Here is a 44,853-nt window from a genome sequence, read left to right as displayed (position 1 = left end):
TCAGCAGAATCTTTTAATGCCAAAATAAAAGCCTTTAGAGCGCAATTTAGAGGGGTCAAAAATGTAGAATTCTTCCTTTATAGATTAACAACAATTTTTACATAAACACAACAATTGTTCTTGATCCCTAGTGACCTCGACTGGATTCGCTCCGCGCTTCCAGCAAAGCTCCGCTTTGAAAATCATTAAAACAAAAAAACGCTCAAGTAAACTTGGCGTTTTTTCTTATTTAATGATGTATTCGTGACCTCGACTGGATTCAAACCAGTAACCTCTTGAGCCGTAATCAAGTGCGCTATTCAGTTGCGCCACGAGGCCTTTTTAAGTGGCTGCAAATATAGTAATTTTATTAATTTAGTACCAAATTATTTTTAGAAAATTCAAATTGTTTATTTTTGAACTATGATAAACCAAGAGGATTTAACCCCGTTCGCCTATCAATTTGATAACGCTATCATCAAAAGCATATCCCAATATGGTAGTATAAAACATTTTAGAAAAGACGATATCATCATGGATATTGGCCAGAACTTAACTCATGTACCGCTATTATTAAAAGGCAACATCAAGGTGTTGCGAGAAGACCTTAACGGAAGCGAGCTGCTGCTATATGTTTTAGAGTCTGGAGACACCTGCTCCATGTCATTGACCTGCTGCATGGCGAAGTCCAGCAGTAAAATTAGGGCTGTTGCGGATAAAGATTCAAGTGTGATCATGATTCCTAATGATCAAATGACGGAATGGTTCCATAACAATGCCAGCTGGCGTAACTTTATTTTGCAGAGTTATCAAATTCGATTTAACGAGATGCTGGAGACTATTGACACGCTAGCTTTCATGAAAATGGACGAGCGACTGTTTAAATATTTGACAGATCACGTCAAAATAAATGCTTCTGAAACGATTTCTAAAACCCATCAGGAGATTGCTGAAGACTTAAACACCTCTAGAGTGGTAGTTTCCAGACTACTAAAACAATTGGAAAATGAAGGTAAAATCGTTTTGAGTCGCAATAAAATAGAAGTCATTGCCTTTTAAGTAACAATTATTACAGAGCAACTCAGTTGCGACCCTTACATTTGCATAAAATTAATTACTATGGACTACATTTTACAACCTTGGCCTTGGTACGTGGCTGGCCCAATGATGGCCCTCATCATGTTTACCCTCATTTATTTTGGGAAAACCTTTGGGATGTCATCCAACTTAAGAACCTTTTGTACCATTGCTGGTGCGGGCAAAAAAACTAAATTCTTCGATTTCGATTGGAAAGCCCAAAAATGGAACCTTGTTGTGGTCGTAGGAGCTATCCTAGGCGGATTTATAGCTCATTTTTTACTCTCTGTTCCTACTGACATCGATTTAAATCCTGCCACCGTGGAAAGTTTGTCGAATTATGGATTCGAAAATGTTGGAAAATCGCTCTTGCCTGCTGAACTGTATAGCTGGGATGCCGTCTTAAGCTTAAAAGGATTGTCAATATTAATTATTGGAGGTTTTTTAGTTGGATTCGGGACACGATACGCTGGCGGATGTACCTCCGGCCATGCGATTACTGGGTTGAGCAATTTACAACTGCCGTCATTAATTGCGGTTATCGGATTTTTTCTAGGCGGATTGATTATGATCCACTTATTATTCCCAATAATTTTCGGTTAATCTAATATGTCATGTTGCAAATGTTCGTCATTTATAAACCTTTGACGGGACTCATGCAACTGATTTTATGTACACTATTAAACACATACAAATGAAATTTATTAAATTCTTACTCGTTGGAATCGTTTTCGGAATTGTACTGGTAAAATCAGAAGCCGTATCCTGGTATCGCATTTATGAAATGTTCCGTTTTGAGTCCTTCCATATGTACGGGATTATCGGCTCTGCTGTTGTGACCGGCGTGCTGTTGATGCTCATCACAAAAAAATTCAAGTTTAAAAATATTGAAGGTGGCTTTATGAGCGTACCTGATAAAGATAAAGGCTTAACGCGTTACATTGTTGGCGGCACACTCTTCGGGCTGGGCTGGGCACTATCAGGCGCTTGTCCAGGACCAATGTATATTTTGGTGGGCACCGGTGTCTTTTCCATAATCATCGTGATCCTTGCCGCAATGTTAGGCACCTATGTTTATGGGGTGTTAAGAACTAAATTGCCACATTAATCATGGATACACTATACATAATTGGTTTTGTTGGAGCGTTATTCGTTGGGGTTGTCTTAGGGCTTATTGGCGGAGGTGGTTCCATATTAACCGTGCCAATTTTAGTGTATCTCATGGGCTTTAACCCTATTATCGCTACTGCGTATTCCTTGTTTATTGTGGGTTCCTCCTCCTTGGTTGGAACATTTCAAAAGCACAGAAAAAAACTGGTCGATTTCAAAACGGGATTAATCTTTTCCTTTCCATCGTTTATTGCCGTCTACTTAACCCGACGTTATTTAGTGCCAAACTTACCGGATACCTTTTTTCACGTGAATGATTTCACCTTGACCAAAGAAGTAGCCATTATGCTATTTTTTGCGATTATCATGTTGTTGTCATCCATCTCCATGATTAGAAAGAAAAAGGAGATTGAAGGGCCGCATAAAAACAATCCGTATTACATCACTTTTATTCAAGGCTTGGTTATTGGTACGATTACAGGACTGATTGGTGCGGGAGGTGGATTTTTATACGTACCAGCCTTGGTGCTTTGGGCCAACCTTCCAATGAAAAAAGCGGTAGGCACATCATTGGTGATCATCACTTTAAATTCGCTTATCGGATTTACGGGCGATATCCAAAACATTGATGTAGATTGGCGATTCCTACTGTCATTTTCAGGCTTAACCATCATTGGGATAATTATTGGTGGTTACGCCTCTAAACATGTTTCCAATGAAGGTTTAAAAAGAGGTTTCGGCATTTTCACTTTAATTATGGCATGCTATATAATGTACATGGAATTAACCTAGTCAGCGTAACCTAAGTTACACTGGCAGTGGTGTAACTTTTGTATCTTTGGCATAGCTTTTTCAAGCTGCTTTTAGAAGTCAAACAAAAGTCCTTTAATGGACTTTTTAAATAGAGAATAAGATGAAAATAGAACAAATATATACGGGGTGTTTGGCACAAGGTGCTTATTACATAGAATCTGAGGGCGAAGTTGCCATCATTGACCCACTGCGCGAAATTCAACCTTACATCGATAAAGCCGATGCCGAAAACGCTACCGTAAAATATGTGTTTGAAACGCATTTTCACGCCGATTTTGTTTCGGGACACGTTGACTTGGCAAACAAAACCGGAGCTACTATCGTATATGGTCCTGGCGCTGAAACCAGTTACGACATTCATTCGGCTACGGATGGCGAAGAATTTAAGGTGGGAAAAATTAAGATTAAAGCCTTGCACACACCTGGCCACACATTAGAATCAACTACCTTTTTATTAATCGATGAAAATGGAAATGATCACGCTATTTTTTCTGGCGATACATTGTTTTTAGGTGATGTAGGCCGTCCTGATTTGGCGATTAAATCGGATTTGACCAAGGAAGATTTGGCGGGTATGCTGTTCGATTCGCTTCGTACTAAAATCATGACTTTAGCGGATGATGTCATTGTGTATCCAGCACATGGTGCAGGTTCAGCTTGTGGAAAAAATTTAAGCAAGGAAACTGTCGGCACCATTGGAGATCAGAAGCTCACCAATTATGCGCTTCGTACTGAGATGACTAGAGAGGAATTCATCACCGAAGTGTTAGACGGAATGCCGCCTCCACCGCAGTATTTTGCAAAAAATGCACTGATGAACAAAACGGGCTACGATGCTTTTGATCTGGTTTTAGAAACTGGAAATGTTCCTTTAACCCCAGAAGATTTTGAAGCTATTGCCAACCATGAAGATGCTTTAGTTTTAGATGTCAGAACTCAAGATGATTTTAGTGCGGGTCATGTCCCTAATTCGATTTTTATTGGATTAAATGGACAATTTGCCCCATGGGTTGGTGCTTTGATTACTGATTTAAAGCAACCGTTGCTATTGATCGTGCCAGAAGGCAAAAGCGAAGAGGCTGTGACACGATTGTCGCGTGTAGGTTATGATAACACGCTTGGGTATTTAGAAGGCGGCATTGCCGCTTGGAAAGCTGCTGGTAAAGAGGTTGGGACCCTAGATTCAATTTCGGCAGAGACATTTGCTCAGAAAGCAACTTCAGATGCTATAAATATTTTAGATGTTAGAAAAGATGGTGAATACCAAGCGTCGCATTTAGAAGATGCGCAACATTTTGCTCTCGATGTCATCAATGACAACATGAATCACATCGATCCTAAAAAAACCTACCATATCCATTGCGCAGGAGGCTATCGTTCTGTCATTGCAGCGTCCATTTTAAAAGCACGCGGCTTTGATAAGTTAGTAGATGTGGCTGGAGGATTTGCTGCTATTAAGACCACGGACTTACCAGTTACTGAATTTGTATGTCCTTCTACGTTGTAGACGTATTCAAATTATATAAAAAAAGGCCTCACAGATATATTACTTGTGAGGCCTTTTTTCGTTCTGATTTAAGCACTATACAATTTCTGCACTCAACCCTGCTTGGAGAAGCTTTGAGCATCGTGGCTCCAAATCATCATATGATCCTGTTTTAACAGTACATTGTCCTTTATAATGCACTAAAATGGAACATTGCTCCGCTTGCTCAGGAGTATGATCACAGGCATAGATTAAAGTGTCAATAACGTAGTCAAACGTGTTAACCTCATCATTGTAAAGCACAATCTCGTTTAATTTGTCTTCTTGGGTATCAACGAGAAGGTCTTCTTGAATTTTCTCTTTAGTACTCATTTTTTTCTAGTCTTCATTGTACAGATTCCCATCTGTAGTTCATATTAATATTCTTTTGGTCTTACTAATTTACGAATTTTAGCGCAACCCATTTGTTTTTTTCTAATCTTTCAACGAAAGTCAACCCGTGTTTATTGCACTCTTCTTCAATGGCAGGAATATCCTCTACGTAAAAGCCGCTCAAGAACATCGACCCATTAGGATTCATACATTTTACATAAACACCCAAATCATTCAAAAGAATGTTTCTGTTGATGTTGGCAATAATAATATCATATTTTTGGTCTATCAACAGGCTGGCATCGCCTTCTAAAACAGTGATGTGTTCACAGCTATTGCGTTCTACATTTTCCAAACTATTGACATAGCACCAGTTGTCATAATCAATCGCATCAATGGGTTTTGCACCCTTCATCTCCGCCAGAATTGCCAAAACACCTGTTCCAGAACCCATGTCTAACACTGATTTGCCTTCAAAATCATTCTTGAGAATATGCTGAATCATCATGTGTGTAGTTTCATGATGTCCCGTTCCAAAACTCATTTTAGGTTCAATGATAATATCATACTTCGTGTCTGGTTTCTCATGGAAAGGAGCGCGTACCGAACACACATCATCCACTATAATAGGGTTGAAATTCTTTTCCCATTCTTCGTTCCAATTGGTTTGCTCTATATCTTCAAAAGTAAAAGAAATTTCAAATTCGTCAGAATCTAAAATCTGAATATCTTCAAGAATAGCAGCATTCCACTCGTCCTTTTGGATGTAAGCCGTGACCCCTTCTTCAGTTTCCACAAAACTTTCAAAGCCAGCGTAACCTAATTCGGCAATTAAAATTTCAGTCCCTGGCTGCAAAGGCGCCACCTTAAACTGATACCCTATGTAAACGGTATTTGACATGTAATATATACAATTTGATAATTAATTACCGAGTTGAAATTGACAACCCGTCAACAGATAATTTTAAATTTAAAAGGCGTTGGCAATGGCAAAAAAGTCCTCAGCATTTAACGCTGCTCCTCCAATCAATCCACCGTCCACATCTGGTTTAGAGAAAATCTCTTTAGCATTGCTTGGCTTAACGCTCCCGCCGTATAAAATAGAGACTTCATTTGCGAAATCGTCGCCGTATTTTGACGCTAAGGTTTTTCTGATAAACGCGTGCATATCTTGTGCTTGTTCAGGGCTTGCTGTTTCTCCCGTACCAATTGCCCATACCGGCTCATAAGCCAAGACAATATTGTTTAAAGCCGACGCATCCAGATGAAATAACGCATTTTTAATTTGATTCCCCACAACAGTTTCGTGGTTTTCAGCTTTTCTATCTTTTAATTCTTCACCAAAGCAGAAAATGACCCGCAACTCATTTTTTAGAGCTGTATCTACCTTTTTAGCTAAAATATCATCCGTTTCATTAAAGTAAGCACGACGCTCACTATGACCCAAAATCACTGTTTTTATCCCTAAACTTTTAAGCATTGGCGCACTCACTTCTCCTGTATAAGCCCCTGAGTCCGCAAAGTGCATATTTTGTGCAATTACTTCAATAGAGTGGTCTTTTAAGGTGTTGAACGCTTGCCACAGATTGGTAAAGGACGGGGCTACCATGACCTCCACATCTGATGGGTTGTTCTGTAATTTCAATTCTCTGATCAATGTTTCGGTTTCCGATAAATCATTGTTCATTTTCCAGTTTCCTGCAACTATATTTTTTCTCATATCCTAATGTAAATCCATTTTAAAAGAACGGATTTCTGTATTTAGTTAGTATTCCATTTATAATTTTAAATCTTCAATATCGTTCCAGTGCTTTTTCTGCATCACGGTCCCATTGTTTAAGATAACCACGCCAGGGTTTGAGCGCACAATCGTTTTTAACACTTTTTCATCACACAAATAAAAATCAAAATCCAGGTTATAGGTCGATTTGATCTGTTGCTTTGTGGCTTCATTGGAGGTGGTCATCCCAATCACCGTATAGCCGTTCTTAATCGCCTCGTCTGAAAAAGCCTTTAATTTTTCCATTCCTTCCTTTTCTGAAGAGTTCAGATTGTAAGTAACAATCATCACTAATTTATCTATTTCAAGAAAGTGCGCCGTCAAATCTTCATCTTCAGTTTCAATAGAAAAATCTTGAATTTTCGGAAGATCAGCCGCCTGGATTTCCTTGGTGTCTACAGAAATTATTTCATCATATTCTGCTGGTCCTTGTCCACGATCCGTCAGAACTTTCTCTTCACCATTTAAGGTATAGGTCCATACATAATCGATAATTGCTCGTTTTGCGTCTGGCCCAAGCTGCATGTTTTGTTGAATATTATCGCCAATTTTATAGGCTCTAAAATCGATGGCCGGTAAATGCATCAATACGTAATAGGCAAAGGAAAGTGAGGCCAAAAAGCTTAAAAGAGCTACGACTGTAGTTCCTAATTTGCTAAAAATTGGCTTGATGTGTCTTACGCCTATAAAAAGGATGAGGATAAAAAATAATAAAATAATGTCCTTGGTAAAACTTTGCCAAGGCGTCAAAGGCATGGCGTCTCCAAAACAGCCACAATCTTTTACCTTATCATAGTAAGCGGAATAGAACGTCAGGAATGTGAAAAATACAATCATCAACAACAAACTCCACACTGTAAATTTCGGCTTGTAACCCATCAATAGAAAAATGCCCAAAACAACTTCAAAAACGACCACAATTATGGCAATGCCCAAAGCATAAGGTTCTAAAAAGGGAATATTTAAGACCGCTGTACTAAAATATTCCTGTAATTTATAAGCAAAACCTAATGGGTCATTGAGCTTTACAAAGCCGGAAATGACAAAAAGAAGGCCCACTATAATTCTACTAAAGGCTACTAGATACTTCATATAAATTTTAATTTCAATGCCTACAATACAGACTAAAAACTATTGCAGGGTATTAATAACTTCTGATATATTATATTTTATTTCTTCTGATGCGATGATTAATGCTTCAATCTCTGGCGCATGGTCTTGATTGAAAGGCTCTAAAACCCGCAGCCAATAATCACTTTCTTTGGCCATTTTATGGGCGATTTTCAATCTCAACAAAACCTCTTTTTTCTCGCCCTGAACGAAGGCTTCGCAATAGTTTTCAGCGAGTGCATTTGAAGTTCTGACCAATTGTCTACAATCTTCAACATTGGAAATCGACCCGTTTAACTGTTTTGTTAAAATTTTACACGCCGTGGCAAATTTTAAAGTGCGTTGTTCAAGATTCTCATTAATTGCTGCCATTTTGTTTTAGTTTCACAAGGGTTTCACTCCTGATTGAGCAAAATTAATGCAAAAACAGCATAATTAATCATGTCTTGATAATTAGCGTCAATCCCTTCACTGACCAAGGTTTTACCCGCGTTATTTTCTATTTGCTTAACGCGTAATAGTTTTTGTAAAATAAGATCGGTTAAACTACTTACTCTCATATCTCGCCAAGCTTCACCATAATCATGATTTTTATTCATCATCAGTTCTTTTGACAGTACTATTTTTTCATCATAAAGCTTGGTCGCCTCATCCACAGTCAGGTCTGGTTTTTCAACCACGCCTTTCTCCAACTGGATCAGCGCCATGGTACAATAATTAATGATGCCAATAAATTCGCTCTCTTCCCCTTCATTAACCTTACGTTCAGCGTTTTGTTGCAAACCTCTTATGCGTTGTGCTTTTATAAAAATTTGATCGGTTAATGAAGGCAATCTTAAAATACGCCATGCACTACCATAATCGGACATTTTTTGTACAAAAAGATTTCGACATTTTTCAATAACGGCATCGTATTGTTTTGAGGTATCTTGCATAGAAACTGGTAATTTTGCGTAAATTTCGCTTAAATTGTTCAAAGTTCAAAACTAATAGCCACGAATAGACCAATGTTTGATATTACATCTTTCAAAAGGTAAAGATAAGGTTTAGATGTGAGTAGTGTATCGTTTAAAACATTGATAAATTTGCAGAAACAAACACACAGATGACCATTAATTGCAAAGGAAAACTTATTGATTTGACCATTCCGAAGGTCATGGGCATTTTAAATCTCACTCCAGATTCCTTTTATGATGGTGGAGTCCATTCAAATGACAGCATTATTTTAAAGCATGTAGAAAAAATGCTGACAGACGGTGCTACTTTTATAGACGTGGGCGCCTATAGTTCGAGACCCAAAGCAAAACACATAAGCGAGGCAGAAGAGTTACAGCGCTTGCTCCCTGTATTAAACCTATTAACGGCAACATTTCCCGACATCCTCATCTCCATTGATACGTTTAGAAGTGAAGTGGCGAAGAAGTCTATTGAAGCAGGCGCTTGTATGATTAATGACATTTCAGCCGGAAACATGGACCACCAGATGTTGGACACTGTAGCCAAACTCCACGTGCCTTATGTGATGATGCACATGAAGGGAACGCCACAGGACATGCAGCAACATGCCACTTACGAAAACCTGATAAATGAGATGCTCTTCTATTTTTCTGAACGGATTGCTGCAGCAAAAGCCTCAGGAATAATCGATATCATTGTCGATCCTGGCTTTGGATTTTCAAAAACTACCGCTCAAAATTATGAATTGCTGAAGCATTTAGATAGCTTTAAAATGTTGGATAAACCAATATTAGTGGGTATTTCTAGAAAATCGATGATTTATAAACCCCTGAACACTTCAGCGTCTGAAGCTTTGAATGGGACTACCGTATTAAACACCCTTGGTTTGCAGCAGGGTGTCGCCATCCTACGTGTACACGATGTTAAAGAAGCTATGGAATGCATAGCACTCACCCAACAACTCAACCCAGAATCATGAAATATGTCTTACTATTATTAGCTGTGTTAACCTTTTCTTGCGGCAATGATAAATCAGTTTTACTGCCAGAAATTACCCATGCTAAAATCACGGAAGTCACTGATATCTCTCCTGCCTATCTGTTTTATGATGCTACCAAACCGGACAGTATTGAATTGAACCGTGGTAATCTTATAACCACCACAAATTGGTTAGTAAATGTTGATAAACGACTCACTTTAAAGCAAGCCATCCCGAAAATCATCACGCTTCAGGATAAGAAACGCAATGCCGAAGTTCATAAAAATGACAATGCCAGAAATTATTACACCTGCAATGATACTAGCATTAAAAATTTAGGTTTTTTGGAATTCACAGATGTTATTTATAAGCTCAATTCAATCGCTCCTAATGTCAGCCCAGATTATGACAATCTCAGCACGCATAAAATTATTTTGGACTTTAAAAATCCTTCAGATATTAAATTAGTAACGATTTTAAAAGATTCTATTCTCAAAAAATCTACATTGCAGACGCTTAAAGCGGATGTAGAAAGTCTGCCAAAAGTTGGAACTTATGAAATGATCTTGAACATGAGCGAGAAATTGACCTTTCAGGATTATATTTCATTTAAATCGATTTTATCAAAAATAGAGCCGTCTGTAATGACCCTCAACGTTAACGAGTTTATTTATTAAACATAATTTTTTAATTTTATAAAAACACCTCAGTATTGGATCAACTTAAATTTTGGGATTTCGGCATCATAGATTTTATCGATGTATTCCTTGTTGCCATACTTCTGTATTACGTTTACAAACTTATAAAGGGAACGGTCGCCATTAACATCTTTATTGGGATCATCATCATTTATTTTGTTTGGAAACTGACCACGTTCCTAAAAATGGGACTTTTGAGTACTATTTTTAGTGGCTTTATGGATGTGGGAATTATTGCACTGATTGTGGTGTTCCAGCCTGAAATTCGCAAGTTCTTACTGATGGTTGGGTCTACCAACTTTGGGAATAAACGTAAGTTTCTTAGGCACTTAAACTTTTTAAAAACCGAAGAACAGGTTCAGACCAACGTGAAAGTGATCATTTCTGCCTGCCAAAAAATGGCTTCCACCAGAACAGGTGCTTTGATAGTGTTAGAACGCAGTAATAACCTCGATTTTTTGACCAGCTCAGGTGATGAAATGAATATTGGAGTCACCCAACCCATCATTGAGAGTATCTTCTTTAAAAACAGTCCGCTACACGATGGTGCCATTGTCATTGCCAACAATACGGTAAAAGCCACACGGGTGATTTTGCCGGTTAGCAATGAGCGCAACATTCCGCTGCGATTTGGCTTACGTCATAGGGCAGCCGTGGGAATTACTGAAAAAACGGATGCTTTGGCAATTGCAGTCAGTGAAGAAACAGGACAAATTAGCTACATTAAAAATGGCGAATTTGTCATGTTTAAAGATAATGAAGAGCTTATTGAAATGATCAATAAAGATTTGGCTTAAGTACAGATTTTCAACTACGCACTCTCCGCTTTAGAAAACTGCACTTCATAAAGATTGCGATAATACCCATCTTTATTTTTAAGTAATTCTTGGTGGGTGCCTTGTTCTACAATGCGTCCCGCATCCATAACGATTATACTATCCGCTTTCTGAATGGTCGCCAATCGGTGTGCAATCACAATAGAAGTTCTTCCTTTCGTGATTTTCTCGGTAGCCACTTGCATCAAATGTTCTGAATACGAGTCAACAGATGACGTTGCTTCATCCAAAATTAAAACACTAGGATTGGTAACATAGGCTCTTAAAAATGAAATCAATTGGCGCTGGCCAGAAGACAACATGACGCCCCGTTCTTTCACGTTATAATTATAGCCTTGGGGCAGACTCATAATAAACTCGTCAATACCAATATCCTTGGCAGCCTGCTTAACCCGAGCCTCAGTAATGTCTGGATTGTTGAGGGTGATATTATTCATAATGGTATCCGCAAACAGGAATACATCTTGTAAGACGACCGCAATTTGTGCGCGTAAGGAATGTAAGGTCATATCTTTTATATTGACCTCATCGACATAAATAGTACCCTTTTGTATATCATAAAATCGGTTGAGCAAATTGATAATGGTCGACTTTCCAGCCCCAGTTGCTCCAACGATAGCTATGGTTTGTCCTGATTGAACATCAAAAGAAATGCCTTTTAATACCTCTTCGTCATCAATATAAGAAAAATGAACCTTATCAAATCTGATATTTCCTTCAAATTGTGCCGCTTCAATGGTGCCTAAATCGTCGATTTGTGAAGTGGTATCCAGCACAGCAAACACACGGTTGGCAGCAACAATTCCCATTTGTAAGGTGTTGAATCTGTTGGCTATTTGGTTCAAGGGCCTGAAGAGCATCGGGATCATCATAATAAATGCAAACAAATCACCTTGAGATGCTAAATCGTCAGAAATAATATTTAAGCCCCCATACCACACCACCAATCCTAAAGTTAATGAGGATAAAAATTCGGCAATAGGAAAGAATACAGAGTTATACCATACGGTTTTTAACCAGCCTTTTTTATGGCGGGCATTAATTTCCTTAAACTTTCTATATTCAGTTTCTTCACGAGTAAACAATTGCAGAATCTTCATTCCTGTAACCCGCTCCTGAACAAAGGAGTTCAGATTGGACACCTCATTACGCACATCTTCAAATGCAATTTTCATATAGCGCTGAAAGATTTTGGTCGCGAAAAGCACTATTGGCAGCGTTGTAAACACCATGAGCCCAAGTTTCCAATTCATCCATAACATGACCCCACCAACGACTAACATTTTGAGAATATCACTAAAAATCATAAAAAGACCTTCGCCAAAGATGTCCGAGATACGTTCCATATCCGTAACGGTTCGGGTAATCAAAACGCCTACAGAAGAGTTGTCAAAATATTTCATTTTGAAACTCATAATATGCTTAAACAATTTCACCCTAACATCTCGCACCACAGATTGTCCAAGCCAACTAGAATTGTAAATGAATAACAATTGACACACCACCTCTAGCACTAAAAGCACAATCATGATGATGATGTAGAACAAAAACCCATCATACTGTTGAAGTTCAATATGCTTATCAATGGCTTGCTGCAGCACATACGGGCGTAATGCGCCAAAAACAGCCAATCCTGTAACGAATAACAAGGTAAGCGTAAACACGAACTTATAAGGTTTGATGTATTGCATCAAACGCTTAAAAAGATTCACGTCATAAACTTTAGTTTTCTTTTTGGCACTCATAGTTATTCTGCGTTATAAATGGTGTCAGGATACTGAATATCCGTCAAATACAAACCTTGTGCGGGCACTGAAAACCCAGCTTCGCCCCTGCTTTTTGATTCAATAATCGCGTGTAATTGCTGTACTTCAAGTTTGCCCAATCCAATATTGACCATGGTACCTACAATAGCTCGAACCATATTGCGTAAAAACCGATCGGCAGTAATGGTAAAGGTTAATTCCGTATCCTTAACTTCCCAATAAACACTTTTTATATCACAAAAATATGTTTTTACGTCAGTATTACTTTTAGAAAAGCATTGAAAATCTTTATACTGCAATAAAATAGCGCAAGCGTTATTCATTTTTTCAATGTCTAATGGCAAATGAATTTTATAGGCGAAATCATGGGTAAATACATTTTTAGTGTTCGATATCCGGTAATTGTAGGTTCTACTCAGCGCATGAAATCTGGCATGGGCTTTATCCCTAACCCTAAAAATACGGTGTATGGCGATATCATGGGGTAAAAACCAATTGATTTTAAAAATTAAAGTGTCACGATCAAATGGCTCATCAATATCAAAATGAGCATACATTTGCGAGGCATGAACGCCCGCATCCGTACGTCCTGCGCCCATAATCTTTATAGGGGTTCGTAGTAAAGTGGTTAAGGCATGCTCTAAAACCTGTTGCACAGAAATAGCATTGGGTTGGTTTTGCCACCCGTGATAGGCTTTTCCGTTATATGACAATTCAATAAAATATCTCAATGTGACTGTAGTAGATTTTAAGAATTAAAAAGCAAAAATAAAAACACCCTCCTGTTCTGATCAGAAATCAAATTTTCATTAATGACTTTATCGCTATTTTTGTGATTTGCAAAGATAACTAGATTTCCGTTTTAAAAGTCCACAGGGCTTATAAACCTGATGGGATTCACTTTAAATAAATCAAAAACACTACACCTTGAAAAAAATATTGCTCCTTTCAGATACCCACAGCTACATCGATGACGCTATATTAAAGCATGTAAAGCAAGCAGACGAAGTATGGCACGCTGGAGATATCGGAAATTTAGAAGTGACAGATACCTTAAAAAAACTTAAACCGCTAAGAGCCGTTTATGGCAATATCGACAGTACCGAGGCACGCATGGAATTTCCGGAAAACAATAGATTTATGTGCGAAGGCGTAGATGTCCTTATCACCCATATTGGAGGCTATCCTGAGAAGTATAATCAACGGGTACGGGAATTACTATATCAAGACCCACCAAAACTTTTCATTTGCGGTCACTCCCATATTCTTAAAGTCATGCCAGATAAAAAATTGAATTTATTGCACATGAATCCGGGAGCGGTGGGTAAACACGGTTTTCATAATGTGAGGACGATGTTACGATTTACTATCGACGGAAGTAAGATTGATAATTTGGAAGTGATTGAGTTTAAAAAGTAGGATGTGTTTTATAACCCTTTTTTGACCTTATGAATTAATTGCTATTTTAGTAATCGTTAAGCTTTAATAAGATCCCGCTTTGCAGTGGTTTTGCCTGCCTATCGGCAGAAAGGTTCAAATAGAATATCTCAATGTGCCTTTGGTATTTGGAATCATGTAAACCCTATTGAGATCCCGCTATGCAGCGGGATTAGCCTGCCTGTCGGCAGACAGGTTCAACCGGCATAACCCAATGCGCCTTCGGCTTTTGATATTTAAAAACTACTTTAGAGATCCCGCTTTTCAGCGGGATTAGTTCAACCAACATAACCCAATGCGCCTTCGGCTTTGGAAATCATGTTACTAATGAAGAGATCCCGCTTTGCAGCGGGATAGTTCAACCAACATAACCCAATGCGCCTTCGGCTTTTGATATTTAAAAACTACTTTAGAGATCCCGCTTTTCAGCGGGATTAGTTCAACCAACATAACCCAATGCGCCTTCGGCTTTTGGGTTATGGGTTTCACTAAAAAAACCCGAGATCTTCACCTCGGGTTTACGCACTAACAAAATTAAGATATAAGGTTTATCGCAATCTATCGACAGATTTTACAAGATCTTCATCCTTTTTTATGGCCTTATTGGCTAACACCAAAAACACGATAGTTAAAATAGGAATAAAAATCCCAACGCCTTTCTCTGAAATTTGACTTTCTCCAGGCGCCATTAGCAATTGATACACAAATAACCCTAATAAAATAAAGTTTAATATGATATTGAGACGTCCCAAAACAAATTGGAACTTTCTATTTTGATAATTGAATATAGAAATCAAAGATAAGGCAGCCGATCCGAAAAACATAGCCAAATACAATATTTCATCTTTAGCATAGACCAAGACATCTTCAGTATTGGCCCATAAATGAAATACAAATATCAAGCCACACGAAAAGATGGCTGCTATGAGTAAGTATACGGTTTGGATGCGCTGTATCATGAGTTATTCTAAAAATTTAAAGCTCAAAATTAACAGTTTCTTTTTAAATCATACTGTAATTTTTAAAATAAAATTGTATTATTGCATTAACATTACGTTACTCACAGAGTGATAGGATGTTAAATCTTCAAAAAATTACATTCGATTTTTCCTCTTCTTAATTCTAATCTAAGGTTCGGAACTAATCCAATTTCAATTTTATAATAATATCCATAAACATACATGTTTGAAATTTCGCAATTAAAAGAAAAGAAGCTTTCTGACTTACAGGAAATAGCTCAAAAATTAAATGTACCCAAATACCGTACGCTCAAAAAATTAGACTTAGTATATCAAATCCTTGATGTTCAAGCAGCCAATCCAGATGTAGTGAAAGCTGATATTGTCACTTCTCCTGAGGTTACTGCTGAAACGCCAAAAACATCAAAAACACCTCCAAAGAAAAAAAGAGAGCGTGTGGAGAAAAAACCAGCTTCAGAACAATCCCAACAACAAATGGAATTGCCTGATATTAAAGTTGAAGAAAAAAAGGAAGCGCCAAAAGCCGCTGAACCTGAGCCAACAGCAACGCCGGAGCCTTCTAAACCAGTAAGGAAAGATCCTCCAGCAGCTAAAAAAGTGGAGCACAGAGAGAAAAAGCAGCATCCTCCGAAAGAAAAGGACACTCCTAATAAACCTCAAAGAAAAGATAATAGACAAGAGCGTTCCAGTGATACTAACGGAAATAAATCAAGCCCTAGAGACAACAATAATCGTGACAATAGCAATCATGCGTCTTCAAAAGTAAATAATGGCAATAAAGATACTCGGAACCGTTACCGAGAACCCGACTTTGAATTCGATGCTATCATCGAAAGTGAAGGTGTTCTAGACATTATGCAAGATGGCTACGGATTTTTACGCTCATCAGATTACAATTACCTTTCTTCTCCCGACGATATTTATGTATCACAATCACAAATCAGATTATTCGGTTTAAAAACTGGAGATACTGTATTAGGTCATGTAAGACCTCCTAAAGAAGGTGAAAAATATTTTCCACTTATAAAAGTGAGTAAAATTAATGGACAAAAGCCCGAAGTGGTCAGAGACCGTGTGTCTTTTGAACATTTAACACCTTTATTTCCTCAAGAAAAATTCAATCTAGCCGAAAGACAAAGTACAATTTCTACTAGAATCATGGATTTGTTCTCACCTATTGGAAAAGGTCAACGTGGAATGATTGTGTCACAACCAAAAACTGGTAAGACCATGTTACTAAAGGATGTTGCAAATGCCATTGCAGCCAACCATCCTGAAGTTTATCAAATGATTTTATTAATTGATGAACGTCCTGAAGAGGTTACGGACATGCAACGTAATGTGCGTGGTGAAGTTATTGCCTCAACCTTTGATAAAGAAGCACATGAACACGTTAAGATTGCTAATATTGTTTTAGAAAAAGCTAAGCGTCTGGTAGAATGTGGTCATGACGTCGTTATTTTATTAGATTCTATTACCCGATTGGCTAGAGCTTATAATACCGTACAACCTGCCTCTGGAAAGATCTTAAGTGGTGGTGTTGATGCTAATGCCTTGCACAAACCAAAACGTTTCTTTGGTGCGGCCCGTAATATTGAAAATGGAGGTTCCTTAACAATTATCGCTACTGCTTTAACTGAAACTGGATCTAAAATGGACGAGGTAATCTTTGAAGAATTTAAAGGAACTGGGAATATGGAATTACAATTGGATAGAAAAATTTCTAACCGTCGTATCTTCCCTGCAATCGATTTGACCTCATCAAGTACCCGTAGAGATGATTTATTGTTGGATGAAAATACGATACAAAGAATGTGGGTGATGCGTAAGTATCTTGCCGATATGAATCCTGTTGAAGCTATGGAATTCATCAACGACCGATTCAAAAAGACCAGAAACAACGAAGAGTTCCTATTGTCCATGAATGGATAATCAAGACTTTTAGTATATTTAAAAAGCCCCAAATTTGATGATTTGGGGCTTTTTTTAGCAACATATTCTACATGATTAGATTTAAATTGGAAGACTAAACTCTAAATTTCTATCTATTGACTATTATTTTATGTCTGGAATTGAAGCCATCATTCGTTTTAATATCCATTACATATACTGCATTTTCCAAGTTAGTAACACTAAAGATATAATTTCCAGTTGAGCGCTCAGATTCACTAGGATTTAACCCCATTACCAACCTACCTTCAACGTCGTAGATATGACATTGTATGATTTTTAATGATCTATCCGCTAATAGGATTTGCACATCATATTTTGCCGGATTTGGAACCACCCTGATCCTTTGATCGAATTTAGGTGAAACTATAGGTGAATCGTTGCTTAGAGCTACAGCTTCATTGAAATTATCTTCGGATTTGCCAACTTTATTGGCGGATACTCCAATTATTTCAATCGCATTTATTATTGGATGCCGCTCCCCTCCAAATCCAAGAGACGAGAAGTCAATATTTAATTCTGCGTCATTGACATTCACCAAATAGGATTTAATCAAAATAGTTTGAGCACCTCCTGCCTGAGAAAAAACATCTAAATTATCTTCTACTAATAGCCCCTCCATGCTTACATCAAACACACGACTTCCTACTCCGCCGGAACCACCACCGGATGCTCCAAACCAAACTTCTGCAAAATGCAGCTGTACAGCATACTGGCCATTAGGAACTGGTATGTTATACCCCATGACACCAGATGAACCGTAGCGAATTGTGCGGTGAGGTTGAGACAGACCTGTTTGAGATCGGTCTAAAATTCTGCCGGCATCAAAATATTGATCAGCTTCAAAAACGTTACCGTTATAGGTGGTTTTCGGACCGCCTGAATTAATTCTTAAGGTGTAATCGCCCGTCACCTCAGCAAATACAGTTAACACGACATCGTCATATGCTGTATCATTATCATCGTCGGTAACAGTTAGCCTAAACGTGTAATTACCTGAGATTAAATCACTGACCATTAGGGTCGAGGTACTATCTCCATTTAAAATTGCTGTATTTGGGCCCACAATCTGACTCCAATTATATGCGGTTATGAACCCTCCATCAGCATCTGTGCCTGAGCCATTAAAGGACACGCTATTAATTGGCAAGTTTACGGATTGGTCTGGTCCGGCATCTGCAATAGGCAAAACATTTGAATTTGCTGTACCGAGCACCTCGATGGCGTTGATAATTGGATGACGCACGCCACCAGATTCCAGTGACGTAAAATCAATATTTAATATACGATCCGTTACATTCACAACATAAGTCCTGGTTAAAAGCTTCTCCGCTCCCGGGGCTTGGGCAAATACATCAAGATGGCTTTCTCTGAGCTCATTCTCCAACAGAACATTAAACACACGACTACCAATACCTCCTGAACCACCACCTGTGGCACCAAACCATGTTTCTGCAAAATGCAATTGCACCGTATATTGGCCATTGGGAAGCGGTATATTGTACCCCATTATACCAGATGAGCCATAACGCAAACTGCGAAATGGTTGCGTTAAGCCTGTTTGAGATCTGTCCAGTGTTCTTCCTAAATTAAAATATTGATCCGCTTCAAATGTGTTACCATTATAAGTTGTTTCTGCACCTCCAGCATTGATTCTAAGGGCAAATCCTCCGGTAGCCATTGGAAGAACTACAACTTCTACCTCATCATATGAACTTTTATCTTCTTGGTCGGTGACCGTTAATCTAAACACGTAAATACCTTCGACCAGATTACTAATCGTTAACGTACTGGTGGTGATCCCATTTAAGGTAACACTAGGACCAGTTTCCTTTGTCCATAGATAATCTATAGTTCCGCCGTCAGGATCACTACCCGTTCCAATTAGAACACTACTAGAATTAGGTAACGTAATCGTCTGATCGATACCCGCACTTACAATTGGCACAGCTCCTGACGCGGCATTCACCATGATGTTTACATCATCTATACCTTTTTCGTTTTGATCATCAGTTACTTCTAGCCTAAACACATAATTACCGGCAATTAAACCTGTTGCATTGAGGTCAGAAGTATCCTGTCCGTTAAGATTCGCCGTATTCGGGCCGCTAAGTTGTGTCCATTTATAGGCAATAATAACACCCCCATCCGGATCTGTCCCTACCCCGTTAAATAGAGCATTATTGGTTGGTAAGGATATCATTTGGTCAGGACCCGCGTTTGCTATGGGAGCACCATTGGTATTACTCGTTCCTAATATTTCGATCGCATTGATGATAGGATGTCTTGATCCACCTGTCCCAAGTGACGAAAAATCTAAATTCAGCATTCCGTCCACAACGTTTACCAAATAAGATTTTAGCATCATGATTTGGGCACCTCCTGCTTCAGCAAAAACATCGAGATGGGACTCTACCATTTGATTTTCAATTCGAACTTCAAAAACGCGACTTCCAACGCCTCCCGAACCTCCTCCAGTTGCCCCAAACCAAATCTCAGCAAAATGCAACTTGATTGTATATTGACCATTTGGTACAGGAATATCATACCACATGAGACCGGTTGATCCATAGCGAATAGAACGGTAAGGTTGTGGCAGTCCAGTTTCTGACCTATCCAAAACTTTACCTGTATCAAAATATTGATCGGCGCCAAATGTAACCCCACCATAAGTGGTCTCTGATCCACCAGTATTTATCCGAAGCGTAAAGCCCTCTGTTGCTGGCGGAAGCACACTAACTTTAAGCTCATCAAATGCTGTTTGGTTCTCATCATCAGTAATCAATAATTTAAAAATATAATCACCTTCAATCAGATTACCAATAACAAGCTGGGAGGTATCGCTTCCGGTTAGAGTAGCGCCATTAGGACCGCTGGCCTGGGACCACAAAAAGGTTACAACTCCTCCGTCAGGATCACTGCCTGTTCCGTTTAAAACCGTAGTATTAGCGGGCAATATAAGCGTTTGATCTTGACCAGCGTTTGCCAATGGATCCTGCTTTTCTAAAGTGATCATGATGTTTTCATAAATACGCGGCACTTTATGGTTAAGCCACCCATTAGATATAATATCCAAATCTCCATCATCATCTATATCGGTAACCAAAGCCCCATCATGATGTTCTAAATTCAAATCTCCACTATCAAGAATATGAGTGATCCATGCTCCAGAATTACAGAGGTCGTTTTCAAAAGAAATTAGACGTCTAGCACCTCGCCATTCACCTACAACAATATCCATATCGCCATCAAAATCAATATCAACAGCGGACACACTTAAACTGCCTGCAATAGATGAACTCAAAACATGCTTTATCCAAGGCTGCGTTGGGTCTGCAGGAGATTCAAGCCAGGCAAATTCGTATCGATTTGCATTGGAACCGAGCCCCAGTTGACCTACAACGCCATCCAATCTTCCATTACCATTAAAATCTTCCAACTGAACTCTATCTGAGGTTGTGACATAATTAAGGCCTGTCGAAAAAGTAGTCCATTGGCCGTTACCATCATTTCGTAGCCAATTTATTCCCTGAAAAAGGTCTAAATCTCCATCACCGTCAATATCACCCGCTTTAATATCTTCCCCTGAAGAGTCCGTACTAATATCTGTCAAGGTCCAGGTTCCTGTAGTAGGATTAGCTGAAGGTGTCAACATTTGCACTGGTGATTTTACGGATTCGGAACCATTCCAATTAATCGCCATTTGATATTTAGTTTCACCAAAATCGCCACCTGCAATTCCGGCTAAGAAAGGTTCATAATAACCTGATGTAAATGTTGGGATGTTATTATATATTGTAAAATTGGCATTCCCATCATTCTTAGCCCATAATAAACGTTCACTTTGATATTCTTTACCGGCTGCCCCTATTTGAGTGCCCAACAGATCTAAATGACCATCGCCATCAAAATCGTATACATGTACAACATTACCAAAATTACCGCCAATAGATTTTTTGATCCAATTACCAGATGCGGAGCCAGGGTTTTTATACCACCAACCTCCTGTAACAATATCCTTGAGACCATCCCCATCCAAATCGAAGTCAGGAATGGTGTAAACCGCAGTATAAGGGTTTGCTTCTAATTGATGCACCATCCACGATTCTGGAAATGGTGTAGAATTGCACACCTCTTGTCCTGTCACAGTAAAATTAACCTCGTCATAAACCCCAATTGGAGTGTGTCCCAAATCATAGAGATCCAAGCGGATCGTATGGTTACCGACACCCAGATTTTCAATTGTAATGGGCTGATAATTATAGTGTGGCCCTACCACCTCACCATCAACGGCATAATGGAGGTGCGTTCCTCCTTCTTCAATCGTCCAATTATCTACTGTAAAACTGACCTCAAATGGTTGATTGACAATGGAGCCATTACTAGGTGACGTAATTTGTACGTCGGACACCGGATGAGATGAAGTGGAGGAAAAGATCTCAATTCCTGATATTTTTGGATTTTCGATTACCTTTGAAAAATGTATGGTTGCGAAACCATCAGTTACTGAAATCTTTTCAAATTCCTTAATAAGGGCGGCCGCGGGATTGGTCTCCGCCAAGATATCAAAATTAGTAAGAACCGGCACGCCTTCTATAGTCACATTAAATACCCGCGACCCCGAACTTCCAGCGCGACCAACGCCAAAATACAATTCCGCAAAATGCAATTTAAAATCGTATTCACCAGGTGCATCAACAGGAATGTCATAAGTAAAAACACCATATCTTTCTGTTTGATACAATTCATCGTTGCTCGTCCCATCTATGGCAATTGTTGCATTATAAAGTTTACCCCCTGTAACAAATTGGTCAGAATTAAAAGTTCCACCATTGTAGGTTATTTGCGGTCCACCTGCGTTAATACGAATAACATTAATTATAGATAATGAAAAATTGGTTGTAGCCACTGCTAAACCAGCTCTATTTTGGGAATTTTTAACCGTTAGCGTATAGGAATTATTTGAATTCATAGGAGATATTGAAAGCAACACGGTACGTTCATCCAACAACAGGGTAGCTCCTAAAATAGAAGCACCGTTATCAACACTATAATTGCTTAAAGTTTCAGCAGAAACTAGGTCCATATATTCAGAAAACTCTACACTTATCACGGTTTCGCTTAAAGCTTCCACATGATTGATTAGGGGAGGTGAACGGTCCGTAGAAACACCGGTACCCATAAATTCGACAAAATTAACATCAAAAATATTCTGGTTGGCTGAAGCGTTCTTAAAAACAAAATACAAATCGTTCTTTCCACTTGGGTTTACAAAATTACTCTCAAGATTTATCCAATTATTTAGACTTCCTGTAGAGGGAACTGTCGTAGTAGAAAGAATAGAACCATTAGGACTACCAATTCTCATTTCAATACTACCTCCTTGCAACTCTGACGCCACCCTGTATCTTACCGAATGAATATTTAAAAGATTGCGACCTTCAAATGATATATAACTATTGTTAGCAACCCTAATCGATCCTTCACCTCCAAGCAAGGCATCTGTGTTTGGGACGGTAACCACACCGCTTTGTGTATCATAATATTCGGCTTCCTTTCGTTTAGGATGCAATTGTATCTGATCAAATGATTTTAGACCTCCTTGATCTGTATAATTTGTTCCAAGAACATAAAAAATATCTGCTCCGCCATCAATATCGTGTCCTTCGTATTGCAATGTTATTATTTTCCTGCAACCATCAACCGTTGCACCATCATGAAAATGATTTAAATGTCCTAACGATGGTACTATAAATACATCGGCACAGTTAATGCCCAATGTTGTATTGCCATCTTCTTGATCATTAACAACCAGGTCAAGAGTGATATCATCACCCCAACCCACAAAACCTCCATCTGGGGGTGAATTAAAATTAAAGGTGGCAGGATTATTTCCTGCATGGATGGTAATATTTTGAACACCCACACCTCCATTTCCATCGCTGACCGATAATTTAACGTTATATGTGCCTGGAATAGTAAAGGTATAATTCGTTTCCGCGGTAATTGAGTCTATAATACCGTCTGATTGAAAGTCCCATCCATAGGTAAAGGAAGTGTCACCGTTGGGGTCTGAGGTGCCATGACTATTAAAAGAGACTGTTAGTGGTACTGAACCACTAGTAACATCAGCATTTAGAACTACATTTGGGGGAGCATTAGTACTTATTCCAATATAATCAACTCTCACTAATTTACCTGTTCCCGCATTTTGGGGGCAACATCCAGTTCCGTACTCTAGGATATACATGTGCCCGTCAGGACCTATTTTCATATCAATAAATCCTTTTTTGGAGGAAGGGAAAACAGATGGAGCCATTTGCTCATTACTCACAATGTTTCCTGATGCATCCATCTTGATGGCCCAAATTTTACTCGTATTAAAATCATAATAAAAGAAAATGCCATCGAACTCAACTGGCAACCGCTGTTGATTTGTAGAGGATGCATCATAATAATACCTGGGACCGGCAAAATAACTTTTATGAAAGAGCTCCAACCATGCCTTTTTTGAGGGAGGCAAAATAGTAGCGCCCACATTGTTTGGAGATTTGTTGAAAACGGAAGTGTTTTCAGGGGCGCCTGGATTGTTGTAAAAAGGTGACGGCAATTTATAAGGGACTTGATAGGGATCATTGTCCACCCCTGAAAAATAGGGCCATCCATAATTTCCTGCAGCTTTAGTTAAATTGATTTCATCTAGACCTTCAGGGCCTAAAACACCTGGGGAGTTTGCATCTGGTCCAACATCACACCAAAACAGCCAATCTTCATTAGTCTGATCCACAAAAATTCTGTACGGATTACGTGCACCCATCACATATATTTCTGGTAAAGTTAAAGGTGTGCCTTCCGGAAATAAGTTTCCAGGAGGAATGGAATATCCTCCTGTATCGGCATTAGGCTTGATCCTAAGAATCTTTCCTCTATAATCATTAGTATGTGAAGAACTTTTCTCTACGCTGTTATTGGAATTTTTCTCATCTATAGCACCATAGAGACCATGATTGGAATTGTCTCCAACCGCAATATAAAGATTCCCTTGGGAATCAAAGGTCATGTCACCCCCAGCATGAAAGGAATTAGTACGCTGAACTGACCACTCTAACATGGGAATTTCAGATGATAAATCCAACACATCACCATCCATACTAAACTGTGAAATCCTATTCGTATTTGCCGAGTTAGGCAAGACCGAATAATAAATATAGACTTTCTGATTTGATGTAAAATAAGGGTCAAAAGCAAGACCCAAAAACCCGTCTTCAAACCCATGGAATACTGGTAAAACACCGGCAGAGACTGTTGTTTGAGTATTGGGTTTGTAGATCAGCAACTCGCCATAGCGATCGACGATAAATATGCGTCCATCTGGTGCAAATTTCATCGTTGTGGCGTTGGCTAATCCTGTTAATAATTCAACCTTTTGAAATTCAGTGGGAAGTTGCGCTACGCCTTGGGACAAGAATAAAGTAAAAAAGAGTAATGAATATATCCAATTGGGTATTTTACATCTAAAGCATTGAAAAACATTGAACTTTGGTGCACACAAAAGCTTGTGGCGAAATTTAATTTTAATTTTCATAACTAGGACGGTTTAGAGATCAATGCTATTAATCCTATGATATAACCGAATTCAGAAATCAAAAGAAAACGTATTTTAAGGGGAGGGAATCATTATGAATAAAAATACATTAATTATATTTAAGTTTAATAGTGTATTGATTTTTAGTCGATTACAAACCGATATATTCGTTATAATACCTACGACCTGTCTCTTGGGTATTTTATACTGTAGCTATAAAAGAATTCAAGTAATTTAAAATAGTTAGAAAAAGTTACCATAACTAGACTCTCGATATTACACATCATCTTATTGGAATATGATAGACCACTAGGCGGACATTTAAATGGACTAAAACCGAAGCAAAAAAAAAAGGAGTTAACAACGGGATTGCAACTCCTTTTAAATGGGATTTTCTAACAAATTAATTTTTCACAACAAAGCCTACTACTTTTTTAGTACTTCCTTCTATATGAACTGTCATGTAATATATGCCCTCTTCCAATCCTAAAATCGGAATCTTGTAATAACCATCAACAACAAGAGGATTGGTAATGCTGTTTATAAATTTACCAGCAGCATCATGCAATCTAATACTATTTACACGGTTGTCACTTGTTGCATTTAGCAGGTAGAGTTTGGCAAAGACAGAGGCAGGATTTGGTTTGATGGCCACTTTAATACTTTCTTTTGAATCAATAATAGTAATTATTATTGTAGCAGTATTCGTAAGAACACCATCTGACACCGTAAGCTCAACTTCATAGGTTCCGGGTTGTTCAAATACATGTATTGGATTCATATCATCACTAGTCATCCCATCTTTGAAGTCCCACATGTAACTTACAATTTCCTTATCGTCAGTTGATTTACTTCCTGAAAAGAATATTTTTAATGGCGCATCCCCTACAATCTTATCTGCAACTATGACTGCTATTGGTGCTTGATTAATTACAGCAGAACCAATGATCCAAGAAAATGTAATTTTAGTCGATTTTGATGGCGCACCATCATCTGTGACGGTCACCTCAACGGTGTATGGACTGTTAGCCGATGCACCGGCAGCAATGGTGCCACTGATGACTCCCGTGCTCGTATTTATAGTTAAACCACTCGGAAGACCGGTAATGCCATAGCTGAGATTATTTCCATCCGCATCAGAAGCCGTGATTTGCAAAGTAATTGCATTGCCTTCAGCACTATTTTGGGTTCCTGGATTGGTGACCACAGGGGCTTGATTTTCCGCAGCAGCCGTCGTAACGTTCCATATAAAGGTGATCTTGGTCGAAGCTGATGGCGTACCATCATCTGTGACCGTCACCTCAACTGTGTACGGACTGTTAGCCGATATACCGGCAGCAATAGTACCACTGATGACTCCCGTGGACGTATTGATAGTTAAACCACTAGGAAGTCCAGTAATGCCATAGTTGAGATTATTTCCATCCGCATCGGAAGCCGTGATTTGCAAAGTAATTGCATTGCCTTCAGCACTATTTTGTGTTCCTGGATTAGTGACCTTTGGAGGCGTATTTGCTGCATCAGAAATCACCGTAATTGTAACTTGATCACTACCAATGTCGTTTTCATCATCTGTAACAGTTAAGTTAAAGGTATAGATGCCGGCAGTCAAGTTATTGGCCACTAAATCCGGAGTATCTGCACCAACTAATGTAGCGGCAGCTGGACCGCTTACCTGTGTCCATAAATAACTGACTGAGCCACCATCAGGATCGCTACCCACCCCATGTTGAGTTATTGTATTTGTCGGTAAAGTTATAGTTTGGTCTGCACCGGCACTAACATTCGGAAGTCGGGATTCAATAATTTCCAATCCTGAAATTTTCGGGAATTGTTTAACTGGCAATAATTTCACAGTGAGATATCCGTCAGTTACAAGGATATTTGCAAAGTTTTTAACCACAGCAGTCGCGGCACCTCCAGCATCTATAATAATATCATAGTTTTCAATACGATGGGTCCCATTCTCTATATCTATGGTAAATACTCTTGAACCGACGCCAGCAGCAGATGCAGGTTCTGAAACAGCAAAATATATTTCAGCGAAATGTAACTTTAAATTATGCAATCCATTTGACACGGGAATTTCATAAATTAAACCTTCTTTATTTGAACTAAATCGCTCTGTTTGATACAGTTGATCGTTCTCCGTCTTGTCAATAACTGCAGACGGATTTTGACCTACAGTGCCTCCTAAATAATATTGATCGGCATTCCAAATTTCTCCATTGAATTCAAAATCGGGACCTCCTGAATTGATACGTAAAGCTACGGGCGTCTTTGACACCTTTAAAACCATATCGTCCGAAGCGGAGTCATTTTCGTCATCAATCACGGTTAAACGGAAAGTGTAAGAACCCTCCATGAGATTAGCAACTGACAAATTATCTGTATTAGAATTGATCATCGTTACTTCATTTGGACCATTTACTTGCGTCCATTTATAGCTGTTTATAAAGCCTCCATCCGGATCATAGGCTGATCCATCTAGCGTAGCGGTAGTTGTAGGTAATGTGATTTGTCTATCCCCACCGGCATCAACAATAGGTTTTAATGAATCTCCTTTACTGGGTAAAATTTCAATTCCTGATACCTTTGGAAAATCCTGAATAGCAGTAAAAGTTATGGTTAAGTTGCCATCATCCACCAAAATACCTGTAAAATGCTCTATTACAGCGGTTGCACTTCCTCCTGCAGCAACTATAATATCATAATTCAATAATTGTTCTTGACCGTTTTCAATATTTACATTAAATACTCTTGACCCAACTCCACCAGAGGATCCCTCTCCAGCTACCCCAAAATATATTTCTGCAAAATGTAAATTCAAATCATAAGTACCAGATTGAACGGGAATATTATAGACCAAATTTCCAGTTGAATGATACCTCTCGGTTTGATATAATTTATCATTTGCTGTATTAGCTATATCAATAGATTTTTTGAGGACACTGCCACCATTAAAATATTGATCTTTTTGCCATTGTAAATTATTGTAAATATAGTCTGGACCTCCAGAATTAATTCTAATTGCCGATGCTGCTGCCAATACTTTTACATTAACTTCATCAGATTTCTGGACTCCTTTATCATTAGTAACTGTTAATTTAAATTTATAATCTCCCACTACAAGATTGTTCACACTTAATTCTGAAGTGTCATTTCCAGACAATGTTGCAGTACTAGCCCCATCAACTTGGGTCCAAATAAAGGACACCGCCCCTCCTGCTGGATCGCTACCTGATCCACTCAAAATAATAGTGTTTGTAGGCAAGGATAGTGTTTGATCTTCCCCTGCATCTGTAAGAGGTTCTTGATTATTTGTAGCAAGTGATGTGTTCTCGTAAATACGTGGCATCTTATTTTTAAGCCATCCATTGGAGATGACATCCAAATCTCCGTCGTTATCGATATCTGTAACCATTGCACCATCATGATGTTCAAGGTTCAAAGAGCCATCATTAAGAATACGCATTTGCCATTCTCCAGAATTACATAAGTCGTTTTCAAAGGCAATAAGTCTTTTACTGCCCAACCATTCTCCCACCACAATATCCATATCTCCATCAAAATCGAGGTCAATTGCAGACACACTCAGACTCCCTTTAATATCAGTGCTCAACACATGTTTTATCCAGGGTAGCGTCGGATTTTCAGGGGATTCAAACCAGGCAAATTCTGATTTCCCAGCCTTACTACCTAAACCTAACTGGCCTACAACACCATCCATTCTCCCATCTCCATTGAAATCTGCCAATTGCACTCTATCTAGTGTTGTGGCATACGTGATTCCTGTAGAAAAGGTGGTCCACGTCCCGTTCCCTTCGTTTCTTAACCAATTAACTCCTTGGAAAAGATCCAAATCTCCATCGCCATCAATATCACCTGCTTTGATATCCTCCCCAGAAGAATCGTTACTGATGTCTTCTAAAGTCCATGTGCCCTTAGTAGGGTCTGCAGAAGGTGTAAGTAACTGCACTGGTGATCCAGTTGAAGTTTCCGCGCCATTCCAATTGATTGCCATTTGATAAGGACTTCCCAATCTAAAATTGCCACCAGCAATCCCCGCTAGAAATGGTTCGAAGTAACCTGAATTGACCATCGGTATATTGTCAAATACCTTGAAATTACCTTTACCATCATTCTTAGCCCATAATAACCTTTCACTTTGGTACTCTTTTCCAGATGGTCCGATTTGGGTTCCCAAAAGATCTTGATAACCATCTCCATCAAAATCGTAAACGTGTACTACATTTCCGAAGCCCCCACCTATGGTGCTCTTTACCCAATTCCCTGATGCGGAACCTGGATTTTTGTACCACCATCCTCCAGTAACAATGTCTTTAAGACCGTCACCATCTAAATCATAATTGGGAAGTGTATAAACAGCTGTATAAGGATTGGCTTCTAGCTGATGAACTACCCATGATTCCGGAAAAATCGTGGTATTACATATGCGTTGGTCTGTTACGGCCACCATAATTTCATCATATATGCCTGTTGGAGAATGATTGTCATTATAAAGTTCTAAGCGAATTGTATGACTACCTTGATTAAGATTATTGACATTGATAGGTCCGTAATTATAATGCGGAAACATATCATCGTTAATAAAATAATGCATGTGAGTACCCTCTTTTGAGATGGACCAATTTTCAACTGAAAAGCTGATCTGAAAATTTTCATCCACATTCCAACCAGTTTGGGGCGATACAATAGTAATCTTTGGCTCCAAATTAAAGGTGTCTGGAGAAAGTATTTCAATTGCGGATACTTTCGCATTTTCCGTCACTCCTTGAAACTGAATATTCGCAAATCCATCAGTTACCGATATATTATTGAATTCTTTAATAAGGGCCGTTAAGGGCTTAGTCTCGTCTAAGATATCGAAATCAGTAAGTACCTGAACGCCCTCAATACTTACATTGAATACTCTTTTGCCAGATCCGCCTGGTCTATTTCCTATTCCAAAATGTAATTCGGCAAAATGTAAGCGTATGTCATACTCTCCTGCAATTGGAAGAGGAATGGTATAGGAAAAACTTTTACCATAACGTTCTGTTTGATATAGTTCGTCATTGTAAGTGCCATTAATTGGAGAAGTAGTTTGGAAACCGTCCTTTCCTCCCGTTACATAATTATCTGCTTCAAAGAGTCCAGAATCAACCTTTACGGTAGGCCCCCCAGTATTTATTCGGATAGAACTTATGGTCGAAAACGCATAACTATCGGTAACAACCGCTTTTCCGGAATTATTTTTAACATTACGTATTTGAAGATTATAAATCACATCTGAAGTTAACGGAGACACGGCAAGCATAACGGTTCTTCCATCAGGCTGAAGGATGGCTGAAGTAATACTGACGCCATGATTTAATACGTAATTTGAGATTTGTTCCGCAGTTACTTTGGTAACATATTCTGTAAATATAACTTTGATTTGAGAATTTCCAATTGGTGTAACGTCTCCTACTAAAGGAGGAGAATTATCTATAGAAACTCCAGCTCCCATAAACTCCACATAATTTAAATGGAAAATATTATCAGTTTGGGAAGGATGTCTAAACACAAAAAATAGATCGTTCTTTCCACCTGGATCGGAAATTTTTGATTCAATGGCAACCCAAGAATCTTTACTTCCTGTTGACGGAACACTTGTTGTGGCAATAAGTGGTCCTGTAATACTGCCCAATCTGAGTTCAATGATGCCGCCACCAAGGGTTGCTGCAACTTTATATTTGACTGCGGTAATATTAAAAAGATTTCGACCTGAATAAGATATATAGCTTTTATTTTTCACTTGAATAGCCTTTGAGCCCCCTTCTAATGGGTCCGAGTTTGGAATAATGGAGGTTCCCTCTTGAATATCAAAAAATTCTGCTTCCTTTCTTTTTGGATGTAATTGAATTTGGTCAAAAGCTAACAATCCATTAGTGTCCTTATAATTTGCATTTAAAACATAAAAAATATCCTGTTCACCATCTGCCCCATGCGTATTGTCAGCGTCTAAGGTTACTGTCGTAGGACAACCTGTTAAGGTGTTGTCATCATGAAAATGGTTTAAATGCCCTAATGAAGGAACTATATTGACCTTATCACAATCAATCGAGCCATCTTCAATATCTGTGACAGTGAGTTTAATTTCCACATCATCTTGCCAATTCATCAAACCGCCATCGGGAGGGTAAACAAAATTGAATTGCGCCGCATTATTTCCAGCATTAATAGTTATATTATTGACGCCAACACCGCCTTTCCCATCCCTGACAATCAGTTTGACTTTATAAGTACCCGTGGCTGTATAGGTATGGGTAGGATTTGCTACCGTATAATCAACTTTACCATCTTCATTAACATCCCATTCATATGATAAAGGAGAATCGCCATTTGGATCTGTTGTACCATCACTCGAAAATTTTACCGTGAGTGGTAAGGAGCCATTGTCAATATCAGCTGCAATTTTAACATTTGGAGGTGCATTTGTAGTTATTCCGGTATAATCGACTCTAATTAATCTACCAGTGCCCACGTTTTGCGGACAACACCCCGTTCCATACGCCAAAATATACATTTTACCGTCTGGGCCTATGGCCATATCTATATACCCATTGAATTCTTTTGAACTGCCAGGAAACACACCTGGCGCAAATCGTTGTTTAGAATTAGGAATAATCTTGCCTTGAGCATCCATTTTAACTGCCCAAATTTTACTCGTGTTGAAATCATAATAAAAATAGGCCTCGTCAAACTCAATAGGAAGCCGTTGTTGGTTCGATAAGCTATGATCATAATAATAACGCGGCCCGGAAAAAAAACTCGCATGATCATACTCAATCCATGCCGGTTGAGCTGGAGGTAAATTGGTAGCACCAGTATTCCATTTAGAAGTGTTTTCTGGGCTTTCAGTAACATTATAAAATGGTTTTGGCGTTTTATAAGGAATCTGATACGCTCCATTGTCTACTCCAATAAAATATGGCCACCCATAATTTCCGGCTTTTTTGGTCAAATTAATCTCATCTAAACCTGTGGGTCCAAGCACGCTAGATGCATCCGCATCGGGACCTACATCGCCCCAGAAAAGCCAATCGGTATTGGTTCTATCCACAAAAATCCGGTATGGATTTCTTGCACCCATAACATAAATTTCTGGTCTATAAAAGGGTGTTTCTTCAGGAAATAAGTTACCTGTCGGAATAGTATATGTACCATTAAGCTGAGGCTTAATACGCAAAATTTTACCTCTCAAATCATTGGTATTTGATGAGGATTTTTCAGCACTGTAGTCAGCATTTTTTTCATTCCATGCCGCATAAAAATTATCGTAGCCAGTATTGTCTCCGGTTGCTATATAAAGATTGCCTTTAGAATCAAAGTCCATGCCCCCTCCAGAATGAAATTTAGCCGTACGTGAAGTTGGCCATTCGAGTAACACTATTTCCGATTGTAAATTCAAGTCATCACCATCCATTTTAAATCGAGAAACACGGTTAACATTAAAATCAATCGGAGAGTAAGTGATATATATAAAATTATTTGACAGAAAATTAGGATCGAAGGCAATTCCTAATAAACCGTCTTCCAATTCGTGAAAAACACGTATGGATCCAGCGGTAATTGATGATTGAGATTCTGTGTTATATATTAAGATTTCACCATATCTATCAAGTATAAATATTCGTCCATCAGGTGCAAATTTCATCGTTGTAGAATTCCTTAATCCCGTAAGTAGATCTACTTGCTGAAATTTGTTCTCCTTATCTTTGGGAAGTTGTGCATGGGTGACACCTATTAGTAGAATTGAAAACACGAAAGAAGATAAGCCAGTTTTTAATGACTTTGGAATAGGAAGGTTCAGAAAACTATTTTTAATGATTAAGGAAAAATTAAAAATTAAAATTTCAGAACGTTTCATCATTGGGAGTAATGTTATTTTCATAATTTACTGATTAAGACGGTATAATGATTTGATTAAAAATTCAGCCATTAGGTCAATAAATATAGAGTAATAAATATTTAATAGGAAAATACCTCCACTTATTCGTTAAAAACGAGATGTTTACCGACCAAATACTAATTTTTAAGCGCTATAAAATTGAAGAAAAAGTAAATTCTTGTTGCAGAATAATAAGTACTGCTTTAAGCATGAAATTAAAAAATAGCGTCCCTACAGAGAAATAGAATTATACAATAAGCCGTATATTTCATTTTAGACCAATGGTGTTTTAGGACAGTAAGATATTTTACACTGCAGAATCTGCATTTACTTATAATTTTCTGAAATTTTTGTTGTATTTTTTTTTTAAAAATTCAGATAAGCAGTATTGAAAAGATTAAGCATTTTAATAATTTCAGTAGTCCACCTATATTTTTTAATCCTATTTCTAAAATTCATACCAGCATTAATCATACTTTTAGTAGGATCTTGCAACTCAATCGAAATTAAGACTATGTAAGGCACTGAACATTTATTATGTATCCATAAAAAACTAATGTAAAATGCCACTTTCATAAACATTTTTAAAATGCATTATTATTAAAGTGACAATGATTCAAAAATTAAGGGAATATGTTTTTGTTTTTCGACTTCCTTAGGGGTGAAAGAATCCTTGCTCAAGTTTTTAATCGACAAATTGAAAAAGATTGAGAAAATAAAGAAAATGAACTTTTTTTAATTTTTAGAGTTCATTATATCCTAAGAAATGCTCTAGATTGTTTAATTTTATAAACTAGACATTTTTTGTGCTGGCACCTAATATTAAATATGCAAAACTTCAAAATGTATAATTTTATATAACATCTCGAGGCTCAACAGGATATCTAATTATGTTTTAAATTAAACAATTCGGTTTTTAAAATTAAAACTATTTATGGACACTCTTGCAAGAAGAAAAACAATTGTTATCATTGGTGCCTCTGGTCATGGTGGCATGATATTAGATTGTATACAGACTGAGAACAAATTCTCAGTTCTTGGATTTTTAGATTCCTATAAGACCAAAGGCTCAATGTTTAATGGTTATGAAATTTTAGGAAATGAGCAAGAGTTGCCTAATCTAATGAAAGAACACAATTTAGATGGCGCCATAATAGCCATAGGTAATAATTGGACTAGAGGCGCGATGGTGGATAAATTGAAGGTGGTTGCGCCTCAATTAAATTTTGTATCGATTATTCATCCAAGTTCCATAATCAGCAAGTCTGCTCAAATCGGGAAAGGCACTATAATTATGCCTGGCACCATTATTAATTCTAATGCTAACATTGGTGATTTCTGTATTCTCAATACCAACTCTTCATTAGGACATGACGGAAAAATGAGAGATTTCTCAAGTATTTCCTCGGGAGTATGTACAGGAGGTAATTTATTGTTAGGGAAATTTTCCGCCATTTCGTTAGGATCAAACATCATTGAGAACATCACTATTGGTGAACATAGCCTAATTGGAGCTGGTTCTTTAGTAATAAAGAATGTCTTGGATAAATCGATAGTACACGGATCTCCGGCGCGCTTTATTAGGTATAGAGATGTAGAGGATCCTTATTTAAAAGGTGATGTCACTGTACAAAAATTAAACGGAGCGATGACGCGCAATCGTTATGAACAATAAATCATTTTTTATTTCTTCATCTAGGGTAACCCAATCTTGGCATTAAAAGTGGAGCTCTTCACCTTTTAAAATACGCTGCTCATCTTCACAAAATGTTGTTCACTATACCGCATAAAAAAATCCATTCAAACAGAATGGATTCTTTATATTAAATAGGATTTTTTTCCTTAAGCTAAGGAAGCAATATGCAACGCTAAACCTGATTTTAAATTAGCTGCTTTATTAGAATGAATAATATTCTTCTTAGCTAATTTATCAATCATAGCAGAAACTGCAGGAAGCATTTCTTGAGCTTCTTTTGCATCTTCTAATTCGCGTAATTTTTTGATAGCATTACGAGTTGTTCTATGTTTATACCTGTTGGTTAAACGCTTAGATTCACTACTTCTGATTCTTTTTAATGCTGACTTATGATTTGCCATTTTCTTTCCTTCTTATTAAAAAATTGTAGCCCGTAGGGGAATCGAACCCCTCTTACCAGGATGAAAACCTGGCGTCCTAACCGATAGACGAACGGGCCATTTGTTTTATTTAAAGTGCAAATTAATAACATTTTTTATCAATATGCAACCTTTTCAAATGAACTCACAAAATTATTTGTGAACCTGTCCAACATTAATGCTGTATTAATGTCTTTCAGCGGGTGCAAAAATACAACTATTTTTAAATGTTGCAACACCTAAACAAACTTTTTTTAAAAATTTTTAATATGCCTTCGCAAATAGCACTCTTCCAGAAGACGGTTTCCCAGTAAACACACAGGTTCCCGCCTCTTTTTCTTGGTCTAGAGGCACACATCTGATCGTTGCTTTTGTCAGTTCCTTAATCTTGTCCTCCGTTTCAGCTGAACCATCCCAATGTGCTGATATAAAACCTGTTTTAGTGTTCAAAACGGATTTAAATTCTTCAAAATTATCTACTTTCGTAATGTGCGAATTCCTAAAGTCTAAAGCTTTTTTGAACAAGGTCTCCTGAATTTCCTTCAGCAAAACATCAATTTTGTCGGCTAAACCTTCGAGTGCTGTATTTTCTTTAGATAAGGTATCCCTACGCGCCAATTCAACCGTTTTATTCTCCAAATCTTTTGGTCCGATTGCAATTCTTAACGGTACGCCCTGAAGTTCATATTGGGCAAATTTTGCTCCTGGACGTTGGGTTGTGCGATCATCATACTTGCAACTGATCGCTTTTGATCTCAAATCACTCATCAAGTTTTTAACCACCTCTCCTATGTGTTCTAGTTGCTCATCCGTTTTATGTATAGGAACGATCACTACTTGTATTGGTGCTAAATTTGGCGGCAATACCAATCCTTTATCATCACTGTGGGTCATGATCAGTGCGCCCACTAAACGTGTAGACACACCCCAAGAGGTTGCCCATACAAAATCTAGTTTCCCTTCATTATTCGTAAATTTCACATCAAAGGCCTTAGCAAAGTTTTGTCCCAAAAAGTGTGACGTTCCAGCTTGGAGTGCCTTCCCATCTTGCATTAAAGCTTCAATACAATAGGTTTCTTCCGCACCTGCAAATCGCTCACTTTCGGTTTTTACACCTTGGATGACCGGTATAGCCATAAAATTTTCAGCAAAATCCGCATAGACCTGATTCATCAGTTGTGCCTCAGCTAGCGCTTCCTGACGCGTTTCGTGTGCAGTATGCCCTTCTTGCCATAGAAACTCGGCGGTTCTTAAAAACAAGCGGGTTCGCATTTCCCAGCGTACCACGTTGGCCCATTGGTTTATTAATATAGGTAAATCTCTATAACTTTGAATCCATCCCTTATAGGTGCTCCAAATAATGGCTTCACTCGTGGGTCTAACTACAAGCTCTTCTTCTAATTTTGCTTCCGGATCTACACGTAATTTTCCTGGATTGTCCGGATCATTTTGCAATCTGTAGTGGGTAACCACAGCACATTCTTTTGCAAAGCCTTCAGCATTTTTCTCTTCTGCTTCAAACAGACTTTTAGGAACGAAAAGTGGAAAATAAGCGTTTTGATGGCCCGTCTCCTTAAACATCCGATCCAATTCAGCTTGCATTTTCTCCCAAATTGCATAGCCATAGGGTTTGATCACCATACACCCCCTAACTGCCGAATTCTCAGCTAAATCCGCCTTAACTACCAGTTCATTGTACCATTTGGAATAATCATCCGCTCTGCTTGTAAGATTTTTGCTCATCGTCAGTCTTTTGGCACAAATATTGCGCTTATGTTAAATAAATAATTAGTTCGACAAAACTAACTATTTTTGTAATGTTCAACAATAAAAACAAATAGATATGCAATTTAAAACTTACTTATATAAAAAATTGCCATTTTTTGTTGCACTAAGCTCGATTTTCATTTTAGCTTCTTGTGGTTCATATCAGTACGCTGGCTATGACAATGATGGCATCTATAGATCTGAAGTTCCTCAGGGACAGCACTATGAGGAAGCTCCTCAAGGGTATTATAATGATGTTAGAGCTAATAATAACAGTTTTTATAAAGATTATTTTGGAGAGAAATCCCAAGAGTTCGGTCAGATTTCCCAAAATGAGAATATAATATTCACTGATATCGATTCTTATCAAGGTAATTATGGTGATGAGAATGGTGATATTGTTTACGAAGAAGGCTATGCCGGATGGGGTCAAGACAGTCAAGACATTGATATTACCATCAACTATAACATGAATAATTGGTCGCCTTACAGATACGGATATTATAGCCCTTACCGCGCATGGGGTTATGGTGGCTGGGGGTATTCAGGGTTCTACGATCCTTTCTATTCTTACGGTTATTACGGCGGTTACTATCCTTATCGTGGTTACGGGTATGGTTATAATTATGGGTATGGTTACGGATATAATTACGGCTACGGACACAGTCCATATTACGGCTACAATCACAACAATTCATATTATAGAAATAACTACTCGTACAGCAACAGCAGACGGGGCAGTACCTCAGTCAATCCTTATGGCTCTCAATCGACATTGAGCAGAAATTCAAGTACTACCATTAACAGACGTTCTTCAACGTTAAACAGATCGAATTCTACAATAAATAGAACAAATTCTAACGTGGGACGACGTAGTTCAACAAGTTCTACTCCATCTAGAACCGGTGTTAATTCAACAAACAATACGTATAGAAGAAGTAGCACAACCCGTCCTACTACGAACACTAATAACACCTATAGAAGAAGTAATTCATCAGGCAGAACAGTGCAACCCGCTACAAGAACAAGAACAGAGAACAGAGTACAGCCTTCTACAAGAACGAGAAGCAATAGTTCAGGTACGAGAAGTAGTGGTTCTACCAGAAGTCGCGGGAACAATGTGTCTGCGCCAGCAAGACCAACTAGTAATTCTAATTATACACCGTCAAGATCAAGTTCTAGCCCATCACCTGCTGCTAGGAGCTCCAATAGTGCTCCAACCAGATCAGCGCCGGCAAGCGTTCCAACGAGCTCTTCAAGACGTGGTGGCAGATAGAAATCCAGAATTTTTAAAAAAAAATTAAGTATATGAAAAAGTTAAGTTTACTGTTCATAACGGCCTTATCCATGTCTTATATGAACGCACAGGACATCTCTGATGCCGTCAGGTATTCGCAAGACGAAGTTCAGGGAACTGCTCGTTTTAAAGGTATGGGCGGTGCGTTTGGTGCTCTCGGCGGTGATATGTCCGCTCTGAGCATTAACCCGGCCGGTTCCTCCATTTTCTCAAAGAGTCATGCCTCCATCTCCATCTCCAATTTGAGCACTAAAAATGACATCAATTATTTTAACGGCGTCAGTTCATCTTCGGATAATAAATTCGATTTGAATCAAACTGGAGCGACCTTTGTATTTAATAATATGAATGCCGACTCCCCATGGAAAAAATTTGCCATTGGTGTAGCTTATGATAAGGTTTCTAACTTTGATAATTTTTGGAATGTAAGAGGTGTTAATACCAACTCGCAGTCCATAGGTGATTATTTTTTAGGCTATGCACAAGGTTTGAGACTCGATCAAATTTCCGCGTTGGATAATGAGAGTTTGTCGGCTGCCTATTCTGACATCAATAAAGTTTACGGATTTGGAAATCAACAGGGATTTTTAGGTTATGAATCCTATATCTTAGAACCAAATTCTAATGATGACGCCAATACAGGGTATACTTCCAATATTACAGGCACTAATTTTGATCAGGAATATACCTATGCAACTACGGGCTACAATGGTAAATTTAGTTTTAATGCCTCAACGCAATACGGTGAAAACTTTTATTTCGGACTTAATTTAAACTCTCATTTTATCAATTATGAGAAGTTTACTGATCTGTACGAAGCCAATAGGAATGCGGGTTCCTTAATTCAAAGTGTAAGGTTTCAAAACGGACTTTCCACTATTGGTAGTGGATTCTCATTTCAAGTAGGTGCCATTGCGAAAATAAATGAGGGTTTACGCGTAGGTTTATCCTATAATTCTCCAACTTGGTACACAATTTCTGAAGAAACCACCCAATATCTCGGTACGGTGAGAAACGAGGCAGGCTCAAATGTTTCTCAAATAATTGATCCTTTTGTGGTCAATATCTATCCTGACTATAAACTTCAAACCCCAGCAAAAATTACAGGAAGTTTGGCTTACGTATTTGGAGAAATAGGTTTGATCAGTTTTGATTATGCTCGAAAAGATTATGGAAGCACCAAATTCAAACCTACTTCAGACACCTATTTTTCTGAGCAGAATGGCATTATGAGCGATGTTCTGAAAAGTGCTTCGACCTATAGATTAGGGGGTGAATATCGAATGAAACAGTTAAGTTTAAGAGGCGGTTATAGATTAGAGGAAAGTCCTTATAAAAATGATTCGTTCTATGGCGATTTAAACGGGTACTCCGTTGGGTTAGGATATAATTTTGGAAACTTAAGCCTCGATTTGGCGTATGACCATTCTCAAAGAGACTATAATCAACAGTTGTACTCAGTAGGATTGACCGATGCAGCAATGCTCGATACGACCATAGATAATGTAACGCTCACTTTAGGATTCAGCCTTTAATTTAGTGAATACATATAATATTGAAAGAGCATTCGTTTTCGGATGCTTTTTGTTGTTTAAAGATGAGTTGGCACGTTACATTCGCTACCTAAATCGAATTCAGGAATACTACGCTCGAAAGCAATGTAGCACTCATTTTTGCATTGCTTTCAAGTTTTTCACAGGATGCAGCAATAAAATTAATGAGCTAATGCTATGATTTTATATTTGTTTATCTTTGCAACCAATTTCAATTAAATTACACCGTCGACACTTTTGAGACGGTTGATGGTTTTACAAAACGACTATGAATACAGATAATAATATACAAAATATCGATGCTCTAGGTGAAGATCACGTAGGCACCTCTGCGGACACACCTATGCGAAGTGACGCCTTTGTACTCTCTCCCGAAGAAAAGATTGACCTCATTAAAGATGATGTAAGACATATTATGGAAACCTTAGGATTAGATCTTACTGACGACAGTCTTAAGGGCACTCCAATGCGGGTTGCAAAAATGTTTGTAAAAGAAATTTTTGGAGGCTTAAGTCCGGATAGAAAACCCAATGCTTCTACCTTCGAAAACAAATACAAGTACGGAGAAATGCTGGTAGAGAAAAACATTACCCTCTACTCTACTTGCGAGCATCATTTATTGCCTATAGTTGGTAAAGCTCATGTGGCTTACATTAGCAAAGGCACCGTTGTCGGTCTATCTAAAATGAATCGTATTGTAGATTATTATGCAAAACGCCCTCAAGTTCAGGAACGTTTAACGATGCAAATTGTTCAAGAATTACAACGCGTGTTAGGCACTGATGACGTGGCGTGCGTTATTGACGCCAAACATTTATGCGTCAATTCCCGCGGTATTAGAGATGTTGAAAGTAGCACGGTCACTTCAGAGTTTGGTGGTGCTTTTAAAAATCAAGATACGCGTCGCGAATTCTTAGATTATATTAAATTGGACACCCACTTTTAATTGTTGCCCTGAACAGTACCTTCTGAAATTTTGAAATCAACATAAATCGTTACAATGCATCTTTACGACAAACAGCAAATTAAAATTTACAATTCCTTATCAGGAGAGAAAGAGATTTTCACCCCTATAAGTGAAGGCTATGTTGGCATGTATGTCTGCGGACCTACGGTATACAGCAATGTCCATTTAGGAAACGTAAGAACATTTATGTCTTTTGATGTCATTTTCAGATATCTTAAACATTTAGGGTATAAAGTGCGGTTTGTAAGAAACATTACCGATGCAGGGCACTTAGAAAATGACGCTGATGTGGGTGAAGACCGTATTGCTAAAAAAGCCCGATTAGAAGAAATTGAACCCATGGAAGTCGTACAACGCTATACGGTTGATTTTCATAACATCTTAAATAAATTTAATTTTCTACCGCCGAGCATTGAGCCTACGGCCACAGGGCATATTATTGAGCAGATTGAAATCATTAAGACGATTTTAGATAAGGGATTGGCCTATGAAGTTAATGGCTCGGTTTATTTTGATGTTTTAAAATACAATGAAACTAAACCTTATGGCATTTTAAGCAAGCGTAATGTTGAAGATCTATTGCACAATTCGCGCGAACTTGATGGCCAATCTGACAAGAAAAACCCTCAGGATTTTGCCCTTTGGAAAAAAGCAGAACCACAGCACATTATGCGCTGGCCTTCACCATGGAGTGATGGATTCCCAGGTTGGCATTTAGAATGCACCGCGATGAGCACCAAGTATTTGGGCGAGCAGTTCGATATTCACGGCGGTGGAATGGATTTAAAATTCCCTCATCATGAGTGCGAAATTGCCCAGGCCGAAGCTAGTAACGGAAAGCCTCCAGTAAATTATTGGATGCATGCCAATATGCTTATCATGAACGGCAAGAAAATGGCAAAATCAACCGGTAATTTTATTCTGCCTACCGAAATTTTTTCTGGAAACAATCCTCATATCACCAAGTCATTTACACCAAGTGTTGCTCGGTTCTTTATGCTTCAAGCCCATTATAGAAGTATTTTAGATTTCACCAACAACGGCCTTTTGGCGAGCGAAAAAGGATTCTTCCGATTAATGGATGCCGTGACTGCTTTAGAAGATTTAAAATCGGGTACAACCTCAACATTTGACATCAAAGATTGGCAACAGAAATGCTATGACGCGATGAATGACGATTTTAATTCACCTATTCTTATTGCCAACTTATTTGAAGCTGTTAAGTATATCAATCAAATTAAGGAGGGCACTGCTAGCATTACCCAAGAGGATTTAGACGTGCTAAAATCGACCGTTCATACTTTCGCTTTTGATGTTTTAGGATTGGTGAATGTCAATGAGGCTGAAAAAGGCACAGAAAAACTTTCAGGTGCTGTAGAATTGTTAATTCAACTCCGTCAAGAAGCGCGAGCTAATAAAGATTTTGCCATGTCAGATAAAATTCGCGATGAACTGGCGGCGGCAGGTATTCAACTTAATGACGGGAAAGAAGGCACCACCTTTACGACCAATTAATTATTTAGGATGCTCTTGGGGAACACCCATATATCTTTTACGACATGATCGGCATAAAACAAAACCGCTAACGCAATAGCACAGCTTGAAGAAAATCTTGACATACCCGTTTTTATTGGTGATTAAAGTGTACCAAAACTTTATCTCTCCTTTTACCCCTGCAAGCTGTCGGTATCAACCCACGTGTTCGCAGTATACAAAAGTGGCTTTAGAACGACACGGTCTTTTTAAAGGTGGTTGGTTGGCTACAAAGCGCATTTTTAGCTGCAATCCTTGGGGTGGTAGCGGGTATGATCCTGTTCCGGACGATCACAAGCATTAATATTTATTTTTGGCACCATCTGTTCGGCCAATTAATCTAGCAAAGTGTCACATCTTCTTATTTATAAACAGCGCGCCTTTACTAAAGCTTTTGTAAATTTTATAAGCATTCACGCTTATTACTCTTCAAAATATTATATTTACCCTTCTAATCAAATGATACAGCATGCACGCACTTAAAATCGTCTGGGATCCTACAAAAGGCATCGATATTCTTGGTTTTACATTACACTTTTATAGTATGATGTGGATCATCGCTTTTATATTGGGTTTCTTTATTATGAAGCGCATTTACAAGCAAGAAAATCAATCTGAAGAATCCTTAGATTCTCTATTTATCTATTCCGTGATCGGGATTATGCTTGGCGCGCGATTAGGGCATGTTATCTTCTACCAGCGTGAACTGTTCAGTGAAGATTTTTTCAGCATATTTTTACCGGTTAAATTTAAAGGCGGCTTTGAGTTTACCGGATTTCAAGGTTTAGCAAGTCATGGTGCAGCTATTGGGATGATTATATCCATGTACTTATACAATAAAAAAGTCTTGCACAAATCTGTGCTGTGGATTTTAGATCGGGTGGTAGTTCCTGTTGCCGCTGGCGCTGTATTTGTACGCTTAGGAAATTTTATCAATTCTGAAATTGTTGGCAAACCGACTGGCACTGATTTTGGAGTGGTTTTCGCTCAAAATGGTGAAGCGTTTCCAAGACATCCTGCGCAATTGTATGAAGCATTCTGTTATATTTTCGTGTTTATTGCACTATGGTATTTTTATTGGAAAACTAAAAAGAGCGAACAGCAAGGCTTTCTTTTTGGACTATTTTTAGTTTTGCTTTGGGCCATCCGTTTCTTTGTAGAATTCATGAAAGAACCACAAAGTGAGCACGAATATATTGCTACTTCTGCCCTCAACACTGGTCAGATGTTGAGTATACCTTTTATTCTGATAGGATTGTATTTTATGTTTATGTATAAATCTAAAAAACCGCTCGCCTAATGAAACTCCCTGCTTTCAAGATAGTAGCAATGCTGACTCTAGGCGTGTGCGTCATCCCACTTCATAGCTGTAAAGACGAACAAAAAACTATCCAGCCTGTCACAATTGAGTTTAAGAAAGAAGGCGAATTGATAATCAAAAAAGCGAATGACAGCATCCTGAAAACCATTGCTATTGAAATAGCGGATAATGACTACCAAACCCAAACTGGGCTCATGTATCGTGATCAAATGGATGCCGATCATGGCATGCTTTTTATTTTCCCCGAGGAGGAATACAAATCCTTCTATATGAAGAATACCAAGATTGCCTTGGATATTATTTATATTAATGCTGATAAAACTATTGTCAGTTTTCAGAAGAACGCACAACCATTTAGTGAGGCTTCACTCCCATCTAATGCCCCTGCTAAATACGTATTGGAAATCAACGCGGGTCTAGCAGACGCATGGCAATTAGAAGTTGGTGATAAAATAGAGTATACGCGGGTTGATTGATTTAAAATTGAAGTTGAAGTCGAAATTGAATTTGAATTTGAATTTGAAACTTTATAACAATAATTACACCTTTTGTCCATCTGAATTTTAAATCCTTTTTTTTTTAAACTTTTATATTCTAATTCATTAGTGTCCGATAAAAATAAATAATAAATTAACAAACTCATTTAAAGCAAGGGACATTAGAAGATTTCCGAAATGAGACCTTGCATTTTAGAAACTGTTTCTACCGAGAGGGAATGTGCGATTTTAATTTAAATGATCGATGTTTGTCAGTTAGTTGCAAACAAGTCTTAATTCTTTATTCTAACAGCGCAGCGGTCTTGATTCTTTATCGGACAACAATGATTCTAATTCTGTATTTCAGAAATGGTAGAACGCACTACCTATACACTTTAGTTAAGCTTATATCTTAAATTCTTTTAAGGTGAATACTGATTCTAGCATCTAACTAAACGAGATGTCTTAAACTCGAGCAGTAGATTGTACAGTTCAAATTATTAGTCAGCTAAGATTCTAATTCATAAGAATAAAAAAAAGCCACTCGAGGAGTGGCTTTTTCTATGAAACTATTTTGTTATCAATTAGATTACAGAATCTTCGTTTAGGGTTTCACCTTTATCTTTTAAGGTGTCATACATTACAGGAGTTGCAATGAATATTGAAGAATAGGTACCAACTACGATACCAACAATAATCGCAAACAACAAGCCTCTTAATGAATCGGCACCCAATAAAAACATCGCCAACAATACAACTAAGGTTGTTAAAGATGTATTTAAGGTTCTACTGATCGTACTGTTGATTGCAAAGTTGATATTCTTACCACCTTTAAATCCACCACGCTCTAATATCGTCTCTCTAATTCTATCAAAGATAATTACCGTATCATTCAACGAGTATCCAATTACGGTCAAGATTGCTGCAATAAATGCTTGATCTATCTCCATTGAGAATGGCATAAATGAATAGG

At 38.2% G+C, this 44,853-nt stretch carries 31 protein-coding genes, 2 tRNA genes and 2 pseudogenes (1 of these 35 running past the window's edge); 18 read left to right on the top strand and 17 right to left on the bottom strand.

The genetic code is table 11. The annotated features are described in order from the left end of the window. Positions 1-244 precede the first annotated feature (244 nt). Positions 245-318: transfer RNA gene (locus ES711_RS12260), tRNA-Arg, on the bottom strand. Between the two features lie 84 nt (positions 319-402). On the opposite strand from ES711_RS12260, the gene ES711_RS12255 reads away from it, so the two are divergent. From ES711_RS12255 to ES711_RS12235, 5 genes are all read left to right on the top strand, one after another. Then, positions 403-1,038: a Crp/Fnr family transcriptional regulator gene (locus ES711_RS12255; RefSeq protein WP_146893592.1), complete on the top strand. Its 636-nt coding sequence runs from the start codon at positions 403-405 to the stop codon at positions 1,036-1,038. A 60-nt stretch (positions 1,039-1,098) separates the two neighbouring features. Continuing rightward, entirely contained in the window at positions 1,099-1,659 is a 561-nt protein-coding gene (locus ES711_RS12250; protein ID WP_146893591.1) for a YeeE/YedE family protein, read from the top strand. A gap of 91 nt (positions 1,660-1,750) precedes the next feature. Further along, on the top strand, positions 1,751-2,164 hold the full coding sequence (locus ES711_RS12245; RefSeq protein ID WP_146893590.1) for a DUF6691 family protein: 414 nt from the start codon (positions 1,751-1,753) through the stop codon (positions 2,162-2,164). Between the two features lie 2 nt (positions 2,165-2,166). Further along, entirely contained in the window at positions 2,167-2,958 is a 792-nt protein-coding gene (locus ES711_RS12240) for a sulfite exporter TauE/SafE family protein (RefSeq protein WP_146893589.1), read from the top strand. A gap of 121 nt (positions 2,959-3,079) precedes the next feature. Beyond that, positions 3,080-4,486, top strand: coding sequence for an MBL fold metallo-hydrolase (locus ES711_RS12235; RefSeq protein WP_146893588.1), 1,407 nt, complete (start codon positions 3,080-3,082; stop codon positions 4,484-4,486). Positions 4,487-4,561: 75 nt separating this feature from the next. Here ES711_RS12235 and ES711_RS12230 read toward each other — a convergent pair whose 3' ends face one another. The 6 genes from ES711_RS12230 to ES711_RS12205 form a co-directional block, all read right to left on the bottom strand. Beyond that, the gene (locus ES711_RS12230; protein ID WP_146893587.1) at positions 4,562-4,837 is read right to left on the bottom strand and encodes an ATP-dependent Clp protease adaptor ClpS; all 276 of its coding nucleotides are present in this window, start codon (positions 4,835-4,837) and stop codon (positions 4,562-4,564) included. Between the two features lie 64 nt (positions 4,838-4,901). Then, positions 4,902-5,738: a 50S ribosomal protein L11 methyltransferase gene (gene prmA / locus ES711_RS12225; RefSeq protein WP_146893586.1), complete on the bottom strand. Its 837-nt coding sequence runs from the start codon at positions 5,736-5,738 to the stop codon at positions 4,902-4,904. A 69-nt stretch (positions 5,739-5,807) separates the two neighbouring features. Next, positions 5,808-6,557, bottom strand: coding sequence for a triose-phosphate isomerase (tpiA, locus tag ES711_RS12220; protein ID WP_146893585.1), 750 nt, complete (start codon positions 6,555-6,557; stop codon positions 5,808-5,810). A 57-nt stretch (positions 6,558-6,614) separates the two neighbouring features. Next, positions 6,615-7,709, bottom strand: coding sequence for a BT_3928 family protein (locus ES711_RS12215; RefSeq protein WP_146893584.1), 1,095 nt, complete (start codon positions 7,707-7,709; stop codon positions 6,615-6,617). Between the two features lie 39 nt (positions 7,710-7,748). Further along, a complete protein-coding gene (locus ES711_RS12210; RefSeq protein ID WP_146893583.1) occupies positions 7,749-8,099 on the bottom strand; it encodes a four helix bundle protein in 351 nt (116 codons plus the stop codon). A 23-nt stretch (positions 8,100-8,122) separates the two neighbouring features. Continuing rightward, positions 8,123-8,662 carry a DUF1599 domain-containing protein gene (locus ES711_RS12205; RefSeq protein WP_146893582.1) on the bottom strand — a complete coding sequence of 180 codons (540 nt, stop codon included), beginning with the start codon at positions 8,660-8,662 and terminating at the stop codon, positions 8,123-8,125. A 170-nt stretch (positions 8,663-8,832) separates the two neighbouring features. Here ES711_RS12205 and folP point away from each other — a divergent pair, with 170 nt between their 5' ends. Genes folP through ES711_RS12190 form a run of 3 tightly spaced genes read left to right on the top strand, consistent with a single transcriptional unit; the run spans position 8,833 to position 11,158 of the window. After that, complete coding sequence (folP, locus tag ES711_RS12200) at positions 8,833-9,663, top strand: dihydropteroate synthase (RefSeq protein ID WP_146893581.1); 831 nt, start codon at positions 8,833-8,835, stop codon at positions 9,661-9,663. Beyond that, positions 9,660-10,340, top strand: a complete 681-nt coding sequence (locus ES711_RS12195) for a hypothetical protein (protein ID WP_146893580.1) — start codon at positions 9,660-9,662, stop codon at positions 10,338-10,340. The genes folP and ES711_RS12195 overlap by 4 nt, the downstream gene beginning before the upstream one ends. Positions 10,341-10,375: 35 nt before the next feature. After that, positions 10,376-11,158, top strand: a complete 783-nt coding sequence (locus ES711_RS12190; protein ID WP_146893579.1) for a diadenylate cyclase — start codon at positions 10,376-10,378, stop codon at positions 11,156-11,158. A gap of 14 nt (positions 11,159-11,172) precedes the next feature. Here ES711_RS12190 and ES711_RS12185 read toward each other — a convergent pair whose 3' ends face one another. Next, positions 11,173-12,942, bottom strand: coding sequence for an ABC transporter ATP-binding protein (locus ES711_RS12185; protein ID WP_146893578.1), 1,770 nt, complete (start codon positions 12,940-12,942; stop codon positions 11,173-11,175). 2 nt (positions 12,943-12,944) lie between these two features. Further along, a complete protein-coding gene (truA, locus tag ES711_RS12180) occupies positions 12,945-13,694 on the bottom strand; it encodes a tRNA pseudouridine(38-40) synthase TruA (protein ID WP_146893577.1) in 750 nt (249 codons plus the stop codon). Between the two features lie 196 nt (positions 13,695-13,890). Here truA and ES711_RS12175 point away from each other — a divergent pair, with 196 nt between their 5' ends. Next, positions 13,891-14,382, top strand: a complete 492-nt coding sequence (locus ES711_RS12175; protein ID WP_146893576.1) for a metallophosphoesterase family protein — start codon at positions 13,891-13,893, stop codon at positions 14,380-14,382. A 566-nt stretch (positions 14,383-14,948) separates the two neighbouring features. On the opposite strand, the gene ES711_RS12170 is transcribed toward ES711_RS12175, so the two are convergent. Then, complete coding sequence (locus ES711_RS12170) at positions 14,949-15,359, bottom strand: DUF4293 domain-containing protein (RefSeq protein WP_146893575.1); 411 nt, start codon at positions 15,357-15,359, stop codon at positions 14,949-14,951. Positions 15,360-15,581: 222 nt separating this feature from the next. Here ES711_RS12170 and rho point away from each other — a divergent pair, with 222 nt between their 5' ends. Then, positions 15,582-17,312, top strand: coding sequence for a transcription termination factor Rho (rho, locus tag ES711_RS12165; protein WP_146893574.1), 1,731 nt, complete (start codon positions 15,582-15,584; stop codon positions 17,310-17,312). Positions 17,313-17,421: 109 nt separating this feature from the next. Here rho and ES711_RS12160 read toward each other — a convergent pair whose 3' ends face one another. The 3 genes and pseudogenes from ES711_RS12160 to ES711_RS12155 form a co-directional block, all read right to left on the bottom strand. Then, the gene (locus ES711_RS12160; protein ID WP_170245270.1) at positions 17,422-24,795 is read right to left on the bottom strand and encodes a malectin domain-containing carbohydrate-binding protein; all 7,374 of its coding nucleotides are present in this window, start codon (positions 24,793-24,795) and stop codon (positions 17,422-17,424) included. A gap of 523 nt (positions 24,796-25,318) precedes the next feature. Beyond that, positions 25,319-26,068: pseudogene (locus ES711_RS16630) on the bottom strand (PKD domain-containing protein); the annotation flags it as partial. A 93-nt stretch (positions 26,069-26,161) separates the two neighbouring features. Further along, positions 26,162-32,617 (bottom strand): annotated as a pseudogene (locus ES711_RS12155) (malectin domain-containing carbohydrate-binding protein); the annotation flags it as partial. Between the two features lie 1,168 nt (positions 32,618-33,785). Between ES711_RS12155 and ES711_RS12150 the strand changes: the two are divergent. Continuing rightward, positions 33,786-34,526: a NeuD/PglB/VioB family sugar acetyltransferase gene (locus ES711_RS12150; protein WP_146893571.1), complete on the top strand. Its 741-nt coding sequence runs from the start codon at positions 33,786-33,788 to the stop codon at positions 34,524-34,526. A 167-nt stretch (positions 34,527-34,693) separates the two neighbouring features. Here ES711_RS12150 and rpsT read toward each other — a convergent pair whose 3' ends face one another. From rpsT to proS, 3 genes are all read right to left on the bottom strand, one after another. Further along, positions 34,694-34,948, bottom strand: coding sequence for a 30S ribosomal protein S20 (gene rpsT, locus ES711_RS12145; RefSeq protein WP_146893570.1), 255 nt, complete (start codon positions 34,946-34,948; stop codon positions 34,694-34,696). Positions 34,949-34,974: 26 nt separating this feature from the next. Next, positions 34,975-35,046 (bottom strand) — tRNA-Glu (locus tag ES711_RS12140). A gap of 184 nt (positions 35,047-35,230) precedes the next feature. After that, positions 35,231-36,709: a proline--tRNA ligase gene (gene proS, locus ES711_RS12135; RefSeq protein WP_146893569.1), complete on the bottom strand. Its 1,479-nt coding sequence runs from the start codon at positions 36,707-36,709 to the stop codon at positions 35,231-35,233. Between the two features lie 100 nt (positions 36,710-36,809). Here proS and ES711_RS12130 point away from each other — a divergent pair, with 100 nt between their 5' ends. From ES711_RS12130 to ES711_RS12100, 7 genes are all read left to right on the top strand, one after another. Continuing rightward, the gene (locus tag ES711_RS12130) at positions 36,810-38,009 is read left to right on the top strand and encodes a hypothetical protein (RefSeq protein WP_146893568.1); all 1,200 of its coding nucleotides are present in this window, start codon (positions 36,810-36,812) and stop codon (positions 38,007-38,009) included. Positions 38,010-38,041: 32 nt separating this feature from the next. Beyond that, the gene (locus tag ES711_RS12125) at positions 38,042-39,565 is read left to right on the top strand and encodes an OmpP1/FadL family transporter (protein WP_146893567.1); all 1,524 of its coding nucleotides are present in this window, start codon (positions 38,042-38,044) and stop codon (positions 39,563-39,565) included. A 286-nt stretch (positions 39,566-39,851) separates the two neighbouring features. Beyond that, positions 39,852-40,529: a GTP cyclohydrolase I FolE gene (gene folE / locus ES711_RS12120; RefSeq protein ID WP_146893566.1), complete on the top strand. Its 678-nt coding sequence runs from the start codon at positions 39,852-39,854 to the stop codon at positions 40,527-40,529. 54 nt (positions 40,530-40,583) lie between these two features. After that, on the top strand, positions 40,584-42,065 hold the full coding sequence (gene cysS, locus ES711_RS12115) for a cysteine--tRNA ligase (protein ID WP_146893565.1): 1,482 nt from the start codon (positions 40,584-40,586) through the stop codon (positions 42,063-42,065). 85 nt (positions 42,066-42,150) lie between these two features. Then, on the top strand, positions 42,151-42,387 hold the full coding sequence (gene yidD / locus ES711_RS12110) for a membrane protein insertion efficiency factor YidD (protein ID WP_146893564.1): 237 nt from the start codon (positions 42,151-42,153) through the stop codon (positions 42,385-42,387). Between the two features lie 165 nt (positions 42,388-42,552). Further along, on the top strand, positions 42,553-43,383 hold the full coding sequence (gene lgt / locus ES711_RS12105) for a prolipoprotein diacylglyceryl transferase (protein WP_146893563.1): 831 nt from the start codon (positions 42,553-42,555) through the stop codon (positions 43,381-43,383). After that, entirely contained in the window at positions 43,383-43,880 is a 498-nt protein-coding gene (locus ES711_RS12100) for a DUF192 domain-containing protein (RefSeq protein WP_146893562.1), read from the top strand. Before lgt ends, ES711_RS12100 begins: the two co-directional genes overlap by 1 nt. 584 nt (positions 43,881-44,464) lie before the next feature. Here the strand turns inward: ES711_RS12100 and secDF are convergent. Beyond that, positions 44,465-44,853 carry the final stretch of a protein translocase subunit SecDF gene (secDF, locus tag ES711_RS12095; RefSeq protein WP_146893561.1) on the bottom strand. 2,596 nt of this gene lie beyond the right edge of the window, so the window shows 389 of its 2,985 coding nt (coding positions 2,597-2,985); its start codon lies off the right edge, out of view; its stop codon occupies positions 44,465-44,467.

The organism is Gelidibacter salicanalis (genome assembly GCF_007997285.1).
Lineage (GTDB): Bacteria > Bacteroidota > Bacteroidia > Flavobacteriales > Flavobacteriaceae > Gelidibacter > Gelidibacter salicanalis.
The sequence above is the reverse complement of the archived record's forward strand: the minus strand, read 5'-3'. Positions and strand labels throughout refer to the sequence as shown.

What these genes read in the sequence shown, in the direction of transcription:
- ES711_RS12255 (WP_146893592.1), top strand. Translation starts at nt 403, where the DNA reads ATGATAAACCAAGAGGATTTAACCCCGTTCGCCTATCAATTTGATAAC.
- ES711_RS12250 (WP_146893591.1), top strand. Translation starts at nt 1,099, where the DNA reads ATGGACTACATTTTACAACCTTGGCCTTGGTACGTGGCTGGCCCAATG.
- ES711_RS12245 (WP_146893590.1), top strand. Translation starts at nt 1,751, where the DNA reads ATGAAATTTATTAAATTCTTACTCGTTGGAATCGTTTTCGGAATTGTA.
- ES711_RS12240 (WP_146893589.1), top strand. Translation starts at nt 2,167, where the DNA reads ATGGATACACTATACATAATTGGTTTTGTTGGAGCGTTATTCGTTGGG.
- ES711_RS12235 (WP_146893588.1), top strand. Translation starts at nt 3,080, where the DNA reads ATGAAAATAGAACAAATATATACGGGGTGTTTGGCACAAGGTGCTTAT.
- ES711_RS12230 (WP_146893587.1), bottom strand. Translation starts at nt 4,837, where the DNA reads ATGAGTACTAAAGAGAAAATTCAAGAAGACCTTCTCGTTGATACCCAA.
- prmA (WP_146893586.1), bottom strand. Translation starts at nt 5,738, where the DNA reads ATGTCAAATACCGTTTACATAGGGTATCAGTTTAAGGTGGCGCCTTTG.
- tpiA (WP_146893585.1), bottom strand. Translation starts at nt 6,557, where the DNA reads ATGAGAAAAAATATAGTTGCAGGAAACTGGAAAATGAACAATGATTTA.
- ES711_RS12215 (WP_146893584.1), bottom strand. Translation starts at nt 7,709, where the DNA reads ATGAAGTATCTAGTAGCCTTTAGTAGAATTATAGTGGGCCTTCTTTTT.
- ES711_RS12210 (WP_146893583.1), bottom strand. Translation starts at nt 8,099, where the DNA reads ATGGCAGCAATTAATGAGAATCTTGAACAACGCACTTTAAAATTTGCC.
- ES711_RS12205 (WP_146893582.1), bottom strand. Translation starts at nt 8,662, where the DNA reads ATGCAAGATACCTCAAAACAATACGATGCCGTTATTGAAAAATGTCGA.
- folP (WP_146893581.1), top strand. Translation starts at nt 8,833, where the DNA reads ATGACCATTAATTGCAAAGGAAAACTTATTGATTTGACCATTCCGAAG.
- ES711_RS12195 (WP_146893580.1), top strand. Translation starts at nt 9,660, where the DNA reads ATGAAATATGTCTTACTATTATTAGCTGTGTTAACCTTTTCTTGCGGC.
- ES711_RS12185 (WP_146893578.1), bottom strand. Translation starts at nt 12,942, where the DNA reads ATGAGTGCCAAAAAGAAAACTAAAGTTTATGACGTGAATCTTTTTAAG.
- ES711_RS12170 (WP_146893575.1), bottom strand. Translation starts at nt 15,359, where the DNA reads ATGATACAGCGCATCCAAACCGTATACTTACTCATAGCAGCCATCTTT.
- rho (WP_146893574.1), top strand. Translation starts at nt 15,582, where the DNA reads ATGTTTGAAATTTCGCAATTAAAAGAAAAGAAGCTTTCTGACTTACAG.
- ES711_RS12150 (WP_146893571.1), top strand. Translation starts at nt 33,786, where the DNA reads ATGGACACTCTTGCAAGAAGAAAAACAATTGTTATCATTGGTGCCTCT.
- rpsT (WP_146893570.1), bottom strand. Translation starts at nt 34,948, where the DNA reads ATGGCAAATCATAAGTCAGCATTAAAAAGAATCAGAAGTAGTGAATCT.
- proS (WP_146893569.1), bottom strand. Translation starts at nt 36,709, where the DNA reads ATGAGCAAAAATCTTACAAGCAGAGCGGATGATTATTCCAAATGGTAC.
- ES711_RS12130 (WP_146893568.1), top strand. Translation starts at nt 36,810, where the DNA reads ATGCAATTTAAAACTTACTTATATAAAAAATTGCCATTTTTTGTTGCA.
- ES711_RS12125 (WP_146893567.1), top strand. Translation starts at nt 38,042, where the DNA reads ATGAAAAAGTTAAGTTTACTGTTCATAACGGCCTTATCCATGTCTTAT.
- folE (WP_146893566.1), top strand. Translation starts at nt 39,852, where the DNA reads ATGAATACAGATAATAATATACAAAATATCGATGCTCTAGGTGAAGAT.
- cysS (WP_146893565.1), top strand. Translation starts at nt 40,584, where the DNA reads ATGCATCTTTACGACAAACAGCAAATTAAAATTTACAATTCCTTATCA.
- lgt (WP_146893563.1), top strand. Translation starts at nt 42,553, where the DNA reads ATGCACGCACTTAAAATCGTCTGGGATCCTACAAAAGGCATCGATATT.
- ES711_RS12100 (WP_146893562.1), top strand. Translation starts at nt 43,383, where the DNA reads ATGAAACTCCCTGCTTTCAAGATAGTAGCAATGCTGACTCTAGGCGTG.